Here is a 42076-nt window from a genome sequence, read left to right as displayed (position 1 = left end):
TCTTTCGCCGTGAGCGGGAAGATAAATATGCGGCAATTGGCGCTGTTGGTCTTCAGCCATTCGCAGTGCCTCCGCTTAACACTCAGTAGAGGCCTTGCGCTCCGCTATCGCTCCCAATAGATCGTCACGCGTAACACGGGTGCGGTCATCGAGGATTGCCCGCTTTGCTGCTTCGTCCGCAGCTCTCGAAATTTCCGCCTGGCTTAGACCCGAGGCAGCTTCCACAGCTTGCTTCCAACGCATGCCCTTAGTGTCAAATCCGGAAAGGCGAGCCTTCAAAATACCTTCGACTACCGATGTACCAGGTAATTCGTAATAGACCACATCATCAAAGCGACGGAAGAGAGCCGGATCAAGAAGCTCAGGGTGATTGGTAGCAGCAATGATCAGGCTGTCGCTATCATCGTTCTCAAGAAATTGAAGGAATGAATTCAGCACACGTCGTATCTCTCCGACATCATTTCGTTCAGCCCGCCGCGAACCGATTGCATCAAACTCATCGAAAAAATACACGCCGCGTGTCTCAAGCATGGCATCAAAGACAAGCCGCAACTTGGTGGCGGTTTCCCCCATAAACCGCGTAATAAGGGAATCAAATACGACGGTAAAAAGCGGCAGAGTGAGTTCTCCTGCGAGAGCTGCAGCCGTCATCGTTTTGCCAGAGCCCGGAGAGCCAATAAGCAGTATCTTTCTTCTCGGATGAAGACCGTGCTTTATCAGCCGGTGGTGCTGGCGCTGTTCCGTGACTATTCGTTTTAGACGCTCTTCCAGTGCGGTTGGCAGCACCATGCTGGCTAGGCGCGTATCGGAATAGCTGGCGGAGATCAGAGCCGCGAGTTCGCCCTTTGGCTGGGCGAAGGGGACCGGCCTACTTGCTCGGCTTTCTTTCAGCGATCGAGCTTCATCGACGAGATCACGGAGCTGCTTGGCAAGGTTGCCATGCCCCTGACGTGCCTCATGCGCCGCGACCTGCATAGCCACCGATAAAAACTGCTCATTATCACCATCGATATGGCTTCGCAGCAGCGCTATGAGGTGCTTTGAGGCTGTCATGACTCCCTATCTTCTCCGCAGGAGGAGGCCTGGCCGACGATATGAAAATCTTATATCCAGTGGATTCGAGCGCTGCAATTGCCTACTTGTCCCCCTGCTTGGCAGCCACCGCTCTATCCTTTCAATCTACCAATCGGCTTCTTAAACTTCAATGAATGCCGCGCAGGCTGAGTGACCTAAGCCCGAACTTTCTACCAGTCAGGCGTAGAGTCCTTGGTTAAGGAATTACTCATTGTGGGCGCGGTTTGCAAGCATCATGGGGGCATGCCCCCATGATGCTTTTGTCTTTTTTGCCTCAACCGGGCTCTGGCCACCAAGCGCTGAGTGGGGCCGAACGTGGTTATAGTCATGCCGCCAGGCGTCCAGGACCGCGCGGGCCTCCCGGAGACTGCTGAACAGGGTCTCGTTCAAGCCTTCGTCACGCAGGCGCCCGTTAAAGCTCTCGACAAAGCCGTTCTGCATCGGCTTGCCCGGAGCAATATAGTGCCAGGCAACGCCACTATTTTGGCGCCAGCGCAGAATCGCGTTCGAGGTCATCTCTGTCCCGTTGTCGCTGACGATGGTGGCCGGCTTGCCGCGCTCAGCGATCAGCCGATCCAACTCCCGCGCCATCCTGACGCCGAACAGCGACGTATCCGCCACGAGCGCCAGGCACTCCCGGCTGTGGTCATCGACGATACACAGCATGCGGTACCGACGACCATCGGTGAAGCTGTCGCTGACAAAGTCCAATGACCAACGCTCATTGAGGCTGGACAGCACCGCAAGCGGCGCCCGTGTGCCAAGGGCCCGCTTGCGTCCGCCCCGCTGCCTGACCCGCAGACAAGGCCGCGGATGGGCGTACGCGCTGTCCCATTTATTGCGGACCGGAACAATAGCCCCCCTGCACGCTCGCCTGAAGGAAATTTCCAGCGCCGAGTGTTGTATAAGGTGGGAACACGGCGACCCTATTATTGAACGGGAGTTATCCACAAAGAAGAGTGCTGCGGAAAGTGACAGGCGCAATACCGGGTTGCCTGTGGAAAACTCGACCTGTGGAAAACCTGCAAAGAGCTGATTTTGGCTTCAAAATTCACGCCATAAAGCGACGAATGCCCGGCCAAATGGGGGTATGGAGACTCCAAACCGGGAATTTATGAGAAGCGCACCGCGTTGCCGCGATCAATTGCTTGAAGGCATCGCTAATTACACCAGAACACCATATGGTTGAATAACTGTCCAATGCTAAACTGATTTCACTAGGCGTATGATTTAAAACAGGAAAAGCCGCAGAATCCGAACGCGAATCCGAACGCAAGGCGCACGGTTTGCTAACCCGATATCGGGTTGAAGAGGCCGAAACGTAAGCGCTCGAACCGGAACAGGCCGACTTGCCGAATCCTCCCGACGACGAACCGGACAATGCTCCCGACAAAAAATGATGGGGCACGACTGCGCACCTTCCCGCGTCTATGGCGCCAATGAAGCCATGGGACCGAAATAAAAGGAGTCAATTTGTACTCGATGCCCTGGAGCAAGCCATTCATGACCGCAGGCCACGGCAAGGTAGCGGCCTGCTCCATCACAGCGACCGTGGCGGCCAATATGTCCCGATCAAATATACCGACCGCCTGGCAGACACCAGGATTGAGCCTTCTGCCCAGCGTTTGGACGACAGTTCTGACGACGCTCTGGCAAAGACAATCAACGGATCGCATAAAACCGAGGTGATCACTCGCGGGGGACCGCGGCGGTCTTTCGAGGCAGTTGACGCCACACTGGGATAGATCGGCTGGTTCAACAACCGCCGCCTGCTGGGACCGATCGGCAATATTCCGCCCGACGAGGCCGAAAGAAACTACTACGCCATGCTGGACGAACCAGCTATAGCCGCTTAACTTAAAATAACCCGCCTCCGGCAATCCCGGCGCGGTTCATTTGCCATGCCAATTTGAGTGGATAGTGGAAGGTAGAAATGGTACTTGAGGATCATATTAGGAAGAAAAGGCGGCTCATTCCACCTGTCCGCGCGGCGATGGGCGATAACTATTCGCCGTTCTCGTGGTCCCTCCAGGTCGTACCCGAATTATTCTGGATAACCTTGCTTATCAATGAGCTCGGTCCCGTGAGAGGCGTTGAGGTCGCACGGCAGTTCGGAGATGCTGCTGCGCAAGTCAGCAAGAAAGACCCCAAGCCATTCTTTGCCACCGTGACTTCGTTCTCTGAGTTATCAGAGGATGAGCAGCAAGATCTATTGGGCGTAATTGACGATGAGGCTCTAACGCAATTCCAGACAGTTCTAGGCAGACTGTCAGTTATCTGGCCTGAAAACCCGCTTTCCTTTACTCAGCTTCAATCCGATGACGCGCCGGAAGCAGTCATCGATTATTTGAGCCCCAGGCTTGAGGAAATGTACAACCGTCTCAGTCGCGAGGCAACTTTGGCAATCTCGACTGCCGTATATCTCGGCCTCGACCAAGATAAGGTTAAGGTAGTTAAGAAGGTTTTCGACAACCATTCGACCGCGTTCACTGATATTGAAGACTATCCCGCGACCGAAGCGTCAAGAAAAGCGGGCTCGTTCTTTCGGGCGATGGCTCCTATGCTTTTGCTTCAAAAGGAGGACGCTACTGACTTACCCGATTGGGTCGATTCCTTTTGGAATGGACTATCAGCGATAGGTGGATGTTCCGGCGGCTATCAAGGCATTCCCGAGCTTCCCGATGTCACTGAAGGTATCGAAGGATTCATTGCTGCGTTCACGCACTTCGTTCACGATGACTTTAGAGCTCGTGAAAACGCTTGGGAGCTTGATCTTGGCAAGCCTCAAGAAAGGCAAGTTATTCTCGCCCTCTTGGCACGGCAAGCTACCCACGCCATCGAGATAGTCTCCAATCCTGGCATCTGGAATCCGAACACTGCTCCAATAATGCTAAGGGCGATGGCGGATGTGCATATCACGCTCGTTTGGCTTCTACAGAATCCGAAGGAACGAGTCCCATTGTATGTTCAGGACGGGTTGGGCGCCATAAAATTAGAGATTGCCCACAGGAAGGAAGAGGTAAAGAAACGAGGCGGAGAGGCACCTGAGGGCCATGATCAAATTATTGAGCATTTTGAAAACTGGCTGGAATCCCAGCAACTGGAATTTCTTACCGAGGTCAATTTAGGAAGCTGGTCTGGTAAAAACACTCGAGTTATGGCGCAGGAAGCTGGCTGCCTTGATTTTTATAATTATGTATTTCAGCCGTTCAGTTCAGCAGTCCATTCATACTGGTCACATGTCGGCAGGCTCAATGTGGAGATGTGTCAAAACCCCACTCACAACTATCACTTTCTTCCTGTTATCTCTTCATTCGAGTCAGATACCCACTGGTGTCGCTTGGCTGGAAAATACTTCGCTAATTCCCTTAGCTTCTTTGACGAGTTTATTGGCAAGCCAGAATTGCCCGTCAGATCATATTGTGTCATCCATGATGCCCTGGAAGTACCTGATACCGAAAATGGGGATCAAGACTCTCGATCATCATAGCGTACTAGCGTTCTTATTAAGGCGCACCCGCTCGGGCCGGGCTGTCGTGAACCGAGCCTGCGCCGCTGGCTTGTCTCGGCCCTGCGGCTTCCATCCCTTGCGCATCTTCGGCCAGCCCTGACGGGCTGACGTTTCTTCTTTCCTGTTTGGGGCCTGCGGCCCCGTCCTCCGTCAAGACCAAGCCCTCCGCATGCGCTGCGGGCGCAGCCAGCGGTTTCCCCGTCCTTCCGCGCTTCGCTTGTGCAGGACGGGTGATCCCCCTCCGCTGTCTGCGGTCCTGACTGTCTCCCCCCGCTCATTGGCGCGGGCCATGACCCTGATCGAAACCGCCAAAATGAATGTAAGCGCCAGCTGGACCCCACGGGTTTTTCAGCTTGACGTCTGGAAGTTCCAGGGGAGGAGGTCGTCGATGCGGTTTTTGGGGTGCCCGCCTGCGATCGCTTCGAGCGTCGCCTTGAGGTAGGCGAAGGGCTCGACGTCGTTGACTTTGGCGGTCTCGATCAGGGACGCGATGCGGCCCCAGGTCTTGCCGCCCTCGCCCTCGTCGTGTCCCGCAAAGAGGGCGTTCTTGCGTAAGCCCCAGCTGGGCGCTACGGACCTTCAAATGAAATCAGGGGGTTCACCATATCTGTATGGATCAAATCCACCAAGGTGGTCGCAGGTGATATCAGCCCTTGAGCGCAATCAGGCGTTCCGCCCCATCACAAACGCGCAGGATATATCAGGTGAATCGGTCGGTTCGCTTACCCGCTGCTTACCCGGGCATTACAGAAGATGCTCCAGTTCCTCTGCTACGCTGGCGGTGGCCTGCTGAAGCGGGGCCTGGGCCAGGTGGGCATAGACAGCGGTGGAAGCGACCGACTTATGCCCCAGAAGTGCCCCCACCACAGGCAAGGATGCGCCCTTGGCAAGGCTGAGGCTGGCGAAGGTATGCCTGAGATCGTGAATGCGGACATCCTCCAGATCGCAGTCGCAGCGCACCTTGCGCCAGGCCTTTTGCAGATTGACGAAAGCGGCGCCCGGCTTGTCCCCGCAGATGACATACGGGTTGCCGTGAACCCGAGGCAGGCCCTCCAGCACGCGAACGGCCGCGCTGTTGAGAGGCAGCACCTTTGCGCCATAGGCACTGGTTTTATGTTCCTCAAGAAGGATGATCCGGCGGCTCAAATCTACCTGTCTCCATTCCAGCGTCCGGATTTCATTGCATCGTGCCCCCGTCGCTATCAGAAGCCGGAACGCCGCTACCGCATACAGCGAAACATCGCCCGAACGCTCGAACCGGCGCAACGTATCTGAAAGGCGCCTGAGTTCGTCCTCGTTCAAAAACCGCTGTCTCCGATACTCGCGGAACGGCTTTACCCAGCGCGCCGGGTTTTGCCCGCGCGGCAAGACACCCCACCCCTCCGCGCGGTTCAGCATGCTCCGCAGGATCGCAAGAGCACGATTGGCCAGATAGGGTGTGCTTTTCAGGGATTGATGGAAGCGATCTATGTCCCGCGTTCGCAGGGCTTCAATTCGGCGCTTACCCAGCTTGGGCGTGATCGTCTTGGCGATGATATCCCGATACGCATGAATAGTCTTCGGCTTGCAGCGCCTTCACAGTGTTGCTCCAGAAACCGTTCGCCCAACTCTTTGACAGTCATGGCATGGCGCGCCTCAAGTGTGTCCTGCCTGGGATCGCCGCCTTCATGCACATGCCCCAGTTCCTTGAAGGCCAGTTGTCGGGCCGCATCAAGCGTCAACGGACCATAGCGCCCAAGCGTCTTTCTTCGGCTGCGCCCTTCCGCATTTCGGTATTGAATAACGAAGGATTTCACGCCGGTCGGTTTAATCCGGATACCGAAGCCGGGCAGGCTTCCATCCCAAATCACCCGATCGGTTTTATGAGGGGTGGCTGCATCAATGGTCCGTTTCAGCAGTTTCATGGCCATTCCTGGGTAAGCAATAAGTAAGCAAAGGTAATGTTGTTATCGATATAACCCTCACCCATACGCTATCTCAGAGTCAAGCCAATGCGCTGTTTTAAAAGGAATATGATATTATATGAAGCAATCTGATACCATGCGATATCGAATAAGAATTTCTTTTGTAATCAGTAGGTCCGGGGTTCGAATCCTCGTGCCGGCACCAGTTAAATCAAGGGCTTAGCCGGATGGGGCTGGTGAGAGTGAGCCTGCGTTAGGGTGCGCCCACCAGAATGGCGCGGAAGTCGTTTACGTTGGTCAGGGTTGGGCCGGTGTGCAGGAGCGTACCGGCGGCGCGGAAGATGTCATGGGTGCGGTTTTGCTGTTGCGCGCGCATGGTATCCACCCCGGCGGCCCGCGCGCGGCCTAGTGTATCCGGCAGGACAAAGGCACCGGCATTGTCCTCGCTGCCATCGATGCCGTCCGTATCGGCGGCGAGCGCAATGATGCCGGGTGCACCATCAAGGCCATGCGCCAGTCCCGCCAGATATTCCAGATTGCGACCGCCGCAGCCATCGGCATTACGAACCGTAACCCCCGTCTCCCCGCCGGACAGGATCAGCACCGGCGGATCACCGGCACGCCTGCGTGCCGCATGATCCAGCGCCAGCCTTGCATGGGCCGCACCCAGATCCCGCGCCTCCCCCGTCAGCTTTGCGCCCAGATTGATGATGACCGGGGCCTTCGCCTTTCCCACAGCCTCGTCACCCCCCTGCTCTGCCACCGTGGCGGCGGCCACCAGGGCATCTTCGCCGGTGGCGATCAAATGGCAGATACCGGGCACATATTTGGGCGTTTCATTGCGCGGGTCGTTCAGCACCTGATCAATCAATGCGGGATCGATCAGGGCCGGGTCCGGGCTGCCGATTTTCTCCATGATCGCGCGGGCATCCGCCAATGTGGTCGGGTCCGCCAATGTGGGGCCGGATGCGACCATGGCCGGGTCGTCAGACGGAATATCGGAAATCACGAAGCTGTGGATATCCTGCGTGCCCGACGCTGCCGCCAATCGCCCGCCCTTGATCGCGGACAGGTGCTTGCGTACACAATTCATCGCCTCGATAGCCGCGCCGGAATGCAGCAGATGCCGCATCAGCACAGCCTTTTCATCCACACCGAGCCCCGCGCCCGGCAGAGACATCAGCGCGCTGCCACCGCCCGACGCCAGGAAAACCAACCGATCCGTCGGCTTCAAGGCAGCCGCCATATTCAGCGCTTCACGGGCGGCCTCGCCGCTCATGTCGTCAGGGACGGGGTGCGCGGCCTCCCGCACGATGATGCGATCGGGCAGCCCATCCCCCACATGCCCGTAGCGGGTGATGACCATGCCCCGCACCGCCCCCGGAAGATGCGTCTCGGCAATCGCCGCCATGGCCGCCGCAGCCTTGCCCGCCCCCAGCACCAGCGTTTCCCCTTCGGGTTCGCCGATCGGCAGATGAGGCGGCAGGCATCGCGCTGCCGATACCCGATCCACCGCCGCCGCGAAAAGTTGCAGCAAAAAAGCCGGTGCCGGGCCGGGCGCACCCACCGGCAAATCGTTCTGCCAGCGCGACATGAGTGACGACGACATGATCACGCCCCCTCCTCCAGCCACAGCAGACCATGGGGCGGCACGTCATACGGCCCGGCCTTGAACCTTTCCCCGCTTAGCAGGTCGTGACCGCCACGGGGCAATTCCATGGCAACACTGGAAGCGCTAACATTAGCGATACAACGCACCGGGCTGCCGCCGTCAGCCTGCCGAATGATGGTAAACAACCGTGGATCGGGCAAGGCAATGGTGAAACCGGCCTGCGGGTGAAAGGCCGGGTGCCCCCGCCGCGCCGCCACCAGCCGTCCAAGGCCGCTGTGGACCTTTGTGCGGAAATTGCGCCCGTCCGCCAGAGCGACCTCCAGCGCGTCGGCATCGATCTGGCTGCGGTTGATCGCCCGCCAGTGACCGCGCGCCTCCACCCGGTCAAGATCATTGCGGGTGCCGATGCAGCTATGCACATAAAGCGCGGGCACCCCCGGCATGGCCAGCATGATCGCCTGCGAAACCAGCATCCGCGCCAGGCGCACATCATCGGGCGCCTCCGGCGGCGTAAGAAGGTCAGGATACGTGCAGTTCAGCTCATAGGGGGCGGCTCCGCCATCGCCGGTGGCCCGCATGGACACATGGCCGCCCGCCCTGTGGGCCGCGTCGATCAGTAATTGGCGCTGATCGGTGGTCAGAATACCTTCCACCGGGCGCACGCCCACCCCGTCATGGCTGGCCGTGAAGTTGAAGAAACAGGTATCCGGCCCCGGAAGGGACAGCCCGGACGCCCAGTCCGCCAGAATGTCCGCATTGCCCGAAATCAGCGCATGGGCCACCAGCGGCGGCAAGGCGAAATTATAGACCATGTGGGCTTCGTCATCACCGGACCCGAAGTAAGAGATGTTTTCCCGGTGCGGCACATTGGTTTCGGTGATCAGCCGCACATCCGGGTGGGCTTCGGTCAGGGCCAGCCGCAGGGTCTTGATGATGCGGTGGGTCTCATCCAGATGAATGCAGCCGGTGCCCAGCCGTTTCCACAAAAAGGCAATGGCATCAAGGCGCAGAAAGCGCGCGCCCCGTGCCACATAATCCAGCAGCACATCCAGCACCGCCAGCAATACCGCCGGTTCGCCGTAATTCAGATCCACCTGATCCTGGCTGAAGGTGGCCCAGACATGCCGGGTCCGGCCCTTTTCATCCTGATAGGGCTGAATGGGTGATTGCGGGCGGGGCCGCACCACGGCGGACACATCCGTATCTGCCGGGACTTCCATGAACCACCCGTCATAGCGGGGATCATCCGCCAGAAAGCCCTGGAACCATTCGGATTCCTGCGAGATATGATTGATCACGCCATCGAACATCAGGTCCGCCTGCCCGGCCAGGCGGGCAATATCGCCCCAGTCGCCAAGCGCCGGATTGACCTGGCTGTAATCCACCACCGAAAACCCGTCATCGGACGTATAGGGATAAAATGGCAGAATATGAATGGCGCTCGCCAGATCGCGGAAATACCGCCCGTAAACGCTGGCAAGGGTGGCGAGCGGCGCTTCCCCGTCCCGCAGGAAAGTGCCGCCATAGGTAATCAGAACCACATCCTTTTCATCCAGCGGCTGCTTTGCTTCCCTTTGAAAGCGCGCCGCATGGGCGGCCAGGGCGGCCTTGATGGATTGGCCGGTGCGGGCCGCGCGATCCGGGCCGTAAAGCGGGGTCAACAATTCTGTATAGCTTGACATGAATGTCTCTCACTCCGTCATGCAGGGAATAAGGGGCGAATGGGGAAAAGCCGGGGATCAGCCTCTGATGGCGTCGAACGCGCACCCCGGATCATGGCCCCGCCCCCGCAAAGGCCAGGGTGATGCCGCTGACCGTGGCCAGGATGGCGGCAAAGGCGGCCAGCAGGATCGCCACATTGGCCCGGCCTTCCACCAGTGCGCCCACCGGCACCTGAAAGGCCGGAATGCGCCCGCGCACGGTTTCCGCAAGCAGGGAGACGGACAGGCTCGCCACCAGCCCGGTGGCATTCCACCAGAACCAGAACACCTCTGGCGCACCCAGCCACAGCGCCATATTCACCCCGACCCCGGCGAGCAGCCCCAGATTGGCCGCCATGGGCCGCACCCCGCGGGAGAGAAGCGCCAGAAGAAAGGTCGCCAGGATCGGCCCGTAAAACATGGAGCCGACCTTGTTGATGGCCTCGATCACCGTATCGGCGATATTGCCGGCATAGAGCGAAAACAGCAGGATGATGACCGACCAGCCCAGCGCCACAAGACGCGACAGCTTCACATAATGCTTTTCCTGCCGCTCGGCGCCGCCGCTGAACCGGCTTATGTCCTCCACCGTCACGGCGGTCAGGGAATTGATGACCGAACTGAGCGACGACATGGTGGCCGACAGGATCGCCACCACCAGCAGGCCCACAAGGCCCGCCGGCATGAAGGTCAGGATGAAACGCGGCAGCAAGGTATCCGGGTCGGCGGCGATCGCCTCCGCCGACAGATCGGGGGAGACATGTGCCAGCGTCCCCAGCACCAGCCCCAGAAAGCAGTACAGCAACACCATGGGGAAGCGCAGCAGGCCATTGGCGGTCAATACCCGGCGCAGTCGCCCTTCATCGGATGAGGACAGCAGACGCTGGGCCTGGGTCTGATCCGCGCCATAATAGGAAACATACAACACCAGCCCGCCGAACAGCATGGGCCAGAAGCCGAACTCCCCGCCGGTCAGGCCGCTGTCGCTGAAATCCACCGCCACGAGGCGGGCCACATCCACATTGGCAGCCAGGCCATCCATGCCGCCGAGCGCCGCCAGCCCGAAAACAATGCACAGCACCAGACCCAGAAAGATCAGGCCCATCTGGGCGGCATCGCCATACACCACGGCTTTCATCCCGCCCATCAGGGAATAGATAGCCGTCACCACTGCGGTCAGCAAAATGGCCATGGTCAGGCTGACCCCCACCATTTCCCGCAGGATCAGCGCCATGGCATAGACCGACACCCCGGTGCCGAAAGCCCGGCTGATCTGGAAAACGATGCTTATGAGAAAACGGGTGGACTGGTCGAACCGCGCTTCGAGATATTCATAAATGCTGACATATCCCGCCCGGTACAGCCCCGGCATCAGCACGGTCATCAGAAAGATCATCGCCAGCGGCACCGCCAGTTCATAGGACAGCCAGATCAGCCCGCCGCCCTCCCGGATGCCGACGAACGCCGGGGCGGAAATGAAGCTGATGGCGGAAAGCTGCGTCGCCATTGTGGACAGGGTCAGCGGGAACCAACCAAAGGTACGATCCCCCAGAAAATAATCCGCCCGGCTGGTCTGACGGCTGAACCAGGCCCCCATGCCCACCATGCCCAGCAAATAGGCGGCGATCACGATATAATCCAATGCGGTCATGATTGGCCTCCCCCCTTTGTTTCAATGTCTGCGCCTGCCCTTGTTTCGCCGTCCGGGGGCATGGCGATCCCGGCCTTTTCCAGCATCTGCCCCATCAGCAGGAAGGAACTTGCGGTCCAGGTGAAGCCACGGTCCCGCAGCTTTTCGCCGGTCAGGGCATCATGGCATTCGGCAAAGCCGTGAATGCGCCCCATGGCACAGAAACGCCGGGCGATTTCCAGCGCCCGCGCTGTCTCCCCCGCCCGCATCAGGCCGTCGATCACCAGATAGGTGGCCGGTGCCCAGATCGGCCCGCGCCAGTAGCCGTCCGGCTCATATAGCGGGCTGTCGGGATGCTCCGTGGCCAGCCCCCACGGCGTCGTCAGGCCGTCAATGCGTGCCACCAGCGCCGTTTTCATGGCCGGGCTCAGGCGCTCGCCCAGCAGGATCGGCATGGCGTGAATCAGGCCTTCTGTATCAACCGCCTGGTCGCCGTGCAGGGTGCGGGCAATGAATCCGTCGCCGGTCATCAGGCGGTCGGTCATGGCTGTCATCATCGCGTCTGCCTGCCACCGCCAGAAGCGCCCGCGCGTGCCCTGCCCCAGATGGGTGAACAGATCGGCCAGAACATCCATCTGCACCACCAGATAAGCGGCCAGGTCCGGCGTGATCGTCGGCAGCGACCGGTCGAATACCGTGGCATTGTCCCAGCCGCTGTCGAAGCCGTGCTGATAAAAGGGCAGGTCCTCGCCTTCCCGGCGGCGATGGGTAAGCCACCAGTCGGTCCAGCGCTCCAGCGACCGCGCCATTTCCAGCAGCCGCGCGCGCGGCACCGCGCTCATGCCGCCCATGGCCTCGACCATCTTCATCACCGCCCAGCCATGGATCGGCGGCTTGGTATAGTTGAACACCATATGGGTATCATTGAATGCATCCGGGTAGCAGCCATGCTCATCCTGCCGGTCGGCGAACATCAGCATCTGATCCCAGGCCAGCCTGGCATCGTTCCGCGCGGTGGCGATGGCATTGAAGCAGTGATCCCAGCTCCACAGCTTCACCATCCAGTTCATGGACATCATCATGGCCGGGCGGCTGACAAGGCCGTGCGGCGCCACCACCGCCGACCAGCGGATATAGGCGGACAGCGCGCGGGCATCGCCCAGCCCGTCGGGCACCTCCGGCTCCCGCGAGAGCCAGCGTGCAAAAGCATCCCGGCGGGCGGCGACCACCTGATCGAAAGCGGGCGGATCGGCGGGCTGTTCCGGCGGTGTGCTGGTGTAAAGATCGAACGACAGGTCCAGAACGCCGTCCGCGTCCGGCTCCAGGGTCAGGCGCACATCATGTTCCGTCGCGGTCAAAAGGTCGCGCCGGGCGGACCAGTGCATCCGCCCGCGATGCACGGTCACATTCAAACGGTGCAAGGCGTGCAGCATGTTGATGGTACAGTGCCGGGCGGGCGGGGTGGCATCGGTGGTGAAAATCTCGGCCCGTGTTTCGGGGTGCAGGGTCAGGCCGACCCCCTGCCCCGCCAGGCGCAGCCGCTCCGGCGTTTCGAAGCTGGCAGCCAGGAAATCCGACGCCCCTGCATCGTCGCCCCCGCTCGTGCCCCCGTTCGTGCCCCCGCCCGTATCTGTCCAGCACAGCATGGCCGGGCACATGGTCGGCAGACCCGCCACCGCGGCGCCGTTTCGCGTTGGGGTCAGGCGCAGAACGGACAATGTTTCATGCCGGTGCAGGCGCAGATACAGATGATCGAAATTGAACGGTTCCGACCGCTTGCGGATGGGCGACACGGACAGCCACGACCCATAGGTGCTGAAGGGCACATCACGTATATCGATGCGGGGGCCGTCAGGCGAAATCCGGGCGTGGCTCAGGGTCATGACCGACTCTCCTCAATTCTGCTCGCCCCGGCGCTGTCGGAAAGCCAGTGCAGCCACAGCGCGGCGGTCCAGCCGAAACAGTCGCCGCCCGTACCGCTTCCGTCCAGCGGGGAAAAGGCTTCCCAAAAGCCTGATCCGGCAATGAGCGCGCGGGTATCCGCGTGCAGGCGGGCGGCAAGCATCGGCTCATCATGGCGTGAAAGCCCGTCTGCCACCATCAGATTGACCACCGCCCAAACCGGGCCGCGCCAATACCGCAGCGGTTCAAAATCAATATCGTCAGGGTCCAGGCTGGGTAAAAGATACCGTGCCCGCGTCACCATGCGCTTCATGTGGCAAACAAGCGGGGCCACCCGTTCCGGCGGCAGATCAGCCCCGTAAAGCGGCAGGAAGGACGCGCTCGTCACCCGCCCGCTGCTTTGGCCGGTGCGCAGATCCCGCGCGCAATATGCCGCCACGTCTTCGTTCCACAGGCTTTCCAGCCCCCGATGCAGTGACGGCAGGTCGCCCCGCAGACGGCGGGCAATGTCCGGCATGTCCGCCGCATCGGCCAGCCGGGCCAGGTCCAGATGCGCGCGGGCAAGCATAGCCGTCAACCCCACATCGGCGACCCGGAACGGGCTGGTGCGGGCGATGGTGGGGGCATCCCACTGGCACGCCCTGCCATGCAGCAGCAAGGCCACATAACGGTCATAGTCGTGCTTGCCGGGGCGCATGGCGGCGTCCAGATGGGTGTCGTCATAACGCTCATAAGGTGGTAGCCCTTCCACCGGAACGGCGGCAAGCGGCTCATCCCAGTCCGGGCTGTTATCGCGGCCCGTCTCCCATGGATGGACGGTCAGGATCGCACCACTGGCCGCATCCTGGCGCACATCCAGAAACCAGTCATGCCAGGCGAGGGCCGGGGCGATCAGCGCCCTCAGGCGTGCCCGGATGGCCGGATCGTCGCCCTGTTGCCACAAGGCCAGCATTACGCTGGCGGCCACCGGCGGCTGGGTAATGCCGCTGGAAGGCGGATCATGCGGGCACTGCCACATATCGGCAGCCGGGAAATAGCCCCCTGCATCACCCAGAAACTGGATGTGCGGCACCATGCCGTCATCCCACTGACCCCTGAAAAGGGTTTCCAGTTCCGTCACGGCGCGGTCGATATCCATGTGCACCCAGCCAAGGGCGGAAAAAGCCGAATCCCAGTTCCACAGAAACGGATAGACCGTACCGCTGGGAACCGTGAATCCCCCCCGGTCATTGGTGTGAAGGACCGCGCGCGCTTCCCGGTCAAGGGCAGCGCTGTCCGCCTCGGATGGATCAGAGCGGGTGCATTGGTCACTGAAGGACATGAAATTGCGCCTTTAATACCGATTAGCGATCACCGCATGATTGTAAGAAAAGGCGGGTTTCAGGCACCGAAACCGGCAGGAAAAGGGCTTTCCGGGCGACTTGTTCGGGCAGCCCGCTGGCCGCCGCGCCGCGCATGAGCACCGACCCGCGCCCAAGACGGTCCATCAGCCTGAAATGATCCGGCGGGCGGCGGCAGAAAAACCGCCACCCGCCGAAAACGCGCCACCTCTTCCGATCAAAGCGGGAGGATCAACATTCGATCAGAAGTCAAAGGTCAGGTTGACGCTGATCCGCTGCGGCAGAACTGGCCGACCCACAAAGAAGTTGCCGCCGCCGGACTGATTGTTCGCCTGCCGGGGTGAGCCTTCCGTCAGCCCTTCGCTGTCGAACAGGTTGAACACGCCCACACCAAGGCGCGCCGTCTGCTCCCCGCCGATATCGAACCGGTACCCGGCATCCAGCCGCACAATGCTGTGAGAAGCCAGCTTCACCGTATTGCCGTCATTGGCGAAATTGCTGCCGATGAAGGTCTGGAAAACGGAGAAGTCGATACGCTGATCATCATAGAACAGACCGGCATTATAACTGAAGTCCGGCTGGCGGCGCATGTCATTGCCGATAAAGTCCGGGTTCAGGTCGTTCTGGGTCAGTTTATGATCCTGAAGGGTCAGGTTCCCCTCAAAGCGCAGGGCTTCGGTGATGAAAACGGCGGCCTGCGCCTCGATGCCGATGGTCTCGGTGGATTGCAGGCTCACTTCCTCAACGACGCCGCCCTGCCCATCGTTCACGAAGTCCACATTCGCCCGGTTGGACAGTTCGTTATAGAACCCGGACAGGGTCAGATCGAAGCGGGAATCCGCATATTTCACGCCTGCCTCGATCTGCTTTATGATCTCGGCCTCGAACCGGCCCGGCTCGTTGAACTCGTTGAACTGGACACTGCGAAGCTGCGGGAAGAAGAAGCCGCGTGACGCATTGGCATAGACATTGATATTGTCCGTCGCCCGGTACAGCACGCCCGCCGCTATAGCCCATTCCGTGTCGCTCACATCGCCCGTGGTGAAATCGCCGGTGCCGAAGCTGATGGCCCGCAGATCGGGCGCCAGCGCCGCATCACCGCCAATATCGACCGATCCCATGGCTTCCCGGCTGATGTCACCCTCGATCCGCTCCACGCGCACGCCCAGGTCGAACACCCAGCGGTCACTTTCCATCTGGTCGGCGAGATAAGCGGCATAGCGGGTGGCGATGTGATTATTATTGCCCACCTGCCCGTTGGCGTTCAGCAGGCCGTTCTGCGCGACAATGGTGGTGGAGCCGTCCGGGTTCTGAACGGTGAGGTCGACCAGGCGCGGCTCATCACGGAATTCACCCAGGAATGTGGTGATATAGTTGCGGTCTTCCGCCTCCGCGCGTGCGAAGAAGCTGCCCAGCGTGACCTGATGACCGAACCCGCCCGTGGCAAAGGACTTGACCAGGTTCAATTCCCCGGTGAAGTCGTTGGCATCGCGGCGACGGTCCAGAATGCGGTTTGCGAACAACAGGTCATCCGCCGCGAGGGCGCGCCCGGATTCCGCGAATGAGAAGCTGGCACTGGCAAGGTCGCCAAGGCCGCGCGTTGCAAGGAAGCCACCCTGGGTTTCCGGCGTGTTGACCAGGCCGTCACCATCGAGGAACAGGTTGAACTGATGGTCATAGCTGGCGTATTTGCCGCGTGCATTGACCTCCCAGCCGTCCGAAAGCTGCTTCTCGAAGGCAAAGGTGACGGAGCCGCCAACCGTCTCCACACCGTCCTCGATCGGGGTGTTGAAGCGCCCGTCCGGCGTGTCGAAGGACAGATTGCGCGCATCTTCCGTTTGCAGGGTGAAAATCTTTTCCCCGTCATTGCCAAGAGGGCGCTTGCGGCTATCCCCGTCCAGCGGGAACGGCAGGAAGAACTGCACGCTGTCATCAATCAACTGGCCGTAAATGGTGAAAGAACCGGACCCGTCGTCAAACTCCTTCTTGATATTGCCGCGCAGTTGATAGCCCTCGCTCGGCAGGCCGGTTTCCAGCGGGCCTTCGTCATAGCGATAAAAGCCGGATACCGCGTAAAACAGGTTGTCGTCGCTGGACAGCGGCCCGCTGGCGGCGAAGTCGCCCCGCAGGCGGCCCTGTTCCGCCAATTCCACCTTCATGGTGCCTTCGGATTCATCGCTGCCGGTCTTGCTGATATAGTTGATGATCCCGGCAACGGACCCGGCGCCGAACAGGTTGGATACGCCGCCGCGCACGAATTCCATCCGCTCGATGCCAAGGTCATTGCGCGCATATACATCAAAGGCGGAAGAGTTCAGCCCGAAGGTGGAAAACACGGGAACGCCATCATATTGCAGCGGCGTGAACTGAAACTGACCGCCGGACGGCAGGCCCCGCACGAACACGTTGGCGGCCACTTCACCGCCGCCGCCCTCGGCATTGATGCCGGGCACGGTTCGCAGCAGATCAGCCTGCGAACTGTAGGTCAGGCGCTGGATATCGTTCTCGGAAAACTGGGATGTGGCCATCGGCGTATCAAACCGGTTCCGCTGCGCGCTGGTACCGGTAATCACAATCTCGTCAAGGGCAAAGAGATCGGACACATCCTCCGGCTCCTCGTCCGTATCCGCATTGGACTGCGCCTGCGCCCCAAGACTGAGCGCCAGAACGCTCAAACCGCCAAGAAGCACACCACGCAGCCGCGCACCGGCACGGCGTTCAGCCGGAGTCCCGGCATCGTCATCATATGAGTTCATCATGACCTCCCCATTTTGCTTTCAGTGGACAGTTGCCAGCACGACACCGCCATCGAGCCCCTCGCTCGACCGACCGGGCACTGCCAGGTTCAAAGCTGGCACCATCCCTCCGATAGTGTCAGCCTCACCCTCAAGAAACCGATTACATATAATGGTTCATTATTGTCAAAGATATTTTTAATTTGATGTTTTTAATGGAGTTTTAAGATTATAAAATTTCTAATCGCTTACATTTCGGTATGACTCGATCACGCCCCCTGCCCATCCAGGGCATACCGCATGGCGTGCAAGAACATGATCCATGGTCGTACCATGGCTCTGCACACGCCCAATATCTTACCGTGGAAATCTGACAGGGGCGGGCCGTCAGCACACCCGCATGGTGGTCCCTCTGGTCACAAGCTGCACCGGGATAATGCGCTGTACCGGCGGGCGCCCTTCCACCGCCTGAGTCAACAGGTCGGCGATGTTATGGGCCAGCGCCCCCACATCCTGACGGATGGTCGTTATGTGATCGCCAAAGCCCGGCATGTCATCGAAGCCGACAATGGACACATCCCGCGGCACCTGCTTGCCCGCCTCCACCAGCGCCTGCATGGCGCCATAGGCCATTTCATCGGAAAGCGCGAAGATGGCCGTAAAGGACAGGCCGCTTTGCAGGGCATCCCGCACCGCACGGAAACTCGCCAGTGGCTCATAACCGCCATCCAGCATGGCCGCAGGGTCGAACCCGATGCCCCGCGCCGCCAGCGCATCGCGAAAGCCGCGGAACCGATCATGGGAAATCATCGTGTAATAGGACAGCGGCGTATATTGCCGCCGGTTCGTGCCGCCGGTCAGAAACGCGATCCGCTCATGGCCCAGTTCGAGCAGGTGATTGGCCGCCAGCCGCCCGCCTTCATAATCATCGGATGTGACGGAGAAGAACCCCTCCCGATGGCCATGCAGCACCACCGGCACATTTTCCGACGACAGATAACGCAGGCGCGGGTCATCATCGAACAGGGAACCCACGATCAGCGCATCCGGCAGGAAACCGGGCAGGCCCGCACTGTTGGACGCAACGGTTTCCACTTGCAGGCCGCGCTGGAACAGCTCTGCATACAGGTGGTCCCGCAACAGGGTATGAGAGCGCATCAAAAGCGGCCCATTGCCGAAATTCAGCCCGACCCGCGTGACCCGACCCAGGGATAGTTCCCGCGCTGTGTCGGAAGGCCGGTAATCCAGTTCGCGCACGGCTTTCAGCACGGCATCCCGCCGCGCCGCCGTGATACCGCTGTGGCCATTGATGACACGGCTGACCGTGGCGACGGACACCCCGGCCTGCCGCGCGACGGACTTGATGGTTGCCCTGGTTCGGTTCTTCGCCATACCCATCCCTTGAAACCGGCGCGGTATTATTAGCCACCTCCCCCGCCAATCGCAACGCTTTGCGTGACCGCCATGACCGGTCGCGCATGGCGGCCTCCCCTTTTCTGGAAAGCTGCGCTAACGTTCAGGCCGTAAATTCTACTGGCCCTCAATATTTAGTGAAAACCAGTTACTTAAAATTATCGACAAAGCTGATAAAAGGCCGCCACTCGCTCTTATGTTGAGATTGGTAAAGAGGATTGAAATGGGTTTTCAGGGTGCGGTCTCCGCTTTTTCACGGGTCAGGAAAGCATCCACATCTACGGCTATAACGGTTTCGGCAAGGATCATCCGGTCACCACGGCAACCGTTGCCAAAATGGATATTCCGGGCGACGTTCTGGAAACCTATCTCGCCATTGCGGCAAAAAAGAACATGGACGCCGCCATTGAAGCCTTCTTTTCAGAACAGGCCGACCTGATCGCCGAATGGAAATAAGCCCGGCTTTGGGCCTGCCCGGCCTGAGGCGCCAGATGTGCCCCGGCGGAAGGGTCAGCCACCGCCGACCCCGCCGGGGCACGGTTTCGTGAACGCGCATCTCTTGCATTTCATATGGCGCAATTTACACTCATTAAGTGTCTTTTGTCGTTGCTGTGAGAAAAGGGAGATGCGGGGTATGTGGCGTGGTTTCTTTATTCTGGTGGTGGCCGGTCTGGCCGGTGGATGTGCGGGGCCGGATCGGCCTCAATGGCTGACCCCGGCGGGTGGCACAATGGATATGGACCGGGTTCACCTGGTTCATGGCGATACCGGCGTTGACAGTCTGGGTGGCGGCGACATGGCCGTTGCCGCCATTCCCGCCGACCCGGACACCGGCACCGAAGGCCAGCTCTGGCTTATTCTGCGGCAGGTGGAACCCGCCTGGATCACGCTTGACCATATCCGCGTCAATGGAAAGGCCCATGCCGATTGGGCGGAGGTATCCAACCGGGGCAAGCAGTCGAAAATGGCCCCGCCCATTGTGGACAGCAGAGGTCTTGGGGGCTGGAATGTCAATGATGACATGGCCTATCTGCGCCAGGTCATCGTGAAACTGGACCCGGCGAAGCTGCCGCAACTGGCCCGGAATGGCGTGCGGGTCGATCTGGACCGGGACGGGCGGCAATCGGTCAGCGTTCAGGTGCCCGCCACGCTTTTCAAGGATCTGTCCTGGCAACCAATGAAAGGGGCACCGGGCCCGGCGCACCCGGCGGATTGAACCGCCAACGCGCCCCGGTCTGCCCGGAACCCTGGCCTGCCCGTGCACCCTGTGACCTGCCCGTGTGAGGCGCCGGGTTGCGGGCCCGGCCCCACAGCCCGCACGGGCAGGTCACGGGCATGGCGGGCCGGGCGCGCTTGAAGCCGCTCAGCTATCCCGCATCTGGTTCAGGAAGTGCTCCATGGACTGTTCCAGTTCCCGCGCCTTGTCGGCCAGCGTGTCGGCGGACGTTTTCACCTGGTTCGCCGCCGAAGCGGTCTGGTTGGTGGCCCCCTGAATACCGGTGATATTGTGGCTCACCTCACCGCTGCCAGTGGCGGAATCCTGTGCCGCGCGGCTGATTTCCTGGGTGGCACTGTTCTGCTCTTCCACGCTGGATGCCATGGCGGTGGTCGCTTCGTCCACCTCACCGATTTCCTGCAGGATCGTTTTCATGCGATCCGCGGTTTCATCGGCGGATTTCTTGATCCGGCCAATCTGGCCATTGATGGTATCGGTCATGGTGCCGGTCTGACTGGCAAGGTTCTTCACCTCGCTGGCCACCACGGCAAAGCCCTTGCCCGCCTCTCCGGCGCGGGCCGCCTCGATGGTGGCATTCAGGGACAGCAGATTGGTCTGGTCCGCCACTTCGTCGATGGATTCCACGATGCTGTCCACTTCGGAAATCATGCTGACCAGTTCATCCAGCTTGGCATCCGCATCTCTGGCGGAATGGGTGGTGGTCTGCGTATTGTCGGCGGTTTCCGATACACGCTGTGTCACCTCGCTGATGGCGGCGGACAGTTCCTCGGTGGCGGAAGCCACGGATTCCGCTGATGCCTGCGCCTGCTCCGCGCCAGCGGCCACAGCCTCCGACTGACTGGTGGATTCCTCCACCGCTGCGGAAAGCTGGGTTGCGGCGGATTGCAGATCCGTCGCCGTGCGGATCACCACGCGCGCCACATTGCCCACCTTGTCCTCAAACTGATCGGCCAGCGCGATCATTTCTTCCTTGCGCCTTTCGGCGGCGCGCTGTTCTTCCTCCTGCTCCCGCTCAAGGCGCTCACGCTCCGCCTCGCGCTTGCGTTCCTCTTCCTCAAGCTCCCGTGCGGCGCGGCGCTCCGCCTCTTCCTGTTCCCGTTTCTGGCGTTCCTGTTCCTGAACCTGCGCGTCGCGGAACTGCTCCGCCGCAACCGCCAGGTCACCAATGGCATCCGCCCGGCTGGTACCCGTGATGGTCACATCAAGGTCGCCACCACCAAGACGGCGGAACACCTGCCGCAACCGTTCCAGCGGGCGCGCCATGCCCACATGGCCGATGCCCAGCACGAGCGCCAAAGTCATCAGCCCGGCAATGGTGGCAATCGTCAGGGTCCAGGATTGGCCCGCATCGGCGGTCTCAGTGGCGTTTTCGGCGAACCGGGCACTGAGCGTCTCGGCCCTGTTCACGAAACCGGCGGCATTTTCCCGCAGGTCGGTGGCCGTATCGCTTTCCGCCCGCATCAGAGATTCGATTTGGGCCTGCCCCTCGGACAGCTCGGATTGCCCGACACGGCGCGCGGCATCCATAACCTTTTCCAGATGGACCACATAAGAATCGAACGACCGCCGCATTCCGGCAACGTCCAGGCCCTCGATATCATTGCCCAGTTCGGTCAGTTCCTTCAATCGCTGTTCGGCGGATCGGGCGGTCGCATCCACATCATCCGCCAGATCCGATGCCCTGCCGGGCTGAAGCGCCAATTGCAGCTCGATCCGGTTCAGTTCCAGAATGTCCTGATTGAAACGCGCGCCCTTGCGCATCACCTCGCCCGCATCATCCAGCCGGTCGGATGCCCGTTCCAGATCACCCAGCGCGCCAACGGCGATGGCCGCCAATACGGCCAGACCGATCAGGGCGCCAAGGGCCTGAACGCCCCCTTTCATTGAAAGGGATATTTTTCCGAGCAGTTGTTCCATCGTTCTTTCTCACCATAATCTTTTCGATTCATACGAATCTTGGGGGCGATGGATCAGATTCCTGGGTGGTGAGTCAATTTTATAAGCCAATTTTAACAATAATTTCATCGGATGAACGCGGGTCCGAAAATTAAAGTTAATTCAATATCAACCGGTTATAGGAAAACAGAAAAATCATCTGTGAAATGCAAGCAACCCATAATACATAAGCTATTATTGACACTCTTACTGGTTGTATAATTTCGCCATTGCTTCATGTCGCGTTCATGCCGGGCGCACCTTTATCGCACATGGCAGCGCCGGCGGTCGCTTGGGGCGCATGGCGCATACGCTCCCCCCCCTTTCCGCCCCTGCCTGTGACATTTCCACATTGGGCGGGCTGGTCCCGCGGCAAACCCGCTCCACCATCTGGTTCGGTGAATACTGCAATGATACACACGGTCATACGGATAAGAGCGCCACAACTGATCGGGCGCCGTAAGCCGGTCAGCGCCTCGGGAAAGGCCCGCCATGCTTCAACTGTCAGATGTCAGGCACCATTTCGACACCCCCGGCGGGCGGCTGGATGTGCTGCGCGGCATAAGCCTGCGCGTGCAGCCGGGGCAGACCTGGGCGCTTACGGGGGAATCCGGGTCCGGCAAAAGCACGCTTCTGGCACTGGCCGCGGGGCTGGACCGCCCCTCGTCCGGCACGGTCCACCTGATGGGCCATGACCTGTCCCGCGCCGATGATGCCGCCCGTGCCGCCCTTCGCCGCAGCCATGTGGGGCTGGTGTTTCAGGCCTTCAATCTGGTGCAAACCCTGCCCGTGGCGGCCAATATCCGCTTTCAGGCGCGGCTGGCCGGGCGCACCGACCAGGGCTGGGAAGCGGCGTTGATCCGCCGCCTTGGCCTTGCGGACACGCTGAACCGGCTGCCCCACCAACTGTCCGGCGGGCAGCAGCAGCGGGTGGCGATCGCGCGGGCGCTGGCGGTGCGCCCGGCCCTGCTGCTGGCGGACGAACCCACCGGCAATCTGGATGAAACCACGGGGGATGCTGTAATGGCCCTGATGCTGGACCTGGTGGCGGACAGCGGCTGCGCGCTCGTCATGGCCACCCACAGCACGCGGCTGGCCGACCGGCTGGGGCAAAAGATGCATCTGGTCTCTGGGCTGCTTGAATGAATCCGGCCTTCGCCACAACGCTGGGCGCGCTTGTCAGCCACTGGCGGCGCCACCCTGTGCAACTGGCCACCCTGATGATCGGGCTGGCGCTGGCCACAGCGCTGTGGAGCGGCGTACAGGCCCTTAATACCGCCGCCCGCGCCAGCTATGACGACGCCGCCGAGCGCCTGACCAGCCCCATAGCCGGCGCCCGCCTGATCGAGGGGCGCGCGGGCCGCCCCCTGCCACTGGCCCTGTATGGCAAGCTGCGCCGGGCGGGCTGGCCGGTCAGCCCGATGATCCGCGTGCCGGTGCGGGTGAACGCGGTGACCGTGACCGTGCTGGGGCTGGACCCCATCAGCCTGCCCGCCCCAAACAGCGACCGCGCCGAGGCGGAAACACGCAATATGGCCTTCATGGCGCCGCCCTATCGCGGCCTGGTCCACCCCGACACCCTGACCCGGCTGGGCCTCAACCCCGGCGACAGGCCGGTGGCCGGCCGCGCGGCGGAGACGGAAACGGACAAGACCCGCCTGCCGCCGCTGCATCCAAGCCCGGATGTGCGCCGGGGCACCATCATGATGGACATGGCGCCCGCCAGCCTTGTGATGGCACGGCCCGACAGGCTCAGCGCCCTGATCCTGATGGGGGACGCCACGCCCGACCTGCCAGAGGACACCCGCATCGTCGCACCCGACCGGGCAGCCGATCTGAGCCGGCTGACCGAAAGCTTCCATCTGAATCTGACCGCTTTCGGCCTGCTGGCCTTTCTGGTGGGCCTGTTCATCGTGCATCAGGCGGTGGGGCTGGCCTATGAACAACGCCGGGCCACCATCGCCGTGATCCGCCGCATCGGGGTCAGCCGACGCCTTGTAAGCCTGTGCCTTTTGGCGGAGATGACCACACTCGCCCTGATCAGCGGCGCGGCGGGCATGATCCTGGGCGGCCTGATCGCGCGCGCGCTGCTGCCCGATCTGGCGGCCAGCCTTGAAGGGCTCTATGGCGCCCGGCTGGCGGACAGCCTGACCCTGCCGCTCGGCTGGTGGCTTGGCGGCCTTGCCATGAGCCTCGGCGGCGCCTGGCTGGCGGCAATGGGGCATGTGCTGGCGTTGCGGGGCGGCATCTTGAAGCGGGGCCGCGTGCCCCTGCAATCGGGCGGGGGCCAGCCCGCCCCCGGCGCCGGGGGGCCGGGGCGCTGGCAGACTCTGGCCGGGTTTGCGGCACTGCTGGCCCTTGTGGCGCTTTACCCCGCCGCGCACGGCCTGCCCGCGAGTTTTGCCATGATGGCCAGCCTGCTTCTGGCCGCGGCATTGCTGATGCCGCTGCTGCTGGACGGCCTGTTGCGGGCACTCGCCCTGGTGGCGCGTGGCCCGGTGGGGCAATGGCTGATGGCGGACAGTCGCGCCCGGCTGAACGGGCTATCGCTGGCGCTGATGGCCCTGTTGCTGGCGCTGGCGGTGAATATCGGCGTATCCACCATGGTGCAGAGCTTTCGCGCCACCTTCACCGGCTTTCTGGATGAGCGGCTGTTCGCAGACCTGTATGTGCGCGCCCCGGACGGGGCCACCGCCGACCGGATGGCGGGCTTTGTCACCCGGCGCTTCGATCGGGCATCGGTTCTGGCCAATGTGCAGGCCGAAACCCGCCTTGATGGCGCCCCGATCACCGTGGCCGGGGTGGACGAAAGCCCCTTCTGGCACACCCACTGGACCCTGTTGAACGCGGTGGCCGATCCATGGCCACGCCTGCAACAGGGGGACGGCCTGCTGGTAAGCGAACAACTGGCCCGCCGCCGGGGCCTGTCCCCCGGCGACAGGATGACCATTCCCGCACGCCGGGGGGTGCTGAACGGCACCGTGGTGGGGATCTATGCGGACTATGGCAACCCCAGGGGCGCGGTACGGGTGGCCACCCGCAGGCTGATCCGGCATTTCCCGGATGCCGACCGCACGCGCCTCGGCATCGTCACGGATCAGCCGGACATGATCGCCGACGCCCTTCGGCAGACATTCCGGCCCGGCGGTGAGGCCGTGCTGGATCAGGCCGGGTTGAAAGCCTATTCGCTGGACATCTTCGACCGCACATTCATGGTCACCACCGCCCTGAAAACCCTGACCCTTCTGGTGGCGGGGATCGCGCTCTTCACCAGCCTTCTGACCCTGTCGAGCATGGCGATTCCCGCGCTGGCGCCACTGTGGGCCATGGGATTGACCCGCCGCCGTCTGGCGCTGCTTGACGGCGCCAGAACGGTGTTTCTGGCAACCCTGGTCGGGGTGCTGGCCCTGCCGCTGGGGCTGATGGTAGCCCATATTCTGCTGGCCCGGATCAATGTGGCGGCCTTTGGCTGGCGCATCCCCATGGAAAGCCTGCCGGCAGACTGGCTGGGCCTGATGGCGCTGGCCCTGCCGGTGGCCGCACTGGCGGCGCTATGGCCCGCGATCAGCCTGGTGCGTCAGGGCCCGATGCGCTGGCTGAAAGGATTGCAACAGGATGGCTGACCGCCGCATACCCGCCTTCGCCCTTGTCGGCGGCCTGATCCTGCTGGGCCTTTTCGGCCCCGGCGGGGCGGACCTGCGGGCGCAACAGGGCTTTGCCGGGCTCGGCACCCGCACGGAAGGCTATGCCGCCGTGCCGGACACACCCGACCTGCGCTTTCCCCGCGATCACGGCGCCCACCCGGATTTTCGCATCGAATGGTGGTATCTCACCGCCAATCTCACCGATGAAAAGGGCGCGCCGCTCGGCATCCAGTGGACCCTGTTCCGACAGGCCGTGCGCCCGCCAGCCCGGACCACCGCGCAACAGGACGGGGCCACACCGGCCACCCCCTGGGCCAGCGATCAGCTCTGGATGGGCCATGCCGCGCTCACCACCCGCACCCGGCACCTGTTCGCGGAAAAGCTCGCCCGTGATGGGGTCGGCCAGGCCGGTGTGCAGCTTGACCCCTTCACCGCCCATATCGATGACTGGCGCCTGAGCGCACCCGACACCCCCGGCGAACGGCTGAGCCCGGTGCGCCTTCAGGCATCGGCGGACGGCTTTTCCTATGACCTGACGCTTGATGCGCGGGGGCCTCTGGTGCGTCACGGCAAGGGCGGGGTGAGCCGGAAGTCGGATCGGGGGCAGGTATCGATCTATCTCTCCCAGCCCTTTTACGAAGTGCGCGGGCGCATCCGCGTGGCGGGGGAGCAACGCACGGTCACGGGCCGGGCCTGGCTGGACCGGGAATGGTCGAGCCAGCCACTGGCCGCGGACCAGACCGGCTGGGACTGGTTCTCCCTGCACCTGTCGGGCGGCGCCAGGCTGATGCTGTTCCGCCTGCGCGGCGACAAGGGCGCCCCTTTCAAGGCGGGAAGCTGGATCGCGCCCGATGGCCAGGTGACCCCGCTGAACGGCGCGGCGATCACCATGCGCCCGCTTGAGGAAACCACACTGGCCGCAGGGCGCGTCCCCACCAGATGGCGGGTGACCCTGGCCGGGCGGGATGTGACGCTGACCGTGACGGCGCTGAACAAAGCGGCCTGGAATCCGGGGCGTGTGGCCTATTGGGAAGGACCGGTCACCGTTTCGGGAAGCCATGGGGGGCGCGGCTATCTGGAGATGACCGGCTATGACAGCGAAAGCCTGAGATCAGACCGGAACGATACGGGCAGTCCGCAGAGCCGATGAGAAACCCCGCTGGCCCATCAGGCGGGTAACAGGGCGGCTTTCCGGTCGATCCGGCCATTTGCGGCGTTGTCCCGGCCCGGCCAATGCGCTAGAAAGTGCCATGCCCCGTCGGGGTTTCCTGCGTGAAGATGGGGCCTTTGCGCGCGAAAAGGGGCGATAATGCCCCCTGTTCCTGCAATGAACGCACGGGGTTGCCAGACATGATCCTTTCCCATCTTGTGTACACAAGCACCGCCCGCGATGCGGACCAGAGCACTCTTGAGGAGATCGGCCACCAATCCTCCACCCGCAATGAAAAGGCGGATGTGACCGGTGCGCTCTGGTTTGACGGCCATCGCTTTCTTCAGATTCTGGAAGGGCCGGAAGACGCGGTGGCCCACATTTACGAACGGATCTGTCAAGACCAGCGCCACACGGATATTTCCCTGCTCAAGCAGGGGGACATTCCCCGCCGCCTGTTCCCGGACTGGTCCATGGCGACGCTGGGCGTACCCGGCGACCCGACCCGGCTGGACATGGCGGAACTGCTGTTCGCCAGCCCTGATTTCGACCTGTATCAGGCGGACCCGGTATCGCTGACTCACTTCCTTGCACGGCAACTGAAGCAGGGCTGAACCGGGTATCCGACCCCATTTTTTCACAGCCGACGGGTTTCGAGCAGTATGGTGAGAGTCGGCCTTTCACAGCACCGATAAGGACATGACATGCTCCTGAAAACCCTGACCGCCACCACCGCGCTTGCCGGCCTGATGAGCCTCGCCGCGCCCGAATCCCACGCCTGGGGGCAAACCGGCCACCGTGTTACGGGCGCCATTGCCGCCCATTATCTGAGCGCCGAAAGCAGGGCCGCGCTGGAACGCCTGCTGGGGCCGGAAACGCTGGCGGAAGCCAGCACCTGGGCGGACGAGATGCGCTCGAAGCAGACGCCGTTCTGGCAGGAAGAAGCCGGACCCTATCATTATGTCACCGTGCCCGACGGCAAGCGCTACGAGGATGTGGGCCCGCCGCCGGAAGGCGATGCCCTGACCGCGCTCGCCCGCTTCCGGGAGACCCTGCTGTCCGCCACCGCGAGCCGGGAGGATCGCCAACTGGCCCTGCGCTTCGCCATTCACATCATCGGCGATCTGCATCAGCCGCTGCATGTGGGCAATGGCACCGACCGGGGCGGCAATGATGTGGAACTGGATTTCTTCTGGGACGACAGCAACCTGCACCGGGTCTGGGACAGCGGCATGATCGGAAAAGAAGGGCTGAGCTACAGCGAATGGACCGCGTGGCTGACGGCGAAAATCACCGATCAGGATCTGGATGCCTGGTCCACGCCGGACCCGATGGTCTGGGTGCGGGAAAGCGCCGAAATCCGCCCCGAAGTCTATCCTGAAAGCGACGATCTGAGCTGGCAGTACAAATTCCAGCACATCAAGACGGTGAAACAGCGCCTGTCCAGGGCCGGGGTGCGCATGGCCGCCTGGCTGAACACGGTGTTCGCCGAAGCCGGCTGAGCACCGGCCCGGCCACCATGGCCCGAAAGTGTAACCGCCACCCCGGCGTGATGATTGGGTCCGGCGGTTACGCGCCTTCCTGGCGAATCCGTGTCAGGAAATCGCGGGCCGCGCGGGTCAGGCTGCCGGAACGCTCTTCCAGATCGTCCGCCTGGCCGCGTATGGCATCCACCAGCGTCACGGTTTCCTTCACCTTGCTTTCGATATCCCCGATATTGGCGCTCACATCCGATGTGCCCGCATGGGCTTCCTGAATATTGCGGCTGATCTCCCGCGTGGCGGCGGCCTGTTCCTCGGCGGCGCTGGCGATGGCGGACGCGATCTCGTTCAGATCCTGAATGGTCCTGCCAATGCCGGTGACCGCTTCCACCGTTTCACCGGTGCGGCCACGGATGGCGCCGATCTGGCTGTCGATATCCTCGGTGGCGCGGGCGGTCTGCTGGGCCAGGTTCTTCACCTCCCCCGCCACGACGGCAAAGCCCTTGCCGGCCTCCCCCGCGCGGGCGGCCTCGATGGTGGCGTTCAGCGCCAGAAGGTTGGTCTGCTCGGCAATGTCGTTGATAAGCTGCACCACCTCCCCGATATTGCCGCTGGAGGCTTCCAGTTCCCGGATCACCCTGCTGGAATTTTCCGCTTCCCGCGCCGCCTCGCCAGTGCGCTCATTGGACGTGGTCACCTGGGATGCAATCTCCTCCACGGAAGCGGACATTTCCTCCGCTGCGGCGGACACGGTTTCCACATTGCTGGCCGCATTGGCGGATGCCTCGGTCACGGCGCGCGCCCTGTCCAGGCTGTCTTCCGCATGTCGGATCAGGGCATCCGTTCGCTGGCGGGTCTCATGAATGCTGTCCTCGAACCCGCTGACGGTTTCCATGACCGTGGCTTCAAACGCATCGGCGATGGCGTGGCGCTCTTTTCGCAGCGCCTCGCCCTGATCTGCCATGGTCTGGCGGGCCATGTCCATATCCTGCGCACCCATCTGAAAGGTGCCCCGCATCCCCGTGCTCATGAAGCGGCGATAGAAAATCCCGCTCATGGCGGCGCGCAGCGTGGCACAGGATTCGCGCACATAAGCATCCGCCAGATCGAGCATCTGGTTCAGATTGGCGGCGGTTTCACTGTGGCGGTCATGCTGATCCCAGTCCGTGATGCGGGCTTCCATGTCGCCGTCGCTTACGGATTTGGACACCTTGCTGATGGCGGCAAGTGTGCTTTCGGCCTTATCCAGTGCCTCTGTCTTTTCCGCCAGGGCGGTTTCCAGTTCCTGGATGCGCCGGGCGTCTTCGCCGGATTTGAACATTCTGCCAATCATGACGCCCCTCCGATCAGGGACCAGATGAAGGGATCATACCCCCCGGCCCTTTCCTGTGTGATGGCTTCCAGTTTGGCCACGCTGTCCGCCAGGCCGTCCTTGCGACTGGCCGCGGCCTGTTCGATGCTGCACAGATCCCGGTAAATGGGCTTCACGGCCTCGATCCAGCTTTCCTTCGGCTTGCGGCGGTTGGAATGATAGCCGACAATATCGCCGGAGGCAGAACGGGTGGGCGTGACATGGGCAAGCACCCAGTAATACCGCCCGCTGCTGGCCATGTTCTTCACAAAGGCGAAAATTTCCTCACCCGACTGAATGCGGTCCCACAACAGCTTGAACACCGCCCGCGGCATATCCGGGTGGCGGATCAGGCTGTGCTGCTGCCCAAGCGCCGACGCGGTATCCAACTCCGACACCCGGCAGAAAACATGGTTGGCATAGGTGATCCGCCCTGTCAGGTCGGTCTTGGTTACGATCACTTCATTTTCAAAGAAAGGGCTTTCCTCATTGATCGGTGTTGGACGATCCACAAGCTTGTCCTTTTCCCATTGACCCATTGCAGCCCGCCCCATTGTTTGGGCAAAGCCAGACTCTGTCGCGTCAGCATGGCACTCTTAACCCTAACAAATGGTTGACGCAAGCGTGGCCAAGCCACGAAAAACCGCGAAAAAGCGACCCGTTCAGGTAACCTTCACGTGTGGGGGGAACATGTTCGGCTGCAAGCTGAAATCGCAGGCCGGGCACGGTGCTGCCCGGCACAAAAATGGCGAATGCCTTACCGTCCGGCTCACCCAGTCGCAATCTGGATAAGCCCGAACGATGGAACAAAGGTCTTAAAAATGCCGTTTGGCAAGCGCACGTCCAGAACCTGACTTCAGATACTTTTCGAAATCTTCTGCCCTGGAGAATCGGTAAAATCTCGTCAAAGCTAAATTTTGCCTGCGGCAAAATCAGCGAAGACGGATGGCTGGGGCGGCAGGATTCGAACCTGCGATCACGGTACCAAAAACCGATGCCTTACCGCTTGGCTACGCCCCATCAGGGTCGCCCGCTGCCGGGCTCGGACGGTTATCTAAAGAAATGGCGTGCAAGTGTAAACCCCCTTGCGCCAAAAAACTTGCTCCCATGGGCGGGGCGTGGCACCGCTTGGTTCAGGCCCCCATGAACGGCCCCGCTAACGGACCCGGACACGGCCCCAGAAAAGGACCAATCCCATGACCATATTGGTGACCGGCGCGGCAGGTTTCATCGGCTTTCATGTGGCGCGCAGCCTGGCCCGGCGCGGGGATGGCGACGGCCATGTGCTCGGCATCGACAATTTCACCCCTTATTACCTGCCACGCCTGAAACAGGCCCGCGCCGACTCCCTGGCCGCGGAGCCCGGCGCCGCGTTCGAAACCGTGGACTTTTCCCACATGGCCGCCCTTGAGGACCTAGCAAGGCGGCACCGGATCACGCAGGTGATCCATCTGGGGGCCCAGCCGGGCGTGCGCCACAGCCTGGACCACCCCCATGTCTATGCCCAGTCCAATCTGGTGGGGCATCTGAACATTCTGGAATTCTGCCGCCATCATGTGCCAGGCGGGCATCTGGTCTATGCCTCGTCGAGCAGCGTTTACGGCGGCGCCAGCGAATTGCCCTTCACCACCGATCAGCGGGTGGACACGCCCATTTCACTATATGCCGCCACCAAGCGCGCCGACGAACTGATGAGCCAGTCCTACGCCCATCTGTACGGGCTGGCACAGACGGGCCTGCGCTTTTTCACCGTATATGGCCCATGGGGCCGCCCGGACATGGCGGTCTGGCTGTTTACGGAGGCCATCCTCGAAGGCCGCCCCGTAACATTGTACAATAACGGAGACATGGGCCGGGACTTCACCTATATCGACGATATCGTTGACGGAATCCTGAAAGTGGCAGCCCATTCGCCGCCGCCCGATCCGGCCATGGGCGATGCCCCGCACCGGATTTACAATATCGGCAACAACAGGCCGAACCGGCTTCGCGATCTGGTCACCGCCATCGAGGAGGCACTGGATAGAAAAGCGGATATCCGCACCGCCCCCATGCAACCGGGCGACATGCCGGAAACCTGGGCGGACATTTCCACCATCCAGCATGATCTGGGGTTCACCCCCCGAACGACCCTTCGGGAGGGCGTGCAAGCCTTTGTGGACTGGTACCGGCACCATCGTGCCCTGTTGAACGGCTGATCCCGCGCGGCTTGTCCGGGCTTTGCCCGTGCCGTCAGCCCGCCACCAGGGGGCTGGCCACCACCCACCAGTCCGGCGCCGCGCGGCGCAGACGATCCGCCGCAGCCTCTGCATCCCCAGGCCGGTCGAACAGGGCAAAGCAGGTGGCCCCACTGCCGGACATGCGCACAAGCCGCGCCGCCGTCTGCCACCCCAATGCCGCCAGCACCCGGTCAACCGCCGGGCACAGGCGCCGGGCGGCGGGTTCAAGACTGTTCCCGCCCGCCCCGGCAAGAGCGCCCGGATCAGCCGCAATGGCGGCGCGGGCCGCATCGCTCAGGGCCGGGGCAAAGCGCCCCTCGTCCCGGAAGCCCTGAAACACCGCCCCGGTGGACAGCGCCACACCCGGATTGACCAGCACCACCGCCCCCGACCAGTCAAGCGCGGCGGGGGTCAACCGATCCCCGATACCGCCAACCCATTGCGGGGTCGCGGCGAGGCAGGCGGGTACATCCGCGCCCAGTGTCGCGCCCAGCCGCGCCAGCGTGGCACCATCCACCGGCTGCCCCCACAGCCGGTTGACCGCGCGCAGGGCGGCCGCCGCATCAGCGGACCCGCCGCCGAGCCCCGCCGCCACCGGCACGCGCTTGTCCAGCCGTACCGACACGTCGGGCGCCCGGCCCAAATGGCGGGCCAGAACGCACACCGCGCGGGACACCAGATTATCATGGCTCGCGGGCCGCAAGGCATCTGCAAACGGGCCGGTTATGGTCAGGTCCGGGCCGGGGGACACCGCCGAACGCGAGGCCGGCGCCACGCTGATCCGGTCCCCGAAACGGGTGAAATGAAAAAGGCTGTCCAGCAGATGAAAGCCGTCATCGCGCCGACCGGTGACCGCAAGCCACAGATTGAGCTTGGCGGGGGCGGATTCTGCCACTGTGTCCCCGCTGTCCACCACACCCTCGCCTTTTTCACCCGTCTTCAAGCCCTGGTTCACTGGCCACCCGTCAGTCCTGTGCTGCGGGGTTCAGGCCGAAGGCGAGCTTGTCCTTCAACGCCTTTTCCCGATCCGCATCCGGCCCGCCGGTAAGCGCGTGGCGCCACTGAAAGCGCGCCTCGATCCGGCGCCCCACTTTCCAATAGGCATCGCCCAGATGCTCATTGAGCACCGGATCGCCGGGTTCCAGCTTCACGGCGCGCTCCAGCGTAACCACGGCCTTTTCATAATCGCCGGTCAGGAAGTGCACCCATCCCAGACTGTCCAGAATGAAGCCATCCTCTGGCCGGGCCTTGGCAGCGCGGCGAATCATGTCCTTGGCGCGGGTCTCGTGCATGTCCCGGTCGATCCAGCTATAGCCAAGATAATTCAGCACATTGGGATCATCGGGTTTCAATTCCAGCGCGGTGAGCAAATCCCGCTCCGCGCCGGGCCAGTCGCCCGCCTGTTCGCGCGCAATGCCACGCACGAAAAACACGCCCCAGTCATTGCGACCGGGATCACCCAACCCGTCGATGATACGGCTGTAATAAACATCCGCCTCCTCGAACCGGTTGCGGGCGCGCAGCATATCCCCCATGCGGCGCAGCATGGGGCGGTCCTTGGGCCGCACGCGCAAGCTGTTCCTTGCCAGGCTCAGGGCGCTTTCCTCGTCTCCGCCGTCCCACAGGGCATCGATCCGCTTGCCAAGCGCACTGCGCCATAGCGGGCTGCCCTTCGGGATCGCCGTCAACGCCTCCGCCGCGCCCAGATGGTCCCCCGCATCGGCCATCTTGGACCCCAGCAGCAGGGTGGTATCCTCCACCTCCGGCGCCATATAGGCACTGAGCCGCAGATACAGGATCGCCGCCCGGTTGGAACCGCCGCTCGAAAATTCACTGGCAAGGCGATAGAAGATGAATCCGGCGGCGCCCTGTGGCCGGGCCACCACCTGCGTGGGGCGCCCCATGGTCTTGATGCGCACCGCTTCCCGCATCAGGAAGCGGCTGTTACCAAACCGGCGCGCGCTGTCATACAGAAAATTCACCGCCTGATTCAGGTCGCCCTGACGGGCCATCATGTGGGCATAGGCGATGAAAGGCTGGAACGAGGCGGGCCGATCCGCGCTTGTGAGCGCTTTGTACAAGTCCGTGGCCGCCTGATCCCGGCCCGCATGGTCCAGCAGATACGCCTTGTGCGCCAACCCGATAGGATGAAGGCGCGGGTGATTGAGCAGCGGGTCGAGCGCCTTGATCGCCGCATCCGTATCGCCCTCTCCCGCATGGGTCCAGGCGCGCAAGGCGGGCGCGATCAGCTTGGCGAAGCCCTTATTCAGATGGGCGTCCATCCGGGTGCGGGCCGTGGCCCAGTCTTCATCACGGAACGCCTTCAGAACATGCAGCAGCCCGGCCAGGGACCGATAGCTGGGCCCGACCGGCTCTGTTTCCGGCACAGCGAGCAAGGTCTCGGTCAGCCGCGCCGCCTCACCGACCCGCCCGGAATAGAGCAATTGGGCAAAGGCGCGCTCGGCCAGAACCGGGTTTTCCGGGGATGCTTTCAGGGCTTCCAGATAATAGCGGGCGGATCGGTCGTGCCGACTTTCGCTTTCCGCGATCAGGGCCGCGGCAAAAGGGCCGAAACCCGCATCATCCAGCGCTGCGCCCCCATCAAAGGCGGAGCGCCAGGGCGCCGGAACGGGACCGGCGGAAACGCCGGCATCCGGCGCGGTCCCCTGTCCGGCGCACGCGGCCAGCCCCAGGGCCACAGCCAGAAGCCCCGTTCGTGATAACACCGCCTTCAAGCCTGGCATGATTACGCGCCACTCCCTATTTCGCACAAAAGCGGCGGAAAACGCCGCGCCGGTCACATATTCGGATAATTCGGACCACCGCCGCCTTCCGGCACCACCCATTTGATGTTCTGTGTCATATCCTTGATGTCGCAGGTTTTGCAATGCACGCAGTTCTGCGCATTGATCTGCAACTTCATGTCGCCGGTCTCTTCGCTTTCCACATATTCATAGACACCCGCCGGACAATAGCGCTGCTCCGGCCCGGCATAATCGGGCCAGTTGACCGTCTCGGGCACCCTGTCATCCCGCAATGTCAGGTGGCAGGGCTGGTCTTCCTCATGGTTTGTGTTGGAAAGAAACACGCTGCTCAGCTTGTCGAACGTGATCTCCCCATCCGGCCTGGGATAGCTGATCCGCTCATGATCCTTTGCCTTGCCGGTGGCTTCATTGTCCTTGTGGGGGTGGCTGAAGGTCCACGGCATCAGAAATCCAAGGCCGATATTGTTGAGCCACATATCCAGCCCGGAATAAAGCGTTCCCATGGTGATCCCGAACTTGCCAAGCGCGGGCCGGGCATTGCGCACGGTTTTCAGGTCGCGGTAAACCCAGCTTTTGCGCAGCCGGTCATCATAGGCATCCAGCGGCTGCTCGCCCTCGCTGCCCGCCTCGATCGCCTCGAACACGGTTTCCGCCGCGATCATGGCCGATTTCATGGCATTGTGGCTGCCCTTGATGCGCGGCACATTGACAAACCCGGCGGCACAGCCCACCAGCGCCCCACCCGGAAAGGCGAGTTTGGGGATGCTTTGCAGCCCCCCTTCATTGATCGCCCGCGCCCCATAGGACACCCGGCGCCCGCCTTCCAGCAGCGGCTTTATGGCCGGGTGGGTCTTGAACCGCTGCATTTCGTCGAACGGCGACAGATACGGGTTCTCATAATCCAGCGTAACCACGAAGCCGATGGCCACCTGATTGTTTTCCTGATGATAGATAAAGCCGCCCCCGGCGGTATCGGAAAGCGGCCAGCCTTGCGTGTGGATCACCTTGCCGGGCACATGCTTGTCCGGGTCCACATCCCACAATTCCTTGATGCCGATGCCATAGGTCTGCGGCTGACTGTCGGCGCGCAGATCGAACGTTTTTTCCAGTTCGCCGGTCAGATTGCCTCGGCAACCTTCCGCGAACAGGGTATATTTGGCATGAAGCTCCATACCCGGCATGTGGGTTTCCTTGGGCTTGCCGTCCTTGCCCACGCCCATGTCGCCGGTAGCCACGCCCTTGACCCGGCCATCATCATGATACAGCACCTCCGCCGCGGCGAAACCGGGATAGACTTCCACGCCCATGGCCTCCGCCTGCTCCGCCAGCCAGCGGGACAGATTGCCCAGCGAAACGGTGTACATGCCCTTGTTGGACATCAGCGGCGGCAGCAGAAAATGGGGAATCTCGGTCTTGCCGGTCTCGCTCAGCACCCAGTGATGATTGTGCGTGACCGGCGTGTTGAGCGGCGCACCGCGATCTTTCCAATCCGGCAGCAGCTCGTTCAGGGCCTTCGGGTCCACCACGGCACCGGACAGGATATGGGCGCCCACCTCGGAACCCTTTTCCAACACGCAGACGGCCAGTTCCCGGCCCTTGTCCTCCGCCTGCTGCATCAGGCGTATGGCGCCCGCCAGCCCGGCCACGCCGCCGCCGACGATCACCACGTCAAATTCCATCGCTTCACGTTCCATCAGCCACTCCCTCCATGTGTCGCCCCGCTCGTTCATTCCTTATGCCCGCCCTGCCCCGCATCGTCAAACACAGGCGCGCGGGCGGAACGCCGGGCTGTCCGCGGTCAGGCGCGGTCAGGCGTGGTCAGGCGTGGTCAGGCGGGCAGCATGTAAAACCTGCCACAAACTGGACCACACAGTCCAGTTTATGCGGGCGGCGCCATTTTCCCGCGCTCTGCGACACCGGATCGCTTGCCCCCGGCCCGATCCCCGCGTTAAAAGATAGCCATGCCAGAAACCCGTTCCCATGCCCCGGCAGCCGAGGCCGCCACACTATCACAGGACCCCGCTGAAATGCTGGACCGTCTGCGCTTTCAGGTGGACATGGGCGTGGACGAATTCCTGATGCCGGACCCGGTCTGCTGGATGGATACCGCCGCACCGGACTCCGCGCCCCCGGACTCCGCCCATGCCCTGGGCGCACAGGCGGCTTCCGTGCAGCGGGATGGCGCCGCCCCTGCCATGGCCGGCAGCGAAGGGCACACGGCCCGGCGAACGGCGCAGCCGCGCCCGATCACGGCCCGGCCTGTCCAGTCCAGTCAGGGGGCGGGCACACAAGCCGCCGAGGCCGCCGCGCAAGCCGCATCCTCGCTGGATGCCCTGAAAGCGGCGCTGGATGCCTTTGACGGCGGCGCCATCAAGCGCAGCGCCAAATCCACCATTTTTGCCGAGGGTGACCCCGCCGCGCCGCTCATGCTGGTGGGGGATGCCCCGGACGCGGAAGACGACGCCGCGGGCCGCCCGTTTCAGGGGGCGCCCGGCGCGCTGCTGGATGCCATGCTCGCCGCCATCGGCGTGGACCGGGCCACACAATGCTATATCAGCTATCTGATTCCCTGGCGCCCCCTTGGCGGGCGCGGTGCGGATGACCGGCTGGTGGCCACCTATCGGCCTTTTCTGATGCGGCATGTGGCGCTGGCTCGGCCCGGCCTGGTGCTGGCATTCGGCACCGCCGCGGCCCGCGCCCTGACGGGCCGGGACGATACCATCAGCCGCCTGCGCGGTCGTTGGATGACGGCCTCGGATGCGGCGGGGGGCGCCACCATGATGCCCCTGTTCCAGCCGCGCTATCTGCTGCGCCAGCCAGCCGCCAAGGCACAGGCATGGCGGGATCTTCTGGCGGTCCAGGCCAGATTGACCCACATGTCACCCCATAGTGTTTCACAAGGAGAGGGCCGCGCATGACCGCCCTGACCATTCCGGCCTGCATTACCGGTTTCGGCCCTGTATGCCGCCTGCGGGCAGCCCTGATTCTGGCCTGCGCGCTGGTTCTGACCCCGTGGTCCGACCCGGCCCGCGCGGGTATCGAGCGCATCCCCCGCGTATTGAGCGAAGCCGATATCCAGCGCTATCACACCATTTTCGAATTACAGGCCGATGCCAAATGGGAAAAGGCCCGCCGGGTGATCCGCAAGCTGGATAAGCCCCTCCTGATGGGCCATGTGGATTTTCAGCGCCTGATGCACCCCACCGGCTATCGCAGCCCCTATCACGAACTGGCCGCCTGGCTGAAGGACTATGCCGACCATCCCAGCGCCTGGCGGGTTTATCGGCTGGCCCGGCGTCGTCAGGGCAATGCCCACCCGCCCCGGCGCCCGGAACAGACCCGCTATCCCGGCGTGACCGGCCAGTCCGCCCCCAAACGGCCAGAGGTGCGGGGCCGCAGCCGCATGGAAAGCCTGGCCGTGCGCCGGTTCGAGAACCGGGTGCGACGGCTGGTCAGGGCCGGTCGGGCCGACCGCGCGGAAAAACGCTATTGGGCGATTGCGGCCCGCAATATACTGAGCCCCTATGAAGAGGCGGGCGCGCTGGAGCGCATCGCATCCGGCTATTATTATGATGGCCGTGATTTCAAGGCGCAGGCGCTCGCCTCCCGCGCGGCGGAAATCGGGCGCCATGTGGAATCGGAAAGCGACTGGGTTGCCGGTCTGGCCCATTGGCGGCTCGGCAACATGGACAAGGCGCTGACCCATTTCAGCTATCTGGGCGACAATGATGTGGCCGGCCCCTGGCTGGGTTCGGCGGGCAGCTTCTGGGCCAGCCGCGCTGCCTACCGGCTTGGAAAGCCCGCCGAAGCGGAGCGCCATCTGCGCGACGCGGCCCGGCGGTTCGAGACCTTTTACGGCCTGATCGCCAGCCGCCAGTTGGGCATGGAGCCGGACATAGACTGGACCCCGCCACCACTTGAGGAAGGCGCCCTTCAACGGCTTCTCACCTTTCCCGCCACCCGTCGCGCCATTGCCCTGACCGAAGTGGGCCGCGACGATCTGGCGGACGAGGAACTGCGCCTGCTCTGGGGCCGTGAAGGGGCCAAAGTGCAGGAGGACCTGCTGGCCTTTGCCGCCGCGCTCAACCTGCCCGCCATTCAGCTCAGGCTGGGACGGGCGGGGACGCTGGGGGAGCAGGCCCCCACGGCTGTGCGCTATCCGATGCCGGATTGGGAGCCCCAGGGCGGCTTCATTCTGGACCGTGCGCTGCTGTTCGCCATGATGCGCCAGGAAAGCAACTTCAAGACCCGCGCCCGGTCCAGCGTGGGCGCGCGCGGCCTGATGCAGGTGATGCCCGCCACGGCCAGCTATCTCACCCGCGATCGCTCACTGTACCGGCGCAACCGCAACCAGCTTTACCGCCCGTCCTATAATATGGCGCTGGGCCAGCAATATGTGGATCATCTGCTGGAAATGGAGGACGTGGAAGCCAATCTGTTCATGCTGCTGGCGGCCTATAATGGCGGGCCGGGCACCCTGCACAAATGGAAGGAAACAGTGGCCTATAGCTATGATCCGCTGCTGTTCATCGAATCCATCAGCTTCCACCAGACCCGCCATTATATCGAAAAGGTGATGGCCAATCTCTGGCTTTACCGCAAGCGCCTTGGCCAGCCCACCCCCAGTCTGACAGCCATTGCCGAGGGCGCGTGGCCGGCGGTGGAGTTTGTCGATGACAATGCCGGCCAGCGGGTACAGGCCCGCCGGCGCGCCCGCCTGGAACGCCGCCGCTTCGAGGAGGACGAATAACATGCCCGACCCGGATCGGAACCGCCCTTTCCTGCCCGTGGGCATCGCCGTTGTAACGGTATCGGACACCCGCACGCCAGCGGATGACCGTTCCGGTGACGTGCTGACGGCGCGCATTGAGGCGGCGGGCCATCACCTGGCAGCACGCCATATCGTGCCCGACGACCGGGGCCGCCTACACACCTGCCTGAGCGAACTGATCGGGCGCGAGGATGTGGCGGTGATCATCACCACCGGCGGCACCGGCATCACGGGCCGGGATATCACGCCCGAAGTGGTGGAGGCCCTGTATGACAAGGCCATTCCCGGCTTTGGCGAACTGTTCCGAATGCTGTCCTATAACACCATCGGCACCAGCACCATACAGAGCAGGGTGACCGGCGGGCTGGCAGGTGACACGCTGATCTTCGCCCTGCCGGGGTCCACCGGGGCGGTGAAAGATGGCTGGGACGGCATATTGGCGAGCCAGTTGGACAACCGGCACCGCCCCTGCAATTTCGTGGAACTGATGCCCCGCTTCCGGGAGCGCTAGGCCCGCCGGAGCCGCTGGCGCAGGGGCAGCAAAAGGTGATCCGTAAGCGCCCGCGCGATCAGGAACGCCACCCCCAGCATGATGACCACAAAGGCATCCCCCTGCCACGGTGTGGCGCCCAGCATGGGAAAGAGCGAGCCATGCACCGGCTCGCCAGGGGCGTTGAGGGGAAAGCTGAAAGCGGGCTTGCCAAAGGTTAGGGCCATCAGATCCGCCACTTCCCGCACCCGAAGCTGCACAAAGACCATCACAGTGAACAGGGCCAGGGAACAGCGCCCCAGCACCACCGGAAAGGGCAAGGCGAGCCACCCGGCAACGATGCCGCCGGGGCGGGCGAACAGCCAGATCACGCCAAGCGCCGCGGGCGCCACCAACAGGGTGGAAAGGCCCGATGGCAGAACGGCCATGAAGGCGAGAAACCCCAAAAGGGCGCCCCCCTGAAGAAGCCCCAATAGCAAGGGGTCCAGGTCAAGCGCGCGCCCGTCGGCACGCGGCAGGAAAGCGGCCCCGGTGGCGCCAAGCGCGGCGGCATAAAGCGCCCGCAAGGGCGGCGGCGTGAGCCCGGCGTCTCCTTCCAGGCCGCTTAGCGCAAGAAAAAGGGGTGCCGCGAGCGCGATCAGGGCAAGGAAAATACCCCCGGCGCGGCGCACCGCATACACCACCACACCAATCAGGAAAGACAGCCAGGCGATCAGGCCCACCGACCAGGTGGCCGGGTTCCAGTGCACCGGCCCGTCATGCACGAAGGCTTCCACCAGACCGATCTGGGCGGGCAGATAGTCGATACTGGTCCACTGGCTGAAGGGCGCCCGCCCCTGAAAATAGAAACTGTTGCCATACAGGGCATAAGCCCCCTCAAAGGCCGCCAGCCCCACAAGCACAAGCACCGGCACCGGCCAGAAAACGGCCACGCGGTCCTGCACATAGCGGGGCAGCGACAGGCCCGAATCCCGCCGCGACCGGGCCGAGCGATAAAACAGATATCCCGCCAGAACCAGAAAGGCATCCAGAAACAACCCTCCCTGGCGCACCAGGAAAAGATCATTCAGATGGCTGTTCACATACAGCATGGAAAGCACCACCGGCAGGATGAAAAGGCCCTTCAGCCCATCCAGCGGCAAATGGCGCGGTGCGGTACCCCGGCCCGCGCGTGGCAGCGTCTCGCTCGGCTCGCCTGTCATGGCATGACCCTTTCCCCTGTCCTGATGACGCTATCCCCGAAAGCCACATACAATCAAGAGCGCGGGCAAATTCATGCCATCGGCTCTTTTTTTACCGGCCCCGCCCGCCTAAGGTGATCGCTGTTGTAAAACCGAAGCGACCCCGAACGACCGATCAGGTGGCCGGGGCGCGCGTCACGCTATAGTGGCATTGCCAGCAGGGGTATCGGGTATGCAGGGATTCACGCTGTCACAGGGGGCACGGGGTTTGGAAGAACAAGGGCGCGGAAATCGCGCGGCGGATCGGCCATCCCTTGGGCGGCGGATAATCCTTGCCCTGTTTGCGGCAAGCCTGTCCGTGCCCGCGCTCGCCCAATCGGGGGATGAGGCGCGCGGCACGGTGGTCCAGACCCTTGCGGCGCTGGTAAACGGGCTTGGCGACATTGTGTTTTACCAAATCACGCTGTTCGGCGTGCAGGTGGAATGGATCGTCATCTGGATGCTGGCCCCCATGCTGTTCCTGACCGCCTATTTCCGCTTTATCAATCTGCGCGGCTTCCGTCAGGCATGGCGGGTGCTGACCGGGCGTTATGCCAGCACCACGGACCCCGGCGAAGTAACCCAGTTTCAGGCCCTGTCCACCGCGCTGTCGGGCACGGTGGGGCTTGGCAATATCGCCGGTGTGGCCGTGGCCATCGGCATGGGCGGGCCGGGCGCCACCTTCTGGATGATCCTGATCGGGCTGGTGGCCATGTCGCTGAAATTCGCGGAATGTACGCTGGGCGTGAAATACCGCGACATCCACGCGGACGGCACGGTTTCCGGCGGGCCGATGTATTATCTCCATCGCGGGCTTGCCGGGCGCGGGCTGCCCCGGCTGGGCAAGGGGCTGGCCTGGGCCTATGCCCTGTTCGCCCTGCCCGCCCTGTTACAGGTGGCGCAGGTCAACCAGGCCTATAGCCAGATCAGCGGGGTCACGGGCATCCGCGGGTCGGGCGTGGCCTGGGGGTTCGGCGTGGTGCTGGCCATTG

Annotated in this window: 29 protein-coding genes, 1 tRNA gene and 3 pseudogenes; 13 read left to right on the top strand and 20 right to left on the bottom strand. The window is 62.6% G+C overall.

What is annotated here, in order from left to right:
• Nucleotides 1–75 precede the first annotated feature (75 nt).
• Nucleotides 76–1053, bottom strand: coding sequence for an AAA family ATPase (locus tag WGH93_RS12400; protein ID WP_374765209.1), 978 nt, complete (start codon nucleotides 1051–1053; stop codon nucleotides 76–78).
• Between the two features lie 225 nt (nucleotides 1054–1278).
• Nucleotides 1279–1875, bottom strand: a pseudogene (locus WGH93_RS12395) (integrase core domain-containing protein); the annotation flags it as partial.
• Nucleotides 1876–2537: 662 nt separating this feature from the next.
• Between WGH93_RS12395 and WGH93_RS12390 the strand changes: the two are divergent.
• Both WGH93_RS12390 and WGH93_RS12385 read left to right on the top strand, forming a co-directional pair.
• A pseudogene (locus WGH93_RS12390) lies at nucleotides 2538–2930 on the top strand (transposase domain-containing protein); the annotation flags it as partial.
• A gap of 77 nt (nucleotides 2931–3007) precedes the next feature.
• Nucleotides 3008–4564, top strand: coding sequence for a DUF5677 domain-containing protein (locus WGH93_RS12385; protein WP_374765208.1), 1557 nt, complete (start codon nucleotides 3008–3010; stop codon nucleotides 4562–4564).
• Between the two features lie 369 nt (nucleotides 4565–4933).
• On the opposite strand, the pseudogene WGH93_RS12380 reads toward WGH93_RS12385, so the two are convergent.
• The 10 genes and pseudogenes from WGH93_RS12380 to WGH93_RS12335 all read right to left on the bottom strand — a co-directional run.
• Nucleotides 4934–5143, bottom strand: a pseudogene (locus WGH93_RS12380) (transposase domain-containing protein); the annotation flags it as partial.
• A gap of 186 nt (nucleotides 5144–5329) precedes the next feature.
• Entirely contained in the window at nucleotides 5330–6106 is a 777-nt protein-coding gene (locus tag WGH93_RS12375; protein ID WP_374765210.1) for a tyrosine-type recombinase/integrase, read from the bottom strand.
• Nucleotides 6052–6489, bottom strand: a complete 438-nt coding sequence (locus WGH93_RS12370) for an Arm DNA-binding domain-containing protein (RefSeq protein WP_374765207.1) — start codon at nucleotides 6487–6489, stop codon at nucleotides 6052–6054. The genes WGH93_RS12375 and WGH93_RS12370 overlap by 55 nt, the downstream gene beginning before the upstream one ends.
• A 253-nt stretch (nucleotides 6490–6742) precedes the next feature.
• Nucleotides 6743–8098, bottom strand: coding sequence for a glycerate kinase type-2 family protein (locus WGH93_RS12365; protein WP_374765206.1), 1356 nt, complete (start codon nucleotides 8096–8098; stop codon nucleotides 6743–6745).
• 2 nt (nucleotides 8099–8100) lie between these two features.
• Nucleotides 8101–9783, bottom strand: a complete 1683-nt coding sequence (locus WGH93_RS12360; protein WP_374765205.1) for a sugar phosphorylase — start codon at nucleotides 9781–9783, stop codon at nucleotides 8101–8103.
• A 91-nt stretch (nucleotides 9784–9874) separates the two neighbouring features.
• The gene (locus tag WGH93_RS12355; RefSeq protein ID WP_374765204.1) at nucleotides 9875–11452 is read right to left on the bottom strand and encodes a sodium:solute symporter family transporter; all 1578 of its coding nucleotides are present in this window, start codon (nucleotides 11450–11452) and stop codon (nucleotides 9875–9877) included.
• Nucleotides 11449–13314, bottom strand: coding sequence for an amylo-alpha-1,6-glucosidase (locus WGH93_RS12350; RefSeq protein WP_374765203.1), 1866 nt, complete (start codon nucleotides 13312–13314; stop codon nucleotides 11449–11451). Before WGH93_RS12350 ends, WGH93_RS12355 begins: the two co-directional genes overlap by 4 nt.
• Nucleotides 13311–14654: an MGH1-like glycoside hydrolase domain-containing protein gene (locus tag WGH93_RS12345; protein WP_374765202.1), complete on the bottom strand. Its 1344-nt coding sequence runs from the start codon at nucleotides 14652–14654 to the stop codon at nucleotides 13311–13313. The genes WGH93_RS12350 and WGH93_RS12345 overlap by 4 nt, the downstream gene beginning before the upstream one ends.
• 261 nt (nucleotides 14655–14915) lie before the next feature.
• Nucleotides 14916–17432 (bottom strand): TonB-dependent receptor, encoded by a 2517-nt coding sequence (locus WGH93_RS12340; protein ID WP_374765201.1) that lies wholly within the window; start codon nucleotides 17430–17432, stop codon nucleotides 14916–14918.
• Nucleotides 17433–17795: 363 nt separating this feature from the next.
• Nucleotides 17796–18800 carry a LacI family DNA-binding transcriptional regulator gene (locus WGH93_RS12335; RefSeq protein ID WP_374765200.1) on the bottom strand — a complete coding sequence of 335 codons (1005 nt, stop codon included), beginning with the start codon at nucleotides 18798–18800 and terminating at the stop codon, nucleotides 17796–17798.
• Nucleotides 18801–19455: 655 nt separating this feature from the next.
• Here WGH93_RS12335 and WGH93_RS12330 point away from each other — a divergent pair.
• On the top strand, nucleotides 19456–20037 hold the full coding sequence (locus tag WGH93_RS12330; protein WP_374765199.1) for a hypothetical protein: 582 nt from the start codon (nucleotides 19456–19458) through the stop codon (nucleotides 20035–20037).
• Between the two features lie 147 nt (nucleotides 20038–20184).
• Here WGH93_RS12330 and WGH93_RS12325 read toward each other — a convergent pair whose 3' ends face one another.
• Nucleotides 20185–21942, bottom strand: coding sequence for a methyl-accepting chemotaxis protein (locus WGH93_RS12325; RefSeq protein WP_374765198.1), 1758 nt, complete (start codon nucleotides 21940–21942; stop codon nucleotides 20185–20187).
• Nucleotides 21943–22485: 543 nt separating this feature from the next.
• On the opposite strand from WGH93_RS12325, the gene WGH93_RS12320 reads away from it, so the two are divergent.
• The 5 genes from WGH93_RS12320 to WGH93_RS12300 all read left to right on the top strand — a co-directional run bounded on the left by WGH93_RS12320 (nucleotide 22486) and on the right by WGH93_RS12300 (nucleotide 28289).
• Nucleotides 22486–23139: an ABC transporter ATP-binding protein gene (locus tag WGH93_RS12320; RefSeq protein WP_374765197.1), complete on the top strand. Its 654-nt coding sequence runs from the start codon at nucleotides 22486–22488 to the stop codon at nucleotides 23137–23139.
• The gene (locus WGH93_RS12315; RefSeq protein ID WP_374765196.1) at nucleotides 23136–25616 is read left to right on the top strand and encodes an FtsX-like permease family protein; all 2481 of its coding nucleotides are present in this window, start codon (nucleotides 23136–23138) and stop codon (nucleotides 25614–25616) included. Before WGH93_RS12320 ends, WGH93_RS12315 begins: the two co-directional genes overlap by 4 nt.
• Nucleotides 25609–26787 carry a lipocalin-like domain-containing protein gene (locus WGH93_RS12310; protein ID WP_374765195.1) on the top strand — a complete coding sequence of 393 codons (1179 nt, stop codon included), beginning with the start codon at nucleotides 25609–25611 and terminating at the stop codon, nucleotides 26785–26787. Before WGH93_RS12315 ends, WGH93_RS12310 begins: the two co-directional genes overlap by 8 nt.
• Before the next feature lie 200 nt (nucleotides 26788–26987).
• Nucleotides 26988–27401 (top strand): BLUF domain-containing protein, encoded by a 414-nt coding sequence (locus WGH93_RS12305; RefSeq protein ID WP_374765194.1) that lies wholly within the window; start codon nucleotides 26988–26990, stop codon nucleotides 27399–27401.
• Nucleotides 27402–27491: 90 nt separating this feature from the next.
• Nucleotides 27492–28289: a S1/P1 nuclease gene (locus WGH93_RS12300; protein WP_374765193.1), complete on the top strand. Its 798-nt coding sequence runs from the start codon at nucleotides 27492–27494 to the stop codon at nucleotides 28287–28289.
• Nucleotides 28290–28356: 67 nt separating this feature from the next.
• Here the strand turns inward: WGH93_RS12300 and WGH93_RS12295 are convergent, their stop codons facing one another.
• The 3 genes from WGH93_RS12295 to WGH93_RS12285 all read right to left on the bottom strand — a co-directional run bounded on the left by WGH93_RS12295 (nucleotide 28357) and on the right by WGH93_RS12285 (nucleotide 30639).
• Entirely contained in the window at nucleotides 28357–29601 is a 1245-nt protein-coding gene (locus WGH93_RS12295) for a methyl-accepting chemotaxis protein (RefSeq protein ID WP_374765192.1), read from the bottom strand.
• Entirely contained in the window at nucleotides 29598–30131 is a 534-nt protein-coding gene (locus WGH93_RS12290; RefSeq protein WP_374765191.1) for a PAS domain-containing protein, read from the bottom strand. The genes WGH93_RS12295 and WGH93_RS12290 overlap by 4 nt, the downstream gene beginning before the upstream one ends.
• Nucleotides 30132–30565: 434 nt before the next feature.
• Nucleotides 30566–30639 (bottom strand) — tRNA-Gln (locus WGH93_RS12285).
• Between the two features lie 176 nt (nucleotides 30640–30815).
• Between WGH93_RS12285 and WGH93_RS12280 the strand changes: the two genes are divergently transcribed.
• Nucleotides 30816–31817 carry an NAD-dependent epimerase/dehydratase family protein gene (locus tag WGH93_RS12280; RefSeq protein ID WP_374765190.1) on the top strand — a complete coding sequence of 334 codons (1002 nt, stop codon included), beginning with the start codon at nucleotides 30816–30818 and terminating at the stop codon, nucleotides 31815–31817.
• 34 nt (nucleotides 31818–31851) lie between these two features.
• Here the strand turns inward: WGH93_RS12280 and WGH93_RS12275 are convergent, their stop codons facing one another.
• From WGH93_RS12275 to WGH93_RS12265, 3 genes are read right to left on the bottom strand one after another with little or no spacing between them, the layout of a single operon-like run.
• Nucleotides 31852–32781, bottom strand: a complete 930-nt coding sequence (locus WGH93_RS12275) for a 4-(cytidine 5'-diphospho)-2-C-methyl-D-erythritol kinase (protein ID WP_374765189.1) — start codon at nucleotides 32779–32781, stop codon at nucleotides 31852–31854.
• A gap of 22 nt (nucleotides 32782–32803) precedes the next feature.
• A complete protein-coding gene (locus tag WGH93_RS12270) occupies nucleotides 32804–34582 on the bottom strand; it encodes a tetratricopeptide repeat protein (protein ID WP_374765188.1) in 1779 nt (592 codons plus the stop codon).
• 53 nt (nucleotides 34583–34635) lie between these two features.
• Complete coding sequence (locus WGH93_RS12265) at nucleotides 34636–36297, bottom strand: electron transfer flavoprotein-ubiquinone oxidoreductase (RefSeq protein WP_374765187.1); 1662 nt, start codon at nucleotides 36295–36297, stop codon at nucleotides 34636–34638.
• Nucleotides 36298–36564: 267 nt separating this feature from the next.
• On the opposite strand from WGH93_RS12265, the gene WGH93_RS12260 reads away from it, so the two are divergent.
• The 3 genes from WGH93_RS12260 to moaB are packed head-to-tail and all read left to right on the top strand — an operon-like array spanning nucleotide 36565 to nucleotide 39885.
• Nucleotides 36565–37521: a uracil-DNA glycosylase gene (locus WGH93_RS12260; RefSeq protein ID WP_374765186.1), complete on the top strand. Its 957-nt coding sequence runs from the start codon at nucleotides 36565–36567 to the stop codon at nucleotides 37519–37521.
• Nucleotides 37518–39353, top strand: a complete 1836-nt coding sequence (locus tag WGH93_RS12255) for a lytic transglycosylase domain-containing protein (protein ID WP_374765185.1) — start codon at nucleotides 37518–37520, stop codon at nucleotides 39351–39353. Before WGH93_RS12260 ends, WGH93_RS12255 begins: the two co-directional genes overlap by 4 nt.
• Nucleotide 39354: 1 nt before the next feature.
• On the top strand, nucleotides 39355–39885 hold the full coding sequence (gene moaB / locus WGH93_RS12250) for a molybdenum cofactor biosynthesis protein B (protein ID WP_374765184.1): 531 nt from the start codon (nucleotides 39355–39357) through the stop codon (nucleotides 39883–39885).
• On the opposite strand, the gene WGH93_RS12245 is transcribed toward moaB, so the two are convergent.
• The gene (locus WGH93_RS12245; RefSeq protein ID WP_374765183.1) at nucleotides 39882–41066 is read right to left on the bottom strand and encodes a hypothetical protein; all 1185 of its coding nucleotides are present in this window, start codon (nucleotides 41064–41066) and stop codon (nucleotides 39882–39884) included. The genes moaB and WGH93_RS12245 overlap by 4 nt on opposite strands.
• A gap of 211 nt (nucleotides 41067–41277) precedes the next feature.
• On the opposite strand from WGH93_RS12245, the gene WGH93_RS12240 reads away from it, so the two are divergent.
• Nucleotides 41278–42076: alanine:cation symporter family protein (locus tag WGH93_RS12240; protein ID WP_374765182.1), on the top strand; the 799-nt coding region annotated here is incomplete at its 3' end.

Origin of the sequence: Yunchengibacter salinarum (genome assembly GCF_037658235.1) — a bacterium.
GTDB lineage: Bacteria > Pseudomonadota > Alphaproteobacteria > Sphingomonadales > Kordiimonadaceae > Yunchengibacter > Yunchengibacter salinarum.
This window is presented reverse-complemented; position numbering and strand designations above follow the sequence as displayed.

Excerpts from the sequence above, each read along its gene's own strand:
- WGH93_RS12360 (WP_374765205.1), bottom strand. The coding sequence starts at position 9,783 with ATGTCAAGCTATACAGAATTGTTGACCCCGCTTTACGGCCCGGATCGC.
- WGH93_RS12365 (WP_374765206.1), bottom strand. The coding sequence starts at position 8,098 with ATGTCGTCGTCACTCATGTCGCGCTGGCAGAACGATTTGCCGGTGGGT.
- WGH93_RS12350 (WP_374765203.1), bottom strand. The coding sequence starts at position 13,314 with ATGACCCTGAGCCACGCCCGGATTTCGCCTGACGGCCCCCGCATCGAT.
- WGH93_RS12265 (WP_374765187.1), bottom strand. The coding sequence starts at position 36,297 with ATGGAACGTGAAGCGATGGAATTTGACGTGGTGATCGTCGGCGGCGGC.
- WGH93_RS12300 (WP_374765193.1), top strand. The coding sequence starts at position 27,492 with ATGCTCCTGAAAACCCTGACCGCCACCACCGCGCTTGCCGGCCTGATG.
- WGH93_RS12370 (WP_374765207.1), bottom strand. The coding sequence starts at position 6,489 with ATGAAACTGCTGAAACGGACCATTGATGCAGCCACCCCTCATAAAACC.
- WGH93_RS12355 (WP_374765204.1), bottom strand. The coding sequence starts at position 11,452 with ATGACCGCATTGGATTATATCGTGATCGCCGCCTATTTGCTGGGCATG.
- WGH93_RS12340 (WP_374765201.1), bottom strand. The coding sequence starts at position 17,432 with ATGATGAACTCATATGATGACGATGCCGGGACTCCGGCTGAACGCCGT.
- WGH93_RS12295 (WP_374765192.1), bottom strand. The coding sequence starts at position 29,601 with ATGATTGGCAGAATGTTCAAATCCGGCGAAGACGCCCGGCGCATCCAG.
- WGH93_RS12320 (WP_374765197.1), top strand. The coding sequence starts at position 22,486 with ATGCTTCAACTGTCAGATGTCAGGCACCATTTCGACACCCCCGGCGGG.
- WGH93_RS12305 (WP_374765194.1), top strand. The coding sequence starts at position 26,988 with ATGATCCTTTCCCATCTTGTGTACACAAGCACCGCCCGCGATGCGGAC.
- WGH93_RS12280 (WP_374765190.1), top strand. The coding sequence starts at position 30,816 with ATGACCATATTGGTGACCGGCGCGGCAGGTTTCATCGGCTTTCATGTG.
- WGH93_RS12270 (WP_374765188.1), bottom strand. The coding sequence starts at position 34,582 with ATGCCAGGCTTGAAGGCGGTGTTATCACGAACGGGGCTTCTGGCTGTG.
- WGH93_RS12310 (WP_374765195.1), top strand. The coding sequence starts at position 25,609 with ATGGCTGACCGCCGCATACCCGCCTTCGCCCTTGTCGGCGGCCTGATC.
- WGH93_RS12255 (WP_374765185.1), top strand. The coding sequence starts at position 37,518 with ATGACCGCCCTGACCATTCCGGCCTGCATTACCGGTTTCGGCCCTGTA.
- moaB (WP_374765184.1), top strand. The coding sequence starts at position 39,355 with ATGCCCGACCCGGATCGGAACCGCCCTTTCCTGCCCGTGGGCATCGCC.
- WGH93_RS12330 (WP_374765199.1), top strand. The coding sequence starts at position 19,456 with ATGTGGCGTGGTTTCTTTATTCTGGTGGTGGCCGGTCTGGCCGGTGGA.
- WGH93_RS12315 (WP_374765196.1), top strand. The coding sequence starts at position 23,136 with ATGAATCCGGCCTTCGCCACAACGCTGGGCGCGCTTGTCAGCCACTGG.
- WGH93_RS12345 (WP_374765202.1), bottom strand. The coding sequence starts at position 14,654 with ATGTCCTTCAGTGACCAATGCACCCGCTCTGATCCATCCGAGGCGGAC.
- WGH93_RS12385 (WP_374765208.1), top strand. The coding sequence starts at position 3,008 with ATGGTACTTGAGGATCATATTAGGAAGAAAAGGCGGCTCATTCCACCT.
- WGH93_RS12335 (WP_374765200.1), bottom strand. The coding sequence starts at position 18,800 with ATGGCGAAGAACCGAACCAGGGCAACCATCAAGTCCGTCGCGCGGCAG.
- WGH93_RS12400 (WP_374765209.1), bottom strand. The coding sequence starts at position 1,053 with ATGACAGCCTCAAAGCACCTCATAGCGCTGCTGCGAAGCCATATCGAT.
- WGH93_RS12260 (WP_374765186.1), top strand. The coding sequence starts at position 36,565 with ATGCCAGAAACCCGTTCCCATGCCCCGGCAGCCGAGGCCGCCACACTA.
- WGH93_RS12325 (WP_374765198.1), bottom strand. The coding sequence starts at position 21,942 with ATGAAAGGGGGCGTTCAGGCCCTTGGCGCCCTGATCGGTCTGGCCGTA.
- WGH93_RS12245 (WP_374765183.1), bottom strand. The coding sequence starts at position 41,066 with ATGACAGGCGAGCCGAGCGAGACGCTGCCACGCGCGGGCCGGGGTACC.